The 55273-nt window shown below is 67.9% G+C and carries 56 protein-coding genes, 2 tRNA genes and 1 pseudogene (1 of these 59 cut by a window edge); 35 read left to right on the forward strand and 24 right to left on the reverse strand.

What is annotated here, in order from left to right:
• From ACE3P2_RS08945 to ACE3P2_RS08955, 3 genes are all read right to left on the reverse strand, one after another.
• Positions 1–474: biotin/lipoyl-containing protein (locus tag ACE3P2_RS08945; RefSeq protein ID WP_374263583.1), on the reverse strand; the 474-nt coding region annotated here is incomplete at its 3' end.
• A gap of 17 nt (positions 475–491) precedes the next feature.
• Positions 492–3167: a pyruvate dehydrogenase (acetyl-transferring), homodimeric type gene (gene aceE / locus ACE3P2_RS08950; protein WP_374263585.1), complete on the reverse strand. Its 2676-nt coding sequence runs from the start codon at positions 3165–3167 to the stop codon at positions 492–494.
• Between the two features lie 385 nt (positions 3168–3552).
• Positions 3553–4746 carry an ABC transporter substrate-binding protein gene (locus ACE3P2_RS08955; RefSeq protein WP_374263587.1) on the reverse strand — a complete coding sequence of 398 codons (1194 nt, stop codon included), beginning with the start codon at positions 4744–4746 and terminating at the stop codon, positions 3553–3555.
• A 194-nt stretch (positions 4747–4940) separates the two neighbouring features.
• Between ACE3P2_RS08955 and ACE3P2_RS08960 the strand changes: the two genes are divergently transcribed.
• From ACE3P2_RS08960 to ACE3P2_RS09055, 20 genes and pseudogenes are all read left to right on the forward strand, one after another.
• Complete coding sequence (locus ACE3P2_RS08960) at positions 4941–6464, forward strand: SUMF1/EgtB/PvdO family nonheme iron enzyme (RefSeq protein WP_374263589.1); 1524 nt, start codon at positions 4941–4943, stop codon at positions 6462–6464.
• A gap of 95 nt (positions 6465–6559) precedes the next feature.
• Positions 6560–9286 (forward strand): PAS domain S-box protein, encoded by a 2727-nt coding sequence (locus ACE3P2_RS08965; protein ID WP_374263591.1) that lies wholly within the window; start codon positions 6560–6562, stop codon positions 9284–9286.
• Positions 9261–9899: a response regulator transcription factor gene (locus ACE3P2_RS08970; protein WP_374263593.1), complete on the forward strand. Its 639-nt coding sequence runs from the start codon at positions 9261–9263 to the stop codon at positions 9897–9899. The genes ACE3P2_RS08965 and ACE3P2_RS08970 overlap by 26 nt, the downstream gene beginning before the upstream one ends.
• Before the next feature lie 80 nt (positions 9900–9979).
• Positions 9980–10840 carry a bifunctional methylenetetrahydrofolate dehydrogenase/methenyltetrahydrofolate cyclohydrolase FolD gene (gene folD, locus ACE3P2_RS08975; RefSeq protein ID WP_374263595.1) on the forward strand — a complete coding sequence of 287 codons (861 nt, stop codon included), beginning with the start codon at positions 9980–9982 and terminating at the stop codon, positions 10838–10840.
• A 3-nt stretch (positions 10841–10843) separates the two neighbouring features.
• Positions 10844–11341, forward strand: a complete 498-nt coding sequence (gene purE / locus ACE3P2_RS08980) for a 5-(carboxyamino)imidazole ribonucleotide mutase (RefSeq protein ID WP_374263597.1) — start codon at positions 10844–10846, stop codon at positions 11339–11341.
• Positions 11342–11357: 16 nt separating this feature from the next.
• Entirely contained in the window at positions 11358–12515 is a 1158-nt protein-coding gene (locus tag ACE3P2_RS08985; RefSeq protein WP_374263599.1) for a 5-(carboxyamino)imidazole ribonucleotide synthase, read from the forward strand.
• Between the two features lie 8 nt (positions 12516–12523).
• Positions 12524–13504: an L-threonylcarbamoyladenylate synthase gene (locus ACE3P2_RS08990; protein ID WP_374263601.1), complete on the forward strand. Its 981-nt coding sequence runs from the start codon at positions 12524–12526 to the stop codon at positions 13502–13504.
• 51 nt (positions 13505–13555) lie between these two features.
• Positions 13556–13631, forward strand: a tRNA-Ala gene (locus ACE3P2_RS08995).
• Between the two features lie 61 nt (positions 13632–13692).
• Positions 13693–13777: transfer RNA gene (locus tag ACE3P2_RS09000), tRNA-Tyr, on the forward strand.
• Positions 13778–13904: 127 nt separating this feature from the next.
• Positions 13905–14777: an EamA family transporter gene (locus ACE3P2_RS09005; protein ID WP_374263603.1), complete on the forward strand. Its 873-nt coding sequence runs from the start codon at positions 13905–13907 to the stop codon at positions 14775–14777.
• A gap of 242 nt (positions 14778–15019) precedes the next feature.
• Positions 15020–16843: a M6 family metalloprotease domain-containing protein gene (locus tag ACE3P2_RS09010; RefSeq protein ID WP_374263605.1), complete on the forward strand. Its 1824-nt coding sequence runs from the start codon at positions 15020–15022 to the stop codon at positions 16841–16843.
• 16 nt (positions 16844–16859) lie between these two features.
• Entirely contained in the window at positions 16860–17627 is a 768-nt protein-coding gene (locus ACE3P2_RS09015) for a hypothetical protein (RefSeq protein ID WP_374263607.1), read from the forward strand.
• The gene (locus ACE3P2_RS09020; protein ID WP_374263609.1) at positions 17624–18595 is read left to right on the forward strand and encodes a RimK family alpha-L-glutamate ligase; all 972 of its coding nucleotides are present in this window, start codon (positions 17624–17626) and stop codon (positions 18593–18595) included. Before ACE3P2_RS09015 ends, ACE3P2_RS09020 begins: the two co-directional genes overlap by 4 nt.
• Complete coding sequence (locus ACE3P2_RS09025; RefSeq protein ID WP_374263611.1) at positions 18549–18842, forward strand: hypothetical protein; 294 nt, start codon at positions 18549–18551, stop codon at positions 18840–18842. Before ACE3P2_RS09020 ends, ACE3P2_RS09025 begins: the two co-directional genes overlap by 47 nt.
• A gap of 158 nt (positions 18843–19000) precedes the next feature.
• Entirely contained in the window at positions 19001–20305 is a 1305-nt protein-coding gene (locus tag ACE3P2_RS09030; protein WP_374263613.1) for an MdtA/MuxA family multidrug efflux RND transporter periplasmic adaptor subunit, read from the forward strand.
• Positions 20306–20368: 63 nt separating this feature from the next.
• Positions 20369–23452, forward strand: a pseudogene (locus tag ACE3P2_RS09035) (MdtB/MuxB family multidrug efflux RND transporter permease subunit); the annotation flags it as partial.
• Between the two features lie 802 nt (positions 23453–24254).
• On the forward strand, positions 24255–27374 hold the full coding sequence (locus tag ACE3P2_RS09040) for a multidrug efflux RND transporter permease subunit (RefSeq protein WP_374263615.1): 3120 nt from the start codon (positions 24255–24257) through the stop codon (positions 27372–27374).
• A gap of 26 nt (positions 27375–27400) precedes the next feature.
• Positions 27401–28816 (forward strand): efflux transporter outer membrane subunit, encoded by a 1416-nt coding sequence (locus ACE3P2_RS09045; RefSeq protein WP_374263617.1) that lies wholly within the window; start codon positions 27401–27403, stop codon positions 28814–28816.
• A gap of 137 nt (positions 28817–28953) precedes the next feature.
• The gene (locus ACE3P2_RS09050) at positions 28954–30003 is read left to right on the forward strand and encodes a patatin-like phospholipase family protein (RefSeq protein WP_374263619.1); all 1050 of its coding nucleotides are present in this window, start codon (positions 28954–28956) and stop codon (positions 30001–30003) included.
• 345 nt (positions 30004–30348) lie between these two features.
• Positions 30349–32463 carry a methyl-accepting chemotaxis protein gene (locus ACE3P2_RS09055; protein WP_374263621.1) on the forward strand — a complete coding sequence of 705 codons (2115 nt, stop codon included), beginning with the start codon at positions 30349–30351 and terminating at the stop codon, positions 32461–32463.
• Positions 32464–32617: 154 nt separating this feature from the next.
• Here the strand turns inward: ACE3P2_RS09055 and ACE3P2_RS09060 are convergent, their stop codons facing one another.
• From ACE3P2_RS09060 to ACE3P2_RS09150, 19 genes are all read right to left on the reverse strand, one after another.
• The gene (locus ACE3P2_RS09060; RefSeq protein ID WP_374263623.1) at positions 32618–33700 is read right to left on the reverse strand and encodes an alpha-hydroxy-acid oxidizing protein; all 1083 of its coding nucleotides are present in this window, start codon (positions 33698–33700) and stop codon (positions 32618–32620) included.
• Positions 33701–33734: 34 nt separating this feature from the next.
• Entirely contained in the window at positions 33735–34415 is a 681-nt protein-coding gene (locus ACE3P2_RS09065) for a Fe2+-dependent dioxygenase (RefSeq protein WP_374263625.1), read from the reverse strand.
• Between the two features lie 57 nt (positions 34416–34472).
• Positions 34473–36755, reverse strand: coding sequence for a TonB-dependent receptor (locus tag ACE3P2_RS09070; RefSeq protein ID WP_374263627.1), 2283 nt, complete (start codon positions 36753–36755; stop codon positions 34473–34475).
• 355 nt (positions 36756–37110) lie between these two features.
• Complete coding sequence (locus ACE3P2_RS09075) at positions 37111–37902, reverse strand: DNA adenine methylase (RefSeq protein WP_300435511.1); 792 nt, start codon at positions 37900–37902, stop codon at positions 37111–37113.
• Entirely contained in the window at positions 37886–38062 is a 177-nt protein-coding gene (locus tag ACE3P2_RS09080) for a Com family DNA-binding transcriptional regulator (RefSeq protein WP_374263629.1), read from the reverse strand. Before ACE3P2_RS09080 ends, ACE3P2_RS09075 begins: the two co-directional genes overlap by 17 nt.
• A gap of 143 nt (positions 38063–38205) precedes the next feature.
• Entirely contained in the window at positions 38206–38628 is a 423-nt protein-coding gene (locus tag ACE3P2_RS09085) for a Mor transcription activator family protein (RefSeq protein WP_374263631.1), read from the reverse strand.
• Positions 38625–39239, reverse strand: a complete 615-nt coding sequence (locus ACE3P2_RS09090) for a gp16 family protein (protein ID WP_374263633.1) — start codon at positions 39237–39239, stop codon at positions 38625–38627. Before ACE3P2_RS09090 ends, ACE3P2_RS09085 begins: the two co-directional genes overlap by 4 nt.
• A 2-nt stretch (positions 39240–39241) precedes the next feature.
• Positions 39242–39433: a hypothetical protein gene (locus tag ACE3P2_RS09095; RefSeq protein WP_374263635.1), complete on the reverse strand. Its 192-nt coding sequence runs from the start codon at positions 39431–39433 to the stop codon at positions 39242–39244.
• A gap of 2 nt (positions 39434–39435) precedes the next feature.
• On the reverse strand, positions 39436–39666 hold the full coding sequence (locus ACE3P2_RS09100) for a hypothetical protein (RefSeq protein WP_374263637.1): 231 nt from the start codon (positions 39664–39666) through the stop codon (positions 39436–39438).
• 1 nt (position 39667) lies between these two features.
• Positions 39668–40297: a DUF3164 family protein gene (locus ACE3P2_RS09105; protein ID WP_299910469.1), complete on the reverse strand. Its 630-nt coding sequence runs from the start codon at positions 40295–40297 to the stop codon at positions 39668–39670.
• Positions 40290–40610: a hypothetical protein gene (locus ACE3P2_RS09110; RefSeq protein ID WP_374263639.1), complete on the reverse strand. Its 321-nt coding sequence runs from the start codon at positions 40608–40610 to the stop codon at positions 40290–40292. The genes ACE3P2_RS09105 and ACE3P2_RS09110 overlap by 8 nt, the downstream gene beginning before the upstream one ends.
• Positions 40607–41278 carry a hypothetical protein gene (locus tag ACE3P2_RS09115; protein WP_374263641.1) on the reverse strand — a complete coding sequence of 224 codons (672 nt, stop codon included), beginning with the start codon at positions 41276–41278 and terminating at the stop codon, positions 40607–40609. Before ACE3P2_RS09115 ends, ACE3P2_RS09110 begins: the two co-directional genes overlap by 4 nt.
• Positions 41275–41718: a hypothetical protein gene (locus ACE3P2_RS09120; RefSeq protein WP_374263643.1), complete on the reverse strand. Its 444-nt coding sequence runs from the start codon at positions 41716–41718 to the stop codon at positions 41275–41277. Before ACE3P2_RS09120 ends, ACE3P2_RS09115 begins: the two co-directional genes overlap by 4 nt.
• Complete coding sequence (locus tag ACE3P2_RS09125; RefSeq protein ID WP_374263645.1) at positions 41715–41915, reverse strand: hypothetical protein; 201 nt, start codon at positions 41913–41915, stop codon at positions 41715–41717. Before ACE3P2_RS09125 ends, ACE3P2_RS09120 begins: the two co-directional genes overlap by 4 nt.
• Positions 41916–41918: 3 nt before the next feature.
• A complete protein-coding gene (locus ACE3P2_RS09130; protein WP_374263647.1) occupies positions 41919–43160 on the reverse strand; it encodes an ExeA family protein in 1242 nt (413 codons plus the stop codon).
• Between the two features lie 121 nt (positions 43161–43281).
• A complete protein-coding gene (locus ACE3P2_RS09135; RefSeq protein ID WP_374263649.1) occupies positions 43282–45039 on the reverse strand; it encodes a hypothetical protein in 1758 nt (585 codons plus the stop codon).
• Position 45040: 1 nt separating this feature from the next.
• Entirely contained in the window at positions 45041–46009 is a 969-nt protein-coding gene (locus tag ACE3P2_RS09140) for a hypothetical protein (protein WP_374263651.1), read from the reverse strand.
• A 1-nt stretch (position 46010) separates the two neighbouring features.
• Entirely contained in the window at positions 46011–46334 is a 324-nt protein-coding gene (locus tag ACE3P2_RS09145; RefSeq protein ID WP_374263653.1) for a hypothetical protein, read from the reverse strand.
• A 5-nt stretch (positions 46335–46339) separates the two neighbouring features.
• Positions 46340–46762 carry a hypothetical protein gene (locus ACE3P2_RS09150; RefSeq protein WP_374263655.1) on the reverse strand — a complete coding sequence of 141 codons (423 nt, stop codon included), beginning with the start codon at positions 46760–46762 and terminating at the stop codon, positions 46340–46342.
• A 132-nt stretch (positions 46763–46894) separates the two neighbouring features.
• Here ACE3P2_RS09150 and ACE3P2_RS09155 point away from each other — a divergent pair, with 132 nt between their 5' ends.
• Positions 46895–47188: a hypothetical protein gene (locus tag ACE3P2_RS09155; RefSeq protein ID WP_374263657.1), complete on the forward strand. Its 294-nt coding sequence runs from the start codon at positions 46895–46897 to the stop codon at positions 47186–47188.
• Between the two features lie 28 nt (positions 47189–47216).
• Here ACE3P2_RS09155 and ACE3P2_RS09160 read toward each other — a convergent pair whose 3' ends face one another.
• Both ACE3P2_RS09160 and ACE3P2_RS09165 read right to left on the reverse strand, forming a co-directional pair.
• Positions 47217–47669, reverse strand: coding sequence for a hypothetical protein (locus ACE3P2_RS09160; RefSeq protein ID WP_374263659.1), 453 nt, complete (start codon positions 47667–47669; stop codon positions 47217–47219).
• Between the two features lie 8 nt (positions 47670–47677).
• Complete coding sequence (locus ACE3P2_RS09165; RefSeq protein WP_299888323.1) at positions 47678–47875, reverse strand: DNA-binding protein; 198 nt, start codon at positions 47873–47875, stop codon at positions 47678–47680.
• Positions 47876–48053: 178 nt separating this feature from the next.
• Here ACE3P2_RS09165 and ACE3P2_RS09170 point away from each other — a divergent pair, with 178 nt between their 5' ends.
• The 14 genes from ACE3P2_RS09170 to ACE3P2_RS09235 form a co-directional block, all read left to right on the forward strand.
• Positions 48054–48458 carry a hypothetical protein gene (locus ACE3P2_RS09170; protein ID WP_374263661.1) on the forward strand — a complete coding sequence of 135 codons (405 nt, stop codon included), beginning with the start codon at positions 48054–48056 and terminating at the stop codon, positions 48456–48458.
• A gap of 110 nt (positions 48459–48568) precedes the next feature.
• Complete coding sequence (locus ACE3P2_RS09175) at positions 48569–48733, forward strand: hypothetical protein (protein ID WP_374263663.1); 165 nt, start codon at positions 48569–48571, stop codon at positions 48731–48733.
• A gap of 184 nt (positions 48734–48917) precedes the next feature.
• Complete coding sequence (locus tag ACE3P2_RS09180) at positions 48918–50090, forward strand: type I restriction endonuclease (RefSeq protein ID WP_374263665.1); 1173 nt, start codon at positions 48918–48920, stop codon at positions 50088–50090.
• Positions 50091–50185: 95 nt separating this feature from the next.
• Entirely contained in the window at positions 50186–51205 is a 1020-nt protein-coding gene (locus ACE3P2_RS09185; RefSeq protein WP_374263667.1) for a hypothetical protein, read from the forward strand.
• Positions 51206–51234: 29 nt separating this feature from the next.
• The gene (locus ACE3P2_RS09190; protein WP_374263669.1) at positions 51235–51744 is read left to right on the forward strand and encodes a hypothetical protein; all 510 of its coding nucleotides are present in this window, start codon (positions 51235–51237) and stop codon (positions 51742–51744) included.
• A gap of 77 nt (positions 51745–51821) precedes the next feature.
• Positions 51822–52331 carry a lysozyme gene (locus ACE3P2_RS09195; protein WP_374263671.1) on the forward strand — a complete coding sequence of 170 codons (510 nt, stop codon included), beginning with the start codon at positions 51822–51824 and terminating at the stop codon, positions 52329–52331.
• On the forward strand, positions 52328–52768 hold the full coding sequence (locus ACE3P2_RS09200; protein ID WP_374263673.1) for a hypothetical protein: 441 nt from the start codon (positions 52328–52330) through the stop codon (positions 52766–52768). Before ACE3P2_RS09195 ends, ACE3P2_RS09200 begins: the two co-directional genes overlap by 4 nt.
• Positions 52761–52988 (forward strand): hypothetical protein, encoded by a 228-nt coding sequence (locus ACE3P2_RS09205; protein ID WP_374263675.1) that lies wholly within the window; start codon positions 52761–52763, stop codon positions 52986–52988. Before ACE3P2_RS09200 ends, ACE3P2_RS09205 begins: the two co-directional genes overlap by 8 nt.
• Positions 52988–53218, forward strand: coding sequence for a hypothetical protein (locus ACE3P2_RS09210; RefSeq protein WP_374263677.1), 231 nt, complete (start codon positions 52988–52990; stop codon positions 53216–53218). The genes ACE3P2_RS09205 and ACE3P2_RS09210 overlap by 1 nt, the downstream gene beginning before the upstream one ends.
• A 4-nt stretch (positions 53219–53222) precedes the next feature.
• Positions 53223–53480: a TraR/DksA C4-type zinc finger protein gene (locus ACE3P2_RS09215; RefSeq protein WP_374263679.1), complete on the forward strand. Its 258-nt coding sequence runs from the start codon at positions 53223–53225 to the stop codon at positions 53478–53480.
• A complete protein-coding gene (locus ACE3P2_RS09220; RefSeq protein ID WP_374263681.1) occupies positions 53477–53857 on the forward strand; it encodes a hypothetical protein in 381 nt (126 codons plus the stop codon). Before ACE3P2_RS09215 ends, ACE3P2_RS09220 begins: the two co-directional genes overlap by 4 nt.
• Complete coding sequence (locus ACE3P2_RS09225; protein ID WP_374263682.1) at positions 53850–54158, forward strand: hypothetical protein; 309 nt, start codon at positions 53850–53852, stop codon at positions 54156–54158. Before ACE3P2_RS09220 ends, ACE3P2_RS09225 begins: the two co-directional genes overlap by 8 nt.
• Before the next feature lie 3 nt (positions 54159–54161).
• Entirely contained in the window at positions 54162–54731 is a 570-nt protein-coding gene (locus ACE3P2_RS09230; RefSeq protein ID WP_374263684.1) for a phage protein Gp27 family protein, read from the forward strand.
• On the forward strand, positions 54728–55273 hold the beginning of the coding sequence (locus ACE3P2_RS09235) for a terminase large subunit domain-containing protein (protein ID WP_374263686.1). It continues 837 nt past the right edge of the window; the window shows 546 of its 1383 coding nt (coding positions 1–546); it begins with the start codon at positions 54728–54730; its stop codon lies beyond the right edge, outside the window. Before ACE3P2_RS09230 ends, ACE3P2_RS09235 begins: the two co-directional genes overlap by 4 nt.

The raw sequence follows: 55273 nt of genomic DNA on the forward strand, positions 1-55273 counted from the left end.
CGTGGCCTTGTCGGATTCGAGGGTGGCGATGGCGTCTTCGGCCTTGATGCTGTCGCCGACCTTCACGAACAGCTCGATCACCGGCACGTCGGAGAAGTCGCCGATGTCCGGCACCTTCACCTCGACGATGCCACCGCCAGCGGCGGGGGCCGCAGCCACGGGCGCCGGGGCGGCCGGTGCAGCAGCGGGAGCCGGGGCCGCAGCAGCCGGGGCAGGCGCCGCGGCAGCCGCGCCGGCGGCTTCGACCTTGATCAGCACGGTGCCTTCGGCGACCTTGTCGCCAAGGCCGACCAGTACTTCCTTGACGACGCCGGCGGCGGAGGACGGGACGTCCATCGTGGCCTTGTCGGATTCGAGGGTGGCGATGGCGTCGTCCACCTTGATGGTGTCGCCCACCTTGACGAACAGTTCGATGACAGGGACGTCGGAGAAGTCGCCGATGTCCGGAACCTTGACTTCGATGAGTTGGCTCATGGTTGCGCTCCTCGCGATCAGACGGACATGGGGTTCGGCTTGTTCGGGTCAAGGTTGTACTTGACCAGGGCGGCGGCGACGGTGTCGCGGCCGATCTTGCCGTCGTCGGCCAGCGCCTTGAGGGCGGCCAGCGCAACCCAGCGCCGATCCACTTCGAAGAAATGGCGCAGCTTCTCGCGGGTGTCGGAACGGCCGAAACCGTCGGTGCCCAGCGTGACGTAGGTGCCCTTCACGAACGGACGGATCTGCTCGGCGAACAGGCGCACGTAGTCGGTCGCGGCGACCACCGGGCCGACGGCGCCGTCGAGCTTCTGCTCGACGTGGCTCTTCTTCGGCGCCTCGAGCGGATGCAGCAGGTTCCAGCGGGCGGCGTCCTGGCCGTCGCGGACCAGCTCGTTGAAGCTCGGGCAGCCCCAGATGTCGGCCTCGACGCCCCAGTCGTTCTTGAGCAGGTCGGCGGCGGCGATGACTTCGTTGAAGATCGTGCCGGAGCCCAGCAGCTGCACGCGCAGCGCGCCTTCGCCGCCCTTCCTGAAGGCGTACATGCCCTTGATGATGTCGGCCTCGGCACCGGCCGGCATTTCGGGGTGCTCGTAGTTCTCGTTCATCACCGTGAGGTAGTAGTAAACGTCTTCCTGCTCGGCGAACATGCGGCGCATGCCGTCCTGCACGATGACCGCCACTTCGTACTGGAAGGTCGGGTCGTAGCTGATGCAGTTCGGGATCATGTTGGCGAGGATCTGGCTGTGACCGTCCTCGTGCTGCAGGCCTTCGCCGTTCAGCGTGGTGCGGCCGGCGGTGCCGCCGATCAGGAAGCCGCGGGTGCGCTGGTCGGCAGCCGCCCAGCACAGGTCCATGGTGCGCTGCAGGCCGAACATCGAATAGAAGATGTAGAACGGCACCATCTGCACGCCGTGCACGCTGTAGGCGGTGCCGGCGGCGATCCAGTCGGCCATTGCGCCGGCTTCGTTGATGCCTTCCTGGAGCACCTGGCCGGTGACGCTCTCCTTGTAGAACATGAGCTGGTCATGGTCTTCCGGGACGTAGTTCTGGCCTTGCTGGTTCCAGATGCCGTACTGGCGGAACATGCCTTCCATGCCGAAGGTGCGCGATTCGTCCGGCACGATCGGGACGATGTTCTTGCCGATCTGCTTGTCCTTCAGCAGGGTGTTCATGATGCGCACGATGGCCATCGTGGTGGACAGCTCACGGCCTTCGCCCGACGCCTTGAGCAGCGCGGCAAAGGTTTCGAGCGGCGGCACCTCGAGGGCGGCGGCCTTGCGGCGGCGGCTCGGCAGGAAGCCGCCCAGTTCCATGCGGCGTTCGCGCATGTACTTGTACTCGGCGGAGTCTTCCGGGAACTTCAGGTAGGGCAGCTCGGCGAGCTGGTCGTCGGGCACCGGCAGGCCGAAGCGGTCGCGGAAGCGCTTGATCGACTCGATGTCGAGCTTCTTCTGCTGGTGGGAGATGTTCATCGCTTCGCCGGACTGGCCCATGCCGAAGCCCTTGATGGTCTTGGCGAGGATCAGCGTGGGCGCACCCTTGTGGGTGACGGCGGCGTTGTAGGCGGTGAAGATCTTGAAGATGTCGTGGCCGCCGCGGTTGAGGTTCCACACCTCGTCGTCGGTCCAGTCGGCCACCAGCTCACGCAGTTCGGGCGTGTTGAAGAAGTGCTCGCGAACGTAGGCGCCGTTCTTGGCCTTGAAGGTCTGATATTCGCCGTCGCACAGCTCCATCATCCGCTTCTTCATGATGCCCTTCTTGTCGCGGGCAAACAGGGCGTCCCAGTGGGTGCCCCAGATCAGCTTGATGACGTTCCAGCCGGCGCCGCGGAATTCGGCTTCCAGCTCTTGAATGATCTTGCCGTTGCCGCGAACCGGGCCGTCGAGGCGCTGCAGGTTGCAGTTGATGACGAAGATCAGGTTGTCGAGCTTCTCGCGGCCGGCCATGCCGATGGCGCCGAGGGATTCGACCTCGTCGGTCTCGCCGTCGCCCAGGAAGGCCCAGACCTTGCGCTGCTCGGCCTTGGCGGCGTCGATCAGGCCACGGCTGGCGAGGTACTTCATGAAGCGCGCGGAGTAGATCGCGCACAGGGGGCCGAGGCCCATCGACACGGTGGGGAACTGCCAGAAATCCGGCATCAGCCACGGGTGCGGGTAGGAGGAGATGCCCTTGCCGTCGGTTTCCTGGCGGAAGTTGTCCATCTGCTCGTCGGTCAGGCGGCCGAGCATGTAGGCGCGGGAATACACGCCGGGCACCGAGTGGCCCTGGAAGTAGATCAGGTCGCCGCCGGTGTCGTGGTCGATGCTCTTCCAGAAGTGCGAGAAGCCCACGTCGTAGAGCGCAGCGGCAGAGGCGAAGGAGGCGATGTGGCCGCCGACGTTGGTGTGCTTGTTGGCGCGCACCACCATGGCCATGGCGTTCCAGCGGATGTAGGAATGGAGCTTGATCTCCATGTCCGGGTCGCCCGGGTACTTGGGCTGCTGGTCGGCCGGAATGGTGTTGATGTACTGGGTGTTGGCGGAGTAGGGGATGTCGATCCCTTCCTCGCGACCGGCTTCGATGAGCTTCTCGATCAGGAAGTGGGCACGGTCGGTGCCTTCCTGCGCGACGACCCCCTCGAGTGCGTCAAGCCATTCCTTGGTTTCCTGGGCGTCGATGTCTGCCCGGACGTTTTGCGTATTCGCGGCCATGGTCTTGTCTCCTCATGACTTGCGGGTTGTGGATTGTTGCCGTGGGTAACGGCAACGTGCTTTCACTACAAACCGGAGCAGGACCGGATCACGGTCCGAATTTTTCGCAATATAAAATCATTTCTCGTCATGTGCAATAGGTGTGATCCGCAATCATGACGTTGGCCGGGCTGCATGTTGTTTTGTCGTCACCCGGCCGCACAAGTTCGCGCCCGGCGCGTCGGCAGGGCCGGCACGACGGCGCAAAAGCAACGCCGGCCGGGCCAGAAGGCACCGGCCGGCGAGTTTTCGTTCGACGGGGAATGGGCAAAAAAAACGGCCGGGGGCGAGGGAGGGAGGGAGAAAACCCCCGGCCGTTTGCGGAAAGCGGTGTTCCGCGGCGGGATCATTTGGACTGCGCGTCCCGCTTCCGGTCTTCGTCGTACGCGAAGACCACGTGTCTGTTGCGAATCTCCCCGATGACCAGGAAACGCGTGGTGTCGATCGCCTCGTGGTCGGTCTTGGAGAAAGGACGATCATATACCATGACGATGCCTTCGACGCGTTCCTTGAGGTTTTCGAGGGCGTCCTGCAGGCGCGGGCCTTCGGTACTGCGAGCCTGGCGGATCGCGGCGGCGAGCAGCAGCATGGAGTCGTAGCCCTGGGCGGCGGCCGGCGCCACCGGAATGCGGTCGACGCCGAAGGTCTTGCGATACTTTTCGACAAAGTTGCGCTGCCGCGGCGTATCGCTTTCGGGGATGAAGGTCTGCGGCATCCGCGTGCCTTCGGCGTTGGGGCCGGCGTTGTCGATGAAGTTGGACATCGCCAGCGCCCAGCTACCCACCAGCGGCACCTTCCAGCCGATGCGCACCATGCCGTTGGCCAGGTGGGCCATCTCGGGGCCGAGGCCGTAGGTCAGGATGCCCTCGGCGCCGGCGGCGCGGGCACGAGCGAGCTGGGGGGTCATGTCCACCTCGCGGATGTTGAAGCGCTCCTCGGCCACCGGCTTGATGCCGTGGCGCTCCAGCGCCTTCTCCAGGTCCTCGCGGCCGAGCTGTCCGTAGTTGGTGCTGTCGTGGAAGATCGCCAGCTTGCGCAGGCGCTGGCGCACCACCGCCTCCTCGACGATCATCGCCGCCTGCAGGGTGTCGGGCGCGGAGACCCGGAAGATGTAGTTGTCGGGGTATTGTGGGGGCAGGAACTGCTTGGTGACGATCGACCCGGTGGCCACCGAGGTGATCATCGGGATGCGGGCCTGCTGGTAGAAGCGCTGGCTGGCGAGGGCCACGCCGGTGTTCACGATGCCCAGGCCGGTGACGATCTTCTCGTGATTGATGAGCTCCTGCGCCACCTGCGCGCCGCGCTCGGGGCGGGCTTCATCGTCGCGCTCGACGAGCTTCACCGGCCGCCCGAGCAGCCCGCCGGCTTCATTGATCTCCTGGGCCGCGAGCCGGATGCCGTCGCGCATCGCCAACCCCATCGGGCTCGATCCACCGGTGAAGGGGCCCATCACGCCGATGCGGATCGGCTCGGTGGCCGTCGCGCCGGCCGCCAGCAAACCCAGCGCGGCACAGGCCGCCACGCGCACGAATCGAAGCAAGGGTGTCTCCGCGGTTCTGTTCTTTGTTGTGCTTGTGTGTGTCGATCCTGCGCCTTCCCCTGCAGGCGCAGGGCAACGCTACGCCCCCGCTGCGGCCGGGTCAAATGCGGGACAACCCCTAGCTGCGCTGCCGCATGGCTTGCGTCGCCGCGCCCGGTTGGCGATGATCGGGGCATGGGAGAAAAGGACACATCGTGGCGCTGAAGGTTTATGTCTCCTACGCCTGGAAGGCGGAGGAGGATTCGGGGGTGGTCGCCGCGCTGGAAACGGCGCTGGCGGGGCAGGACGTCGAACTGGTGCGGGACGTGCGCCGGGTGGGCTATGGCGAGTCGATCCGGGCGTTCATGGACGAGATCGGCGAGGCGGATCAGGTGGTGCTGGTGCTCAGCGACGCCTACTTCCGCTCGCCCCCCTGCCTGTACGAACTGCGGGCCGTTGCTGAGCACCGGGATTTCCGGCGGCGGGTGCATCCGATCGTGCTTGCCGGGTGCGCGCTTCACGACCCGCTGTGGTGGATCGACATCGTTGCCCACTGGGAAGAGCAGGGTCGGGTGCTGGAGGCCAAGCTGGCCACCATCAGGCGGGAGAATATCGGGCCGCTCAACCGGACGGTGGATGACTATGCGGATTTTCGTCGCCTCGTGACTGGTCAGATGGCGACGCTGGCGGACATGAACGCGCTGACCGAAGAGGTGCATCGGGTGACTGATTTTGCGGCGCTGGTGGCAAGGCTTTCGGCGAGTAGCGGGCAGGTAGTGGTGCCACCCAGACCGGACCCCAAGCCCGAAGCGGCGCCGCAGCCTGTTTTGCAAATCCCTATGCCCTGGTGGGCGGAGAGGGTCGAGCGGGACGCACGCGGCGTCTTCATTCGTGTGATGTGGTTGGGCAAAGAGCATCGGCTGGATTGGGACGTGTTGAGTAAGTCTTGGTGGGCCAGCAGCAAAGGGCCGATCGGCGTGGATGGATACGGCATGTTCTGCGACGCGGATTTGGGTGGAGTAACGCAGCGCTTCCGGCGGATTCTTCCAGGGAATTTCTGGATGGGCTCTCGGGAGGATGAAGTGGGTCGCGAAGGTATTGAAGGCCCGCAGCATTTTGTGCGATTGACCGAAGGCTACTGGCTTGCCGAGACGGCGTGTAGCCAGTTGGTGTGGGAGGCCGTAATGGGGAGCAACCCCAGCCAATTTAAGGACGACCGGCAGAACCCGGTGGAGCGGGTGAGCTGGGACGACGTACAGGGCTTCTTGCGGGAAGTGGAAAAGCGCCTGCCTGGCGTGAAGGCGGCCCTACCTACTGAAGCCGAATGGGAGTACGCCTGCCGAGCAGGCAGCAACACGGCATTCAGTTGGGGTGATGGGATCGCGCCGGATCAGGCCAACTACGGGGCGTCGGAAAGCTACGCCAACGGCCCGACTGGTGAATTGCGGCACGAGACGGTGCCGGTGAGAGCCTATGCCCCGAATGCCTGGGGCCTGTACCAGATGCACGGGAACATTTTGGAATGGTGCGCAGATTGTCCGCGGGGCTACGACGGTTCGCCACAAGAGGATCCGTGTGGCGCGGACGATGTGAAGACCGCTGCCTCGCGCGCCGTGCGCGGTGGAGCGTGGGGCGGAAACCCGCGCTGGCTGAGGGCTGCCTCCCGCGATTGCTGCAACCACGATGAGCGCTTCAACTATCTGGGCTTTCGATTATCCCTGAGGTCCGCAAGCCATTAAGGGGCACGGGCGGCGTGGCAGCCCACCAACCCACCCCCCGATTAGGGAAACCCCCGATGCGCCTTTTTCGTCTGCGCGGCGACGATGCACGGGATATGCCGAACAAGAAGAACCCGCGCCCCCAGCCGCCCCATAACGTCCAGACCAACTGGTACTGGTCGGCGCCTTACTTTGCCGTCCTGATCTTCGCGCTGGCGATGCTGGTGCTGGTGTGGGTGCTCCAGCGCCAGGAGAGCGAGACCCAGCGCAACGCCCTGGCCCGGGACGTGCAGTGGGCCGAGCAGACCATGCGCCTGCACATGCAGGGCACCGAGGATTTCCTGGGCCAACTGGCCCGCGAGCTGGCGGGTGGCACTCTGGACGGCGACGGTTTTCAGGTGCGCGCCAACCAGCACATCGCCAACAACCCGGAGTTGGTCAACGTTGTGTGGATTGCCGCCGACCAGCGGGTGAAATGGACCGCGCCCTTCGACACCACCGACTGGCTGGTGGGCGACGCCCTGTCGCGGGTGCAGTCGGAGGTGGCGAGCCGGGCCCGCAGCCTGGGCCGCCCGGTGTACGGCGAGGCTTACGTCAACGCCCGCAACATGGCGGTGCTGGAGGTGTACATGCCGGTCCAGCAGGGCCGGCAGCCGCTGGGGGCGGTGGTCGCGGTGTATTCCATCGAACGGATGGTGGCGCACCTGGTGCCGAGCTGGTTCGGCGAGAAATACCGGCTGGCCTTCGTCGGCGTCCGCGGCGAGGTGCTCGGCGCCAACTCGTCGGCGCGGCCGGTGGACGAGAGCCTCGACTTCGCGGTGCCCCTCGATCCGCCGGGCAACGGGCTGGGCCTGCAGGCCACCGCTTACCACGTGGAGAGCGAGCTGCCCAAGGGCCTGCCGATCGCGGTGATCGTGGCGCTGAGCTTCTTCGTGCTGTGGAGCCTGTGGCTGCTGCGCGCCCACACCCTGCGCCGGGTGCGCGTCGAGAAGGAGCGCGACCGGCTGTTCAACCTGTCCCTCGACATGCTGGCGATCCTCGGCCACGACGGGGTGTTCCGCCGCTGCAATCCGGCCTTCGAGCGCATCCTCGGCCATTCGCCGGAATCCCTGCCTGGCCGGCCGCTGCTGGATTTCATCCACCCGGACGACGTGGCCGACGCGATCGTCCATCTGCGCAGCCTGGCTTCCGGCACGCCCGGTGCCTTCGAGAACCGTTGCCGCTGCGCCGACGGCAGCTACCGCTGGCTGGCCTGGAGCGTGAACTCGGTGCCCGAGGAGCGGCTGATGTACGCCGTCGCCCACGACATCACCGGACGCAAGGCGGCCGAGGAGGCGTTGCACGACGAGTACGCCTTCCGCAAGTCGATGGAGGAATCCCTCGTCACCGGCTTGCGCGCCATCGACCTCTCCGGCCGGATCACCTATGTTAACCAGGCCTTCTGTCGCATGACCGGCTGGTCGCGGGACGAGCTGGTGGGCTCCGTGCCGCCGTTTCCGTACTGGCCGCGGGACGAGGTCGAGAGCCTGCAGCGCAACCTCGAGCTCACCCTGTCGGGTAACGCGCCGTCCACCGGCTTCGAGATGCGGGTGCGCCGCAAGGACGGCTCGCGGCTCGACGCGCGCTTTTACCTGTCGCCGCTGATCGACGGGGAAGGGCGGCAGATCGGCTGGATGGCGTCGATCACCGACATCACCGAGCCCAAGCGGGTGCGCGCCGAACTCGAGGCCGCCCACGAGCGCTTCGTGGCGATCCTCGACGGCCTCGACGCCGCGGTTTACGTGGCCGACGCCGCCAGCGACGAAATCCTCTTCGCCAACCGCGCCTTCAAGAGCATCTACGGCTTCGACGCGGTGGGCCGGCGGGTCGGCACCTACGGCCTGCCCACGCCGCCCGATACCCTGTGGTACGACGTGGACCCGCGCCGCCTGGCCCCGGAACAGCTCCCTCGCGAGCTCTACGACGGCGAGCTGCAGAACGACCTGTCGGGCCGCTGGTACCACATCCGCGAGCGGGCCACCCGATGGGTGGACGGCCGCGTGGTGCGCATGGCGATCGCCACCGACATCACCGACCGCAAGCGCGTCGACGAGGAGAACCGTGCCCAGCAGGAGCGCCTGCAGCGCACCTCGCGCCTCATCACGATGGGCGAGATGGCCTCCACGCTGGCCCACGAACTCAACCAGCCGCTGGCGGCCATCGCAAATTACTCGGCCGGCTGCGTCAATCGCCTGCAGTCCGGCGAGTACCGCCAGGAAGACATCCTCACCGCGATGCAGAAGGCCAGCGCCCAGGCCGAGCGGGCCGGCAAGATCATCCGGCGGGTGCGCGAGTTCGTGAAGAAGAGCGAGCCCCGACGCCACGCGGTGCAGCTCGCCGGCATTGTCGAGGACGCCATCGGCTTCGTCGAGATCGACGCCCGCCGCCACGGCGCGCTGGTGGAAAGCCGCTTGCCCGCCGACCTGCCGCCGGTGTTCGCCGACGCGGTGATGATCGAGCAGGTGGTGCTCAACCTCGTCAAGAACGGCATCGAGGCGATGCGCGAAACCCCTGCCGACGAGCGCCTGCTGGTCGTGTCGGCGCGGCGCATCGAGCACGGGCAGGTCGAGGTCTCCGTCGCCGACCGCGGCCACGGCCTGTCCGACGAGGCCCGCGAGAAGCTGTTCTCGCCCTTCTACACCACCAAGGCCGAAGGCATGGGCATGGGCCTCAACATCTGCCGCTCGATCGTCGAATTCCACGACGGGCGCCTGTGGGTGGACGCCAACCCGGCCGGAGGATGTATCTTCCGCTTCACCCTGCCCCTGGAGACCCCCCGTGAAAGCGCCCCCCTCGATGCCTGAACAGATCATCTACCTCGTGGATGACGACGAAGCCCTGCGCGACTCCCTCGTCTGGCTGCTCGAATCCCAGGGTTTCAAGGTGGCCGCCTTCGCCTCGGCGGAAGATTTCCTGCGCGCCTGGCGTCCCGAGTTCAACGGCTGCCTGCTGCTGGATGTGCGGATGCCCGGCATGAGCGGGCTCGAACTCCACGAACGCCTGCGCGCCCGGTACTGCACCCTGCCGGTGATCTTCATCACCGGTCACGGCGACGTGCCGATGGCGGTGGCGGCGCTCAAGAAGGGTGCCGTCGACTTCATCGAGAAGCCCTTCAACGACACCGAACTGTTGCACCTCGTCACCCAATGCCTCGCCAAGGAGCGCGAGAGCCGCGACCGCCGCCGCCAGGACGCCGAAGTCTCGCGCCGCCTCGACCAGCTCACCCAGCGCGAGCGCGAGGTGCTCGAGCTCATCATCGTCGGCAAGCTCAACAAGCAGATCGCCGACGTGCTCGGCATCAGCATCAAGACCGTCGAGGTGCACCGCGCCCGCGTCATGGAGAAGATGGGCGCCCAGTCGCTGGCCGAGCTGGTGCAGCACGTCATGGCCATCGAGGGCGCGGCCGGACGCGCGTGACCCGGCCCGGGCGTCGTCCTGGTGGCCGAAACGCGCTTAAGTCGTGGTAGACTCTCAGGTTTTTCCTGAGGGGCGCAGGCATGACGGCTCGCATCATCGATGGCAACGCGCTTTCCGCGAAACTGCGCGGAGAACTCGCCGCGAAGGCGGCTGAACTGACCGCGCAGGGCACCCAGCCCTGCCTCGCGGTGATCCTCGTCGGCGGCGATCCGGCCTCGGCGGTTTACGTGCGCAACAAGGTCGCCGGCTGCGAGAAGGCCGGCATCAAGTCCCTCAAGTTCGAATACCCGCAGGACGCGGCGCCCGCCGATGTGCTGGGCAAGATCGCCGCCCTCAACGCCGACCCGTCGGTGCACGGCATCCTGGTGCAGTTGCCGCTGCCCAAACAGTTCGACGAGAAGGAAATCCTCGAGGCGATCGCCGTCGAGAAGGACGTGGATGGTTTCCACGCCGAGAACGTCGGCCGCCTGTCGCAAGGCCAGGAAGCCTTCGTGCCGTGCACGCCCAACGGCGTGATGGAAATGCTCAAGAGCATCGACATGCCCCTGCGCGGCGCCGAGGCCGTGGTGATCGGCCGCTCCAACATCGTCGGCAAGCCGATGGCGATGCTGCTCACCGCCGCCGGCGCCACCGTCACGGTGTGCCACTCCGGCACCCGCGACCTCAACTTCCACACCCGTCGCGCCGACATCCTTGTGGCCGCCATCGGCAAGCCGAAGTTCGTCACCGGCGACATGGTCAAGCCGGGTGCCGTGGTCATCGACGTGGGCATCAACCGCCTCCCGGATGGCAAGCTCTGCGGCGACGTGGATTTCGACTCCGCCAAGGACGTCGCCGGTGCCATCACCCCGGTGCCGGGCGGCGTGGGCCCCATGACCATCACCATGCTGCTGGTCAATACCGTGGTTTCCGCCGGCCGTGCGGCCGCCAAGAAAGGCTGAAGGATGAACGCGCAGAACCCCGTCGTCGGCATCGTCATGGGCTCCAACTCGGACTGGCCGACGATGCAGGCCGCCGCCAAGGTGCTGAAGGACTTCGGCGTGCCCTTCGAGGCCCGCGTCGTCTCGGCCCACCGCACGCCCGACCTGATGTTCGAATATGCCGAGGCCGCCCGTGGTCGCGGCATCAAGGCGATCATCGCCGGTGCCGGCGGCGCGGCCCACCTGCCGGGCATGATCGCCGCCAAGACCACCGTGCCGGTGCTTGGCGTGCCGGTGCAGTCCAAGGCGCTCTCCGGCAAGGATTCGCTGCTGTCCATCGTCCAGATGCCCAAGGGCATCCCGGTGGCCACCTTCGCCATCGGCGAGGCGGGGGCGGCCAACGCCGGCCTCTTCGCCGTCGCGCTGCTCGCCAATACCGATGCCGCCCTGGCCGACAGGCTCGACGCCTTCCGCGCCGAGCAGACCGCCAGCGTGCTGGCCATGAACCTCGACCCGATCTGATTGCAGGATTGACGCGATGATCCTCCCGCCCGCCACCCTCGGCATGCTCGGCGGCGGCCAGCTCGGCCGCTTCTTCGTCGCCGCGGCCCATGAAATGGGCTACAAGGTCTGGGTGCTCGACCCCGATCCCCACAGCCCCGCGGGGCGCATCGCCGACCGCCACCTGCAGGCCGGCTACGACGACTTCGCCGCCCTCGACACCCTGGCCGACGCCTGTGCCGCGGTCACCACCGAGTTCGAGAACGTGCCGGCCGAGACGCTCGATTACCTCGCCAAGTTCGTGCCGGTGCGCCCGGGTGCCTCGGCTGTGGCGGTGTGCCAGAACCGCATCGCCGAGAAATCCTTCCTGCGCGACAACGGTCTGCCCCACGGCCCCTTCGCGGTGATCCAGTCGGAGGCTGATCTCGCCGCCGCGCCGGCCAGCCTCTACCCGGCGATTCTCAAGGTGGCCCGCTTCGGCTACGACGGCAAGGGCCAGGCCCGCGTCGCCAATGCCGCCGAGGCGCTGCAGGCCTTCCACCAGTTCAAGAACGAAGCCTGCGTGCTCGAGCAGATGCTCACCCTCGACTACGAAGTCTCGGTGGTGCTGGCCCGCGACGAACACGGCAAGGTCAAGTGCTTCCCGACCGTCGAGAACCAGCACAGTCGTGGCATTCTCGACGTCTCCATCGCACCGGCGCGTAGTTCCGCCTGCCTGCGCGACTCGGCCCAGGAATACGCCGAACGCATCGCCGAGCGGCTCGGCTTCATCGGCACGCTGGCGGTGGAGTTCTTCGTCAGCCGCGGTCAGCTCTACGTCAATGAGATGGCGCCGCGCCCGCACAACAGTGGCCACCACACCATCGACGCCTGCGTCACCAGCCAGTACGCGCAGCAGGTGCGCGCCCTGTGCGGTCTGCCGCTGGGCGAGACCACCCAGCACAGCGCCTCGGTGATGGTCAATCTGCTCGGCGAGCTGTGGTACGAGGGCGGTGCGCCCCATGGCCGCTACCGCGAGCCCGACTGGTCCGTCCTCCACGCCGTGCCCGGCCTCGCGCTGCACCTGTATGCCAAGCACCACGCCCGCCCCGGCCGCAAGATGGGGCACTTCACCGTGATCGGCAGCGATGCCGCCGACGTGCTGGCCCGGGCGCTGGCCGCCCGCCAGGCCATCGGCGTGCGCGACGAAGCCTGATCGCCGGCATGAACGACATCGCCCAGGCCGTCGCGCTGCTTCGTCGGGGCGAGCTCGTCGCCCTGCCCACCGAAACGGTGTACGGCCTCGGCGCCGACGCGATGAATCCCGAGGCCTGCGCGAAGATCTTCGCCGCCAAGGGGCGCCCGTCCGACCACCCGCTGATCGTCCATCTGCCCGACGCCGACCTGCTGCCCCGGTGGGCACGGGCGATCCCCAAGGAGGCCATCGCGCTCGCCCGCGCCTTCTGGCCGGGCCCGTTGACGCTGATCCTGAAGAAGCACGAGGACGTGCCGGACCTCGTCACCGGCGGGCAGGACACCGTGGGCCTGCGCGTGCCCAATCATCCGGTCGCCCTCAAACTGCTGCGCGCCTTTGACGGCGGCATTGCGGCACCGTCCGCCAACCGCTTTGGCCGCATCAGCCCGACCACCGCCGCCCACGTGCGCGAAGAGCTCGGCGACCGCGTGTCGCTGATCCTCGACGGCGGCCCCTGCCAGGTCGGCCTCGAATCCACCATCCTCGACCTCTCCCGCGACGTGCCGGTGATCCTGCGCCCCGGCGCCATCGGCGCGGACGACATCGCCCGCGTCATCGGCCGGCGTCCGCGCCTGCGCGGCGAGGACGAGGCCGCCGCCCAGCACGTGGCCGCACCCCGGGTTTCCGGCGCGTTGGCCGCCCATTACGCGCCGCGCACCCCGCTCGAACTGCTCCCCACCGCGATCCTGGGGCAGCGCGTCCGGTCCGGCGACGCGGTGCTGGCCCGCATGCCGCGCCCGCTCGATCTGCCTTCGGACGTCACCTGGGTGGTGGCCGCCGACGATGCGGCGGGTTACGGCCACGCGCTCTACGCGCACCTGCGCCAACTCGACGCCAGCGGCCGTGCCCGCATTCTCGTCGAGGCGCCGCCAGCCTCCGCCGACTGGGCGGCCGTCGTCGACCGGCTGGGCCGTGCTGCGGTCGGGTCCGGCGAGGACGACGAAACCTGAGCGTCGGGCCTTGCAATATCGGGACGCTCCGCTATAATGCGCGTCTTACGTGGGCCGATAGCTCAGCTGGGAGAGCGCCGCGTTCGCAATGCGGAGGTCGTGAGTTCGATCCTCATTCGGTCCACCACCCGTTTCGAAAAATGCCAGCAGGCGCTGCCTGTTGGCATTTTTAATCTGCAGCGCCCCGTGGAGGGGTTCCCGAGCGGTCAAAGGGATCAGACTGTAAATCTGACGGCACTGCCTTCGAAGGTTCGAATCCTTCCCCCTCCACCATCCCGGATTCACGCCAGAGGCCCCCGCGCAAGCGGGGGCTTCTGCGTTTCGGCGGCCGGCTGCGCATCGCTTGACACCCTGCCGGCCGCTTCTTAGGCTCCGCCGGTCTCCACGCGAAAGCCCGCCCATGCCGCCGTCGAGGCCATCCCCCGCCTGGGGCGACATCCTGCTCACCGCCATCGCCCCCGTGCTGTGGGGGACGACCTACATCCTCGCGTCCGAAGTGCTGCCGCCGGGGCGCCCGTTCATGTCGGCCATGATCCGCGTGCTGCCTGCGGGGCTGCTGCTCGTGCTGCTGATGCGCGTCGTGCCGGCGCGGACCGAGTGGGGGCGCCTGCTTGTACTGACCGCGCTCAACGTGGGGGTCTTCCAGGCGCTGCTGTTCGTGGCGGCCTATCGTCTGCCGGGCGGGCTGGCGGCTGTCATCGGTGCGATCCAGCCGCTGCTCGTGATGGCGCTGGGCTGGCTGGTGGATCGCCGTGCGCCGGCTGGCGTGGCGGTAGCGGCGGCGGTGCTCGGCGTGGTCGGCATGGCGTTGCTGCTGCTGTCGCCGGCGACGGTCTGGGAACCGCTGGGGATGGCCGCCGCGGCGCTCGGGGCGGCGTGCATGGCCACCGGCACCTGGCTCACCCGACGCTGGCGGCTCGACATGCCGCTGCTCGCGCTCACCGGCTGGCAATTGCTGGGCGGCGGGCTGATGCTGATTCCCCTCGCCGTGTGGGGGGAGGCGCCCCTGCCGGCCCTGTCGTCGGCACAGGTGGCGGCCTATGCCTATCTGTCGCTGGCCGGTGCCTTGCTCGCGTCGGCGTTATGGTTTCGCGGCATCGCGCGGCTGTCGCCGGTGGCGGTGTCGTCGCTCGGCCTGTTGAGTCCGCTGGTGGCGGTCGGACTGGGCTGGGGGCTGCTCGGGCAGGCCGTCACGGGGTCGGCCTTGCTGGGTTTGCTGATGGTGCTGGCGAGCGTGCTGGCGGTGCAGTGGGCGATGGCGCGGGAAGCCTGAGCGAGCCGCCTTGCCGCCCGCCATCGGGTGGGCGGCGGGGAGCGAAACCATTCCTTGCAGGTATGGCGACGGTAACCTAACCTCATAACACGGAGGCGGTGCCCGTCAGTCTGCCGTGTGGTTTCCGGTCCAATTCTCCCCGCGCCCGTCCCAGGGCGCCACGCCTTTGCCTCCGAGTCGATCCGATCAATCCATGAGCCCGTCGGGGTGGTCGTGGCGGGCTCGCGCAGGAGGGCGATGCCATGAGCGAATATCGATATGTGTCCCGGGTCAGCGACATGCTGCACATCCACCGGGAGGCGCGGCGGAGCGAGGACGGCGAGCGCTGCATGGTGGCGCCGTGTCCCGATCTGGCGGACAAGCTCAAGAAGGAGCTCACGGCGATGCGCGGCAAGGCCAAGGATTTCATGGCCTCGTTCCAGCTGCGCGCGTCGGAGCCGCGGCATGACGGCTTCAACGACGGCCTGATCATTCCGCCCGAGGACTATCCCCTCGGGTCGTCGCCGAGCCGGATCCGCGGTGCGGCGGCCGAGCGGGCGCCACTGCGGGGCGTGGTGCGGGTGATCGTGGTGCTGGTGGATTTCTCCGACAAGCCGATGACCCAGACCGTCGCGCATTTCGAGCAGCTGTTCTTTTCGACGGGGGTGATGCCCACCAAGAGCGTCAAGGAGTACTACGCCGACGTGACCCGCGGCCTGGTGAACATCCAGGGCCAGGTGGTCGGCCCGTTCCGCCTGCCCAAGACGCTGGCCCAGTACGCCAACGGCGCCTCGGGGACCGGCGCGGCCCTGCCCAACGCCCGCACCATGGCGCGCGATGCGGTGGTGGCGGCCAACCCCAGCGTCAATTTCGGGCCCTACGACAACGACGGCAACGGCTACGTGGATGCCTTCATCGTGGTGCACGCCGGGCAGGGCGCCGAGGTGACCGGCAAGCCGGGCGACATCTGGTCGCACAAATGGACCCTCGACGGCGGCGCGATGAACGTGGACGGTACCAAGGTCTATGCCTACCTCACGGTGCCGGAGGATTCGAAGATCGGCGTCTGCTGCCACGAGCTGGGTCACCTGCTGTTCGGCTTCCCGGACCTCTACGACACCGATTACACCTCAGAAGGCATTGGCAACTGGTGCCTGATGTCGGGCGGCAGCTGGGGTGGCGGCGGCAACACGCCGGTGCATCCGTCGGCCTGGTGCAAGGCCAATCAGGGCTGGGCGAGCGTCACCAACGTCACCAGCAACGGGGTCAAGAACATCGCCGACGTGAAGGACTCGGGGGTCGTCTATCGCCTCTGGAAGGACGGCGCGGCGAGCAGCGAGTATTTCCTCGTCGAGAACCGTCAGAAGAGTGGGTTCGACAGTTCGCTACCGGCCGGCGGCCTGCTGATCTGGCACATCGACGACAGCGTCGCCGGCAACACCAACGAGGCCCACTACAAGGTGGCGCTGATGCAGGCCGACGGGCTGCGCGACATGGAGCTCGACCACAACCGTGGCGATGCCGGCGACCCGTATCCCGGCTCGAGCAACAACACCACCTTCAACAACACCTCGACACCCAGCTCCAAGAGCTATGCCGGTGCCAACACCTGCGTGGCCGTTACGGGCATCGGTCCGTCGGGCCCGGTGATGAGCGCCAGCCTGCGGGTGAAGTGCACCGTCGTCAAACCGAAGAAGGAAGTGGCCATCGACAAGACCGTGCTGGCCGACAAGAGCGCGGCGGCGGACAAATCGCTGATCAGCGACAAGAAGATCGAGAAGAAGGTCGAGAAGCCCATCACCGACAAGAGCGCCGCCTTCGACAAGGGCACCACCGAGAAGCTGGTGGAAGGCAAGCTCGCCGACAAGCCGGGCATCGGCGTGCGAGCGATGGATTACGGCGAGCTGGAGTCGCGCATCGCCCAGCTCGAGGCGCTGCTGCTGGGAGGGCAGGCCGCCGCCCAGCCGTTCATCGGGCGGGCGTTGCGCCCCGACCTGTCGGGCAGCGCCTACTCGGACGAGGACGACAACGAGGCCGATCCCACGGCCTTCGGCAGCAAGCGCCTGCTCGACCGCCCCGCCGAGTGAGCGCCCGGAGGCGGCGGTGGCAGCCCGCGTGGTACTGATCCTGGCCGACCCTGGCGACGTGTCGAGCGACGTCGTCGGCGCCGGGCTGGCCGCGCGGGCCTGCCCGGTGCGGCGGGTCGGCGTCGCCGAACTGGCGCGCGCTCGCTGGCACCACGCGCCGGAGGGCGGCGGCACCGCGCTGACCCTGCCCGACGGCGTCTGCCTCGACGACGACCGGATCGGCGTCGTCCTCAACCGGCTCGACCGCATCGATCTGCCACGCTTCGCCGCCGCGCCGGCCGACGACCGGGACTACGCCGCGGCCGAATTCACCGCGCTCCTGACGAGCTGGCTCGGCGGTCTTGCCGTGCCGGTGGCCAACCCGCCCGGCGACGACGACCCCGTGGGCGCGTCGCGGCACCCGCTCGGCTGGCGTGTGCTGGCACGGGACCACGGCCTGACGGTGGGCGATTTCGTGGTCGCGTCGTCGGTGCGAGGGGGCGCCTGTGCCGGCCTCGAGCGGCTCGGCGACGGTGGCTTTCCCCGTGGCAGCGCCGTGGCCGGCTGGTATCGCCCCCGAGGCGGAAGCGCCCGGCGTCACGTCTGGATTTTCGGCGAGGCCTGCCTCGGCGTGGCCGATCCGGTGCTGGCGGCGCGCTGTGTCGGCTTCGTCGCGGCGCTGGGGCTGCGCTACGCGGCGCTCGGTTTCGAGGGCGAGGCCCTGGCGGACGTGTTGCCGCGGCCGCCCCTGGACGACCCCGCGGTGGCGGCGGCCTGCGTCGACTGGCTGGAGGCGGCGCGATGACCGGCCCGATCCTCGTCTGCGGCGTGCCGAGCGAATCGCCCCTCGCCATGGCGATCGCCGCCGCCAAGCGGCTCGGCGTGGCGTGCCGGGTCATCGACCAGCGCCACCTCGCCGGCCAGGACATCGAGGTCGGCGTGCGGGGCGGCGTGCTCTTCGCCCACTGGTGGAACGGTGCCGAGCGCCTCGACCTGGGCCGCTGCCCCGGCGCCTACACCCGCCTGGTGCCGGCCAGCCTGCTGCGCGACGCGCCCACCGATCCCCAGGGTGTGCTCCATCGCCACTATTTCGTCGACGCCCTCGGCGCCTGGCTCGAGGCCGCGCCGCTGCGCGTCGCCAACCGCAATGCAGCGGGCCGCTCCAATGCCTCCAAGCCGTGGCAGGCCCAGCTCATCCGCCGGGCCGGTTTCGCGACGCCGGAGAGCCTGCTCAGCAACGATCCGGCTGCCGTGCGGGCATTCCGCCGGGCCCATGGCCGGGTGGTGTTCAAGTCGGCGAGCGGGGTGCGCTCCATCGTCACGCCGCTCACCGACGCCCACGACGCCGAGCTCGAGCGCATCCGAGATCTGCCGACGCTGTTCCAGGCCTTCGTGCCCGGCGTGAATTACCGCGTTCACGTGGTGGGCGAGGCGGTGTTCTGCACCCGCGTCGATTCCGCCGCCACCGACTACCGCTACGCCAGCCGCGAGGGCCTCGACGCCGCGATGTACCCCGACCGCCTGCCCCCCGAGATCGCCCGGCGCTGCGTTGCGCTGGCCGCCGGGATGGGGCTGGCCCTCGCCGGCATCGACCTGAAGCGTCGGCCCGACGGGGTGTTCGTGTGTTTCGAAGTGAATCCGTCGCCGGCGTATAGTTGCTTCGACCGCGAATCGGCCGAAGCCGTGGCCGAGGCGTTGGTGCTTCACCTGTCCGGAGGACGCCGCCGTGCAAGTCATCGAAAACGCCACCCAGCTCAAGGCGCGCCTGCGTGAGCGCCACGACGATCCCGACCATCCCGGCGGGGTGCGCCTCACCGTCGAGGTGACCGCCGCTGCGCCGGCCGGTGGCTTGCCCAGCCTCGTCGAGGCCGCCGCCGGCGACATCCTCGCGGTGCGCGTCCCCCCCGCCGAGCGGGCTGCCGTCGAGGGGCTCGCCGCGGGGGCCGCCGTCACGCTGCAGGTGCGCCTGCGCGGGCCGGGCGTGCATACCCTGGTACCCGGCACCCTGGTGGCCGACTAGGCGCGGGTGCGCTCGCAGTCACGCCCTGCACCAAATCCTTCCGGCGTCTTTACGTCCCCTAACAAACGCTTCGTGTAGCATAGGCCGCTGCCTGGACCCGGCGCTTTGCCGGGTCTTCCCGGTCCGCTCCGGTCCGGGTGCGTTCCGGAAGATTCTTCATGTCCAGCTTGTCTCGCGACCCCTCCGCCGCTTCATCCGCTTCGTCTCCCGCCTCCGCCGCTCCCTCCAAACGCCGTCGCCTGTGGCCCTATCTCGTCGGGCTGGCGGTGCTCGTGGGCGGCGGCTGGTACGCCACCCACCGGCCCGTGCCGGAAGGCGAGGGCGGCAGTGGCCCCGGCAAGGCCGCCGATGCCCGCCGCGGCGGCCCCGGTGGCCGTGGCGAGCGCCCGATTCCGGTGACCCTGGCGACCCTCGCGACCGCCGACCTGCGGGTGATGGTGCCGGCTTTGGGCAGCGTGGTGCCACGCAATCAGGTCATCGTGCGGGCTCGGGTCGATGGCCCGCTGCTGGCCGTCAAATTCACCGAAGGCCAGCCGGTGCGGGCCGGCGACGTGCTCGCCCAGATCGACCCCGAGCCCTTCAAGGCCGCGCTGGATCAGGCCCGCGGCACCCTGGCGCGCGACGCCGCGCTGCTCAAGAACGCGAAGATCGACCTGGAGCGCTACCGCGGCCTGCTGGCCCAGGATTCCATCGCGAGGCAGCAGGTCGACACCCAGGAGGCGCTGGTGCGCCAGTACCAGGGCACCGTGCAGGCCGACGAGGCGGCGGTGAAGAGTGCCGAGCTGCAGCTCTCCTACACCACCATCAAGGCCCCCATCGCCGGCCGGGCCGGCCTGCGCAACGTGGACCCGGGCAACATCGTCAAGGCATCCGACACCACCGGTCTGGTCACCATCGCCCAGCAAAGCCCGATCACCGCCGTCTTCGCGGTGCCGGAAGACCGCCTGCCGGCGATCATGGCGCGCTTCCGGGGTGCTGGCGGCCTGACCGTCGAGGCCTGGGACCGGGACATGAAAGCCCGTCTCGCCAGCGGCCGCCTGCTGGCGGTGGATAGCCTGATCGACACCACCACCGGCACCGTCAAGCTCAAGGCCGAGTTCGCCAACCAGGATGGCGCGCTGTTCCCCAACCAGTTCGTCAATGTGCGTCTGCTGCTCGACACCTTGTCGGGCGTGGTCGCGGTGCCCACGGCAGCCCTGCAGCAGGGGGCCAAGGGACGCTTCGTCTATCGCGTGGGCGAGGGCAACAAGGTGGCCGCGGTGCCGGTGACGCTCGGCACCACCGACGGCCCCCTGGCGGCCGTCGAGGCGGGCCTGGCGGCGGGCGACCGGGTCGTCGTCGATGGGCTCGACAAGCTCAAGGACGGTGCCACCATCGAAGCGGTCGACCCGAAGGCGGTGGATGCCCCGGGGCGCGACAAGAAGCGCGGTGGTGGCAATGGCGGCGGCCGGCCGGGGCATTGAGGGGATGATGCGTCAGACCGCCGGGGCGAGCCCGTTCGCCCGCCGTGTCGCCCGGAGGCGCGCGGCATGAATCCTTCCCGTCTCTTCATCCTGCGCCCGGTGGCCACGTCGCTGCTGATGGTGGCGATCCTGCTGGCGGGCCTGGTGGCCTACCGGCTGCTGCCCATCTCGGCGCTGCCCGAGGTGGATTACCCCACCATCCAGGTCAAGACCCTGTACCCCGGCGCCAGCCCGGACGTGATGACCTCGGCCATCACCGCGCCGCTGGAGCGCCAGTTCGGCCAGATGCCGGGGCTCGACGAGATGTCGTCCACCAGCTCCGGCGGGGCGTCGGTCATCACCCTGCGCTTCTCGCTGTCGATGGGCCTCGACGTGGCCGAGCAGCAGGTGCAGGCGGCCATCAACGCCGCGTCCAACCTGCTGCCCACCGACCTGCCGGCGCCGCCCACCTACAGCAAGGTGAACCCGGCCGACGCGCCGATCCTCACCCTGGCGGTGAGTTCGACCAGCCTGCCGATCACCCGCATCCACGATCTGGTGGAAAGCCGCCTCGCCCAGAAGATCTCCCAGGTGCCGGGCGTCGGTCTCGTCAGCATTGCCGGGGGGCGCCGTCCGGCGGTGCGGGTGCAGGTCAACCCGACCGCCGCCGCGGCTTACGGGCTGGGGCTGGAGGACATCCGCACGGCCATCGCCAACGCCAACGTCACCCAGGCCAAGGGCAGCTTCGACGGCCCGCTGCGGGCCTCCACCATCGACGCCAACGACCAGCTGCGCTCGGCGGGCGAATACGCCCAGCTGATCGTCGCCTACAAGAGCGGCAACCCGATCCGCCTCGCCGACGTGGCCGACCTGAAGGACGACGCCGAGAACATCCGCCTCGCCGCCTGGGCCGACCGCCAGGACGCGGTGATCATCAACGTGCAGCGCCAGCCCGGCGCCAACGTCATCGACGTGGCCGACAAGGTGACGGCGCTGCTCCCGCAGATGACCGCCAGCCTGCCCGCGTCGCTCGACGTGCGGGTCATCAACGACCGCACCACCACCATCCGCGCCTCGGTGCACGACGTGCAGATCGAGCTGGTGCTGGCGGTGGCGCTGGTGGTGATGGTGATCTTCCTGTTCCTGCGCAGCGTGCCGGCCACCATCATCCCCAGCGTGGCGGTGCCGCTGTCCATCGTCGGCACCTTCGGGGTGATGTACCTGGCCGGCTTCAGCCTCAACAACCTCACCCTGATGGCGCTCACCATCTCCACCGGTTTCGTGGTGGACGACGCCATCGTGATGATCGAGAACATCGCCCGCTACGTGGAGGAGGGCGAATCGCCGATGGAGGCCGCGCTGAAGGGCGCGAAGCAGATCGGCTTCACCATCATCTCGCTCACCTTCTCGCTGATCGCGGTGCTGATCCCGCTGCTCTTCATGGCCGACGTGGTGGGGCGGCTGTTCCGCGAGTTCGCGATCACCATGGCCATCGCCATCCTGATCTCGGCGGTGGTGTCCCTCACCCTCACGCCGATGATGTGCGCGCGTCTGCTCAAGCACGTGCCGGACGCCCAGCAGGGGCGCTTTTACAAGTCGGTGGGCGACTTCTTCGACCGCGTCATCGCCCGCTACGGCGCGATGCTCGAATGGGTGCTGGCCCGCCAGGGGCTCACCCTGCTGGTGGCGGTGGGCACCCTGGCGCTCACCGTGCTGCTCTACGTCCTGGTGCCCAAAGGCTTCTTTCCGGTGCAGGACACCGGGGCGATCCAGGGCATCACCGAGGCCGACCAGTCGATCTCGTTTGCCGCCATGTCCGCGCGCCAGCAGGCGGTGGCCGAGGTCGTGCTCCAGGACCCGGCGGTGGCCGGCGTGTCGTCCTTCATCGGCGTCGATGGCAGCAACGCCACCCTCAACAGCGGGCGTCTGCTCATCAGCCTCAAGCCCCGCGAGGAACGCGACGCCAGCGCCAGTGCGGTGATCCGCCGCCTGCAGCCGGCGCTGCAGAAGCTCGCCGGCATCACCCTCTACATGCAGCCGGTGCAGGATCTCTCCATCGAGGATCGGGTGAGCCGCACCCAGTACCAGTTCACCCTGATGGCGCCGGACGCGGCCCTGCTCACCGAATGGGTGCCGCGCCTGCTCGAACGCCTGCGTGGCCTGCCGCAGCTCGCCGACGTGGCCTCCGACCTGCAGGACAACGGCCTGCAGGCCTGGATCGAGATCGACCGGGCCAGCGCCGCCCGCCTGGGCGTGAGCACCGCCGCCATCGACAACGCGCTCTACAACGCCTACGGCCAGCGGCTGGTGTCCACGATCTTCACCCAGGCCACCCAGTACCGGGTGGTGCTGGAGGTGAAGCCCGAGTTCCGCAGCACGCCGGAGGCCATCGGCAAGCTCTACGTGGCCGGCACCGGCGGTGCGCAGGTGCCCCTGTCGTCGGTGGTCAAGGTGGTCGAAAAGCCGGCCACCCTGGCGGTCAACCACCTCGGTCAGTTTCCGGCGGCGACCCTGTCGTTCAACCTCGCCCCCGGTGCGGCGCTGGGTGATGCCGTCGAGGCGATTCGCGCCGCCGAGGCCGACCTGGCGATGCCCCTCAGCATCGAGACCCAGTTCCAGGGCGCCGCGCTGGCCTTCCAGTCGTCCCTCACCAGCACCCTGCTGCTGATCCTCGCTGCGGTGGTCACCATGTACATCGTGCTCGGCGTGCTCTACGAGAGCTACATCCACCCGGTCACCATCCTGTCGACGCTGCCTTCGGCCGGTGTCGGCGCGCTGCTGGCGCTGCTGGTGGCGCGCACCGAGCTGGGCATCGTCGGCATCATCGGCATCGTGCTGCTGATCGGCATCGTCAAGAAGAACGCGATCATGATGATCGACTTCGCGCTCGACGCGCAGCGCAGCGACGGCCTCGGCCCCCGCGAGGCGATTTTTCAGGCCTGCCTGCTGCGCTTCCGCCCGATCCTGATGACCACCCTCGCCGCGCTGCTCGGCGCGCTGCCGCTGATGCTCGGCAACGGCGTCGGCTCCGAGCTGCGCCAGCCGCTGGGTATCACGCTGGTGGGTGGCCTGCTGGTGAGCCAGGTGCTGACGCTGTTCACCACGCCGGTGATCTATCTGGCCTTCGACCGCCTCGCGCGGCGGGTGAAGGGGGAGGGCGCAGCGTGAGCGGAGCTTCGGGCTGGCGTGATGGAGTTCTGCACTCCGCGATTGATGCTTTTTTGTGCGACGGTGCTGCAAAAAGCATCAATCGCGGAGTTCGGAACTGCATCGATGCAGAAAAGAACTCGGCAAGTGCTGCTAATAGCAGCATTCATGCACTTATCAGGTGCGTGAGTGGAGTTCGGAACTGCATCGTTGCTGCTAAAAGCTGCGTTGGTGGAGTTGTTTGCTGCGTTGATGGAGTGAAGAGCTTCATTACGGCTGCTGGCGGTGGCTTGAGGCCGCTGTCGGTTGGGGTTTGTGCCTTGTTGGGCAGGGTTCGGCCGGGACTCGCCCCGGCGGGCGACTTCCTTTCTTGCGTCGCCAAGAAAGGAAGCAAAGAAGGCGACCCGGCTTCACCGGTCATTCGCTGCGCGAATGACTCCCCTGCGCTGCTCGAAGTGGGCGGCCGGCGCGGAACTCGCCGGCTGCGCCGGCTCAGACAGCTGCGCCGGAAGGCCCCGCCCACTTCTCCGCTGCTCGGCGGCTCAGACGGGCTTTTCGGCATCACCGAGCCTTGGCTGGGGCTGTGGTCGGGATTGAACGGGTGGAGAAAAGCAGATCCTCTCGGTGCGTTCGATTGCAATGGTCGCCTGCCGGGGGCGAATTCCCCGGCCAATCCCTGCCAAAAAAAGCATCACCATCAATCGTCAGCCGCGCGCGTGCACGGGCGAACAAGCTCGCCCCAACACGGCCACCCGCCCCATGCCTCGGCAAGGGCACCAAGGCGCCCATCCCTCCCGGGGGAGCACAAGGGGGCCCACACCCCATGAACCTCTCCCGCCTCTTCATCTTCCGCCCCGTCGCCACCACGCTGCTGACGCTGGCCATCGCGCTGGCGGGGCTGATCGCGTTCCGGCTGCTGCCGGTGGCGCCGCTGCCGCAGGTGGAATACCCCACCATCTCGGTCTCGGCCAGCCTGCCCGGGGCCAGCCCCGAGGTGATGGCGTCCACGGTGGCCGGGCCGCTGGAGCGCATCCTCGGGCAGATCGCCGGGGTCACCGAGATGACCTCCAACAGCACCCTGGGCTCCACCCGCGTCACGCTGCAGTTCGACCTCTCGCGCAGCATCGACGGCGCCGCCCGCGAGGTGCAGGCCGCCATCAACGCGGCGCGCAGCCAGCTGCCCACCAGCCTGCCCAGCAACCCCACCTACCGCAAGGTGAACCCGGCCGACACGCCGATCATGATCCTCGCCCTCACCTCGGCGACGATGTCCCAGGGCCAGCTCTACGACGCGGCCTCCACGGTGCTGGCCCAGCGCCTGGCCCAGGTGGACGGGGTGGGGCAGGTGAGCATCGGCGGCAGCTCGCTGCCGGCGGTGCGCGTCGAGCTCGACCCGGACCGCCTCGCCGCCACCGGCACCAACCTCGACGACGTGCGCACGGCCATCGTCGCCGCCAACGCCAACCGGCCCAAGGGCGTGCTCGAGAACGACGAGCAGGCCTGGCAGGTGGGCGCCAACGACCAGGCCCGTACCGCCGCCGACTACATACCGCTGATCGTGTCCTGGAAAAACGGCGCCGCGGTGCGCCTCGCCGACGTGGCGCGGGTGCGAAACGGCGTCGAGAACGACCGCAACTACGGCTACGCCAACGGCCGCCCGGCGGTGCTCTTGATGATCAACCGCCAGCCCGGCGCCAACATCATCGAGACGGTGGATCGGGTCAATGAACTGCTGCCGCGCCTGTCGGCCAGCATCTCGCCGGCCATCGACCTGACCGTGGTGATGGACCGCACGCCCACCATCCGCGGTTCGCTCAAGGAGGTGGAGCGCACCCTGGTGATCTCGGTGGCGCTGGTGGTGATGGTGGTCTTCCTGTTCCTGCGCAACCTGCGCGCCACGGTGATCCCCAGCATCGTCGTGCCAGTGTCGCTGATCGGCACCTTCGCGGTGATGTACCTGGCCGGCTACAGCCTCGACAACCTGTCGCTGATGGCCCTCACCATCGCCACCGGCTTTGTGGTGGACGACGCCATCGTGGTGCTCGAGAACATCTCCCGCCACATCGACGAGGGCATGTCGCCCCAGCGGGCGGCGCTCAAGGGGGCGCGGGAGATCGGCTTCACGGTGGTGTCCATGAGCCTGTCGCTGATCGCCGCCTTCATCCCGATCCTGGCGATGGGCGGCATCGTCGGGCGGCTGTTCCGGGAGTTCGCGGTCACGCTGTCGGCGGCGATCCTGGTGTCGATGGTGGTGTCCCTCACCGCCACGCCGATGATGTGCGCGCGGCTGCTGCGCCCGCGCCCGCCCGAAGGCCGGCGGGGCCGCTTCGACCGTCTGGTGGGCGGCGCCCTCGAACGCATGGTGGCGGGCTACCGGCGCTCGCTCGGCTGGGCGCTCGACCACCGCTGGCTGGTGATGCTGGTGCTGGCGGCCACGGTGGGCTTCAACGTGCACCTGTACAACACCATCCCCAAGGGCTTCTTCCCCCAGCAGGACACCGGCCGCATCCGCGGCTTCGTCGAGGCCGACCAGGCGATCTCCTTCCAGGCCATGAAGGCCAAGATGGACACCTTCCTCGCCATCGTCGGCGCCGACCCGGCGGTGGAGACCGTCACCGGCTTCACCGGCGGCAGCCAGCGCAACTACGGGTCGATGTTCATCACCCTGAAACCCATCGGCGAGCGCAAGGAGAGCGCCGATGCCATCGTCGGCCGGCTGAGGAAGAAGCTCGCCCGCGTGCCCGGCGCCAACCTCTACCTCAGCCCGGTGCAGGACATCCGCATCGGTGGGCGCTCCAGCAACTCGGCCTATCAATTCACCCTGCAGTCCGACAGCCTCGACGAACTGCGCGTCTGGGAGCCGCGCATCCGCAACGCCATGAGCCGCCTCGACGAGATCGTCGATGTCTCCACCGACCAGCAGGACGCCGGCCCCCAGACCACGGTGGTCATCGACCGGGACGCGGTGGCCCGCCAGGGGCTCACGATGCGCGCCGTCACCACCGCGCTCAACGACGCCTACGGCCAGCGCCAGGTGTCCACCATCTACAACCCCCTCAACCAGTACCGGGTGGTGATGGAGGCCATGCCGAGCTACCTGCAGGGGCCGGAATCCCTGGCCCAGCTCACCCTGGTGTCGCCCACCGGCGGGCGGGTGCCCCTGTCGGCCATTGCCCGCTTCGAATCGACACTGGCGCCCCTGTCGGTGAGCCACCAGGGCGGCTCGGCGGCCTCGACGATCAGCTTCTCGCTGCCCGAGGGGGGCGCCATCGGCACGGCCACCGCGGCGATCAACGACGCGCTCGCCAAGATCGGCGTGCCGGTGGGCATCCGCACCAGCTTCGAGGGCTCGGCCGGCGCCTTCCAGAAATCCATGCGCACCCAGCCGCTGTTGATCCTCGCCGCGCTCGTCACCATCTACATCGTGCTCGGCATCCTCTACGAAAGCCTGATCCACCCGGTCACCATCCTGTCCACCCTGCCTTCGGCCGGCGTCGGCGCGCTGCTGGCGCTGATGGCGGTGGACATGGAGTTCAGCCTGATCGCGATGATCGGGGTGATCCTGCTCATCGGCATCGTCAAGAAGAACGCGATCATGATGATCGACGTGGCCATCGAGCTGATGCGCAGTGAAGCCGCCGGCGCCCGCGAGGCCATCCACCGGGCGGCGGTGCAGCGTTTCCGGCCGATCCTGATGACCACCCTGGCGGCGCTGTTCGGGGCGATCCCGCTGGCCATCGGCAGCGGCGACGGCGCCGAGCTGCGTCAGCCGCTGGGCATCGCCATCGTCGGTGGGTTGATCCTCAGCCAGATCCTCACGCTTTACACCACGCCGGTGGTCTTCGTGCTGATGGACAAACTGCGCAGGAAGCCTGCAACCGCCATCGACACCGCCGACGACCAGCTCATCGCCGACCCCGCGCCGGGGGGCGCCCAGCCATGAACGAATCCGCAAGAAAGGCCACTCCGATGAAGTCATCCGCACGGGCGCTCGCCATCGCGGCCGCGCTGCTGGCGGGCTGCAGCGTCGGCCCCGACTACGTGCGCCCCACCGTCGACACGCCCGCCGCCTTCAAGGAGGTCGGCGACTGGAAGCCCGCCAGCCCGGACGCGCCCGCCCCCGGCGACGCCTGGTGGGCCGTCTTCGGCGATCCCCAGCTCGACGCCCTGCAGGCCCGGGTCGAGGTCTCCAACCAGAACCTGCGGCTGTTCGAGGCCCAGTTCCGCCAGGCCCGAGCGCTGGCCGACGCGGCGCGGGCAAGCGGGTTCCCGACCATCAACGCCACCGCCGGCGCCACTCGTTCGGCCAGTGCCGCGGCCACCGCCAGCGCCGGCAACGCGCCGCCGGTGAATAACTTCAGCCTGGGCACCACGGTCAGCTGGGAGGCCGACGTGTGGGGCCGCATCGCCCGCAACGTCGAGGCCGCCGACCTGCGCGCCACCGCCAGCGACGCCGACCTCGCCGCCGCCCGCCTGTCGGCCCAGGCCAGCCTGGCCCAGAACTACTTCCAGCTGCGCGCCGCCGAGCGCCAGCAGCAGTTCCTCGAGGCCACCATCGCCGCCTACGAGCGCGCCCTCGCGCTCACCCGCAACCGCTACGCCGCGGGCGTCGCCGCCAAGTCCGACGTGGCCCAGGCCGAGAGCCAGCTTCGCAGCGCCCGCGCCTCGGCGCTGGACGCGGCTTTGTCGCGCAGCCAGTACGAGCACGCCATCGCGGTGCTGGTGGGCGAGGCGCCGGCCCACTTCGCCATCGCCCCGGTGGCGGCGCCGTTGCCGGTCGTCGCCGCGCCGGTGGTGCTGCCCTCGACGCTGCTCGAACGTCGCCCCGACATCGCCGCCGCCGAACGCCGGGTCGCCGCCGCCAACGCCGCCATCGGCGCGGCCCAGGCGGCGCGCTTCCCGGTGCTGGGGCTCACCGGCTCGGCGGGCTTCCGCCGCTCCGATCTGGCCGAGCTGATCACCTTGCCCAGCCGCTACTGGTCCCTCGGCCCGACGCTGGCCGCCACGATCTTCGACGCCGGCGCCAAGAAGGCCGCCGTCGGCCAGGCCCAGGCCAGCTGGGAGCAGGCCGTCGCCACCTATCGCCAGACCGTGCTGACCGCCTTCCAGGAGGTCGAGGACAACCTCGCCGCCGCCCGCTACCTGGAAGCCGCCGCCGCCGAACAGGCCGCCGCCGTCGCCGCCGCTGCCGAAGCCGAAACCATCGCCCTCAACCAATACCGCGCCGGCACCGTGAGCTACCTCAACGTCGCCACCGCCCAGACCACCCACCTCTCCGCCCGCATCGCCGCCAACAACATCGCCGCTCGCCGCCTGGTGGCCGCTGTGCTGCTGGCGAAGAACGCGGGGGGCGGGGTGGGGCCGTCGTCCGCCGGAGCGCCCTGAGCGGCACGACGCGTCTCACCCGGCAGCCCGACGAGGCGTGACGGGCGCGGTTGAACTTTCGTCACACTTTTCCGTTCATACTTTCGTTATTGTGCGGTGCACAATAACGAATCCAAGAATCGAACGGGAGTCCGATCATGTTCCGAAAACGGTGGTGGAAGGGCGGCAGCGACGGGCCGCCGGGGCTCAACCTCGCCTTGCAGGGCGGCGGCGCCCACGGGGCCTACACCTGGGGCGTGCTCGACCGCCTGCTTGAGGATGGCTGGGCGCTGGAAGGGATCAGCGGCACCAGCGCCGGGGCGATGAACGCGGTGGCCCTGGCCCAGGGCTGGACCACCGGCGGCGGCGACGGCGCGCGGGAGAGCCTGGCCCGTTTCTGGGAGGCGGTGGCCGACTCCACGCCACTGGAGCTGGACCTGCTGCACAGCCTCAATCGCAACGGCGCCGGGGCGCTGCCGGCGCCCATGAACATGATGCTGGGCCTCACCCGGCTGTTCTCGCCCTACGAGTTCAACCCCTTCGAGCTCAACCCGCTGCGCGACGTGGTGCGCGCCCAGTTCGATTTCGAACGCATCCGGCGCGACTGCCGGCTCAAGCTGTTCATCGCCGCGACGCGGGTGCGCACCGGCAAGGTACGGCTGTTCCGCACCCGCGAGCTGGACGAGGAAGCGCTGCTCGCCTCGGCCTGTCTGCCTACCCTGCACCACGCGGTCGAGATCGACGGCGAGGCCTACTGGGACGGCGGTTTCACCGCCAATCCGGCGATCTACCCGCTGGTATACGAGTGCGCCACGCCGGACATCCTGCTGGTGCTGCTCAACCCGCTCACCATCGCCGAATCGCCCCGCAGTGCCGAGGACATCGCCGCGCGCACCATGGAGCTGGGTTTTTCGACGACTTTCCTGCGCGAGATGCGGATGATCGCCCAGGCCCGCGGCTACATCGAAGAAGGCCGGGGCTGGATGCCGCTGGGGCGCTTCGAGCGGCGCCTGATGAACCTGCGCTTCCACATGATCGAGGCGGAGGAACTGGCCGAGGCCGGCAAGGGCAGCAAGCTCAACGCCGCGCGGGCCTTCCTGCACGAGCTGCGCGACCTGGGACGGGCGCGGGCGGCGCGCTGGGTGCGCACCCAGCGCCGGCACGTGGGCGTGCGCGGTTCGGTGGACCTGGCCGAGGTCTTTTCCTGAGCGGCGCGGGCCGCGCGCATCTTCCCCTCGGGCAGGCGATGGGCGAGGCCGACGCCGGTCGACACCGTGAATAGTCCGCTCGCCGCCACCAGCGGTTGGGCGCCATCAGCACCAGCGTCGTGCCCTGGGCCATGGGCTGGTGCATGCCGTAGTCGATCGCAAACAAGGGCGCCGCGTCGATTTGGGGAAACCGCTGGGCGCGCTGCCGGGGTCCGTTCCCATGCGGTTTAGTTTCGGCGTGGGCGACCGTAAACACGGCTTCTGCGACGGGCCGCGAGGCGTCGTCCTTCGTCGCGCCGCCGGCAGGTGGGGCGCGATTCATCCGAACGAGCTGGGGTGTGACCAATGAATCATCTGACGATCGGCAAGCGGCTGGCCTACGGTTTTGGCTTCGTGCTGGCGCTGGGCCTGTTCGTGGCGGCGGTGGCGATCTACAACCTGGTGGAACTGCGTCAGCAGTTCCGCGAGTTCGAGCACCGCAGCGTGGCGCGGGAGCGGCTGGCCTACCGGGGCCAGGTCGAGCTGGGCAACGGCATCCACTACTTCAAGAACACTGTGCTGCGCGGCGGCGATTATCCGCAGAAATTCGCCGCGAGCATGGACGCCATCGAGCGCATCGTCGCCGACTACCGCGCGGTGGGCGCGGTCGAACCGGCGGCGGCGCAGGCGCTGGACGAGGTCAGCGCGGGGGTCGGCAAGTACCGCGAGGTGATCGCCCGGGTGGTCGAGATGCGCGGCAGCGGCGCCGGGGTGAGCGAGGTGGACAAGGCCATCGCCGGCGCCGACAAGCCCATCGGGGCCGCTTTCGCGCGCCTTCTGGCGCATCAGTCGGCGGGTTCCCGGGCGGCCCAGGAGGCCTTCGACGGCAGCGTCACGCGGACCCTCGAAGTCCTCGGCGTCGTCACCGTCGCGATGATCCTGGCGGGGGCGCTGGCGGCGTGGCTGATCAGCCGCAGCGTGAGCCGGCCCCTGGCCCAGGCCGTCCACATCAGTCAGGCGATGGCGCAGGGCAACCTGCCCGAGCGGATCGAGGTGACCCGCAACGACGAGACCGGGCAACTGCTCGCGTCGATGCAGCGCATGATCGAGACCTTCCGCGGCTTTGCCGACGCCCAGTCGGAAAACGCCGAGCAGCACCGCCTGGGCATGATCGCGCACCGTATCGACGCCGAACGCTTTCCCGGCATCTACGGCAGGATGGCCGCCTCCATCAACGCGCTGGTGCGCACCCACATCGCGGTGAGCCAGCGCGTCGTCGATGTGGTCGAGCACTACGCGGTGGGCGATCTGACCGTGGACATGGAGCGCCTGCCCGGCCAGCAGGCCCAGATCACCGCGGCGGTGGACGGGGTCAAGGCCTCGATGCTGCGGGTCAACACCCAGATTCAGACGCTGGTGGATGCGGCGGCGAGCGGCGATTTCCATGCCCGCGGCGACGCGGCCGCTTTCGAGCACGAGTTCCGTCGCATGATCGAGGGGCTGAATCGCCTGATGGCGGTGAGCGACCGTGGGCTCGGCGAGGTGGCGCGGGTGCTCGAGGCGCTCGCCGGAGGCGATCTCACCCAGCAGATCGAAGGCGAATTCCAGGGCGCCTTTGCCCACCTGCGCGACAGCACCAACACCACCGTGTCCCGCCTGAACGCGCTGATCGGCGGCCTGCAGCGCAGCGCGATGGCCATCAACAGCGCCGCCCAGGAGATCGCCGCCGGCAACGCCGACCTCTCGCGGCGCACCGAGCAGCAGGCCGGCAGCCTCGAAGAGACCGCCAGCTCGATGGAGCAGCTCAACGCCACCGTCCGCCAGAACGCCGAGAACGCCGAGCGCACCAACGTGCTGGCCAGCCAGTCCAACGAGGCCGTGCGCCAGGGCGGGGCCGCGGTGCAGCGGGTGGTGACGACGATGGCCGACATCCGCGACAGTTCGCGCAAGATCGCCGAGATCATCGGTGTGATCGACAGCATCGCCTTCCAGACCAACATCCTGGCGCTCAACGCGGCGGTGGAGGCGGCGCGGGCCGGCGAGCAGGGGCGTGGTTTCGCGGTGGTGGCCAACGAAGTGCGGGCGCTGGCCCAGCGCAGCGCGGTGGCCGCGCGAGAGATCAAGGCGTTGATCGCGGTGTCGGTGGAGAAGGTGGAAGGCGGCGCAGCGCAGGTGGACGAGGCCGGCTCAGCGATGGAAGAAGTGGTGGCGGCCTTCGGTCAGGTGGCCGCGCTGGTGACTGAAATCAGCAGCGCCAGCCGCGAGCAGAGCGCCGGCATCGGACAGGTGGCCCAGGCCGTCGGCAAGATGGATGAGGTCACCCAGCAGAATGCGGCCCTGGTGGAAGAGGCCGCCGCCGCGGCGGAAAGCCTCGAGAACCAGGCTCAGGGCTTGATGGAGGTGGTGGCGCGGTTCACGCTCCGCCCCGGTGCCGACGCGGCCCCGGACGCGCCGACCGCGCCCCGACTGCGGCGCGCCTGACGCGCCACGCCGCCGGAGAGACGAACGGGCCTGCGATTGCGGGCCCGTTTCGTTTCAGGCGTGCGGTGGTGCGTTCGGCGATGCCCGAGCGGCGCCGGCGACAAGGCGCGCCAAGTCGGCTGCGGTGGCGGTTTGGCCGAGCGCGTGCGACGTGTCAGCAGAGCAGGTCGGCGGGCAGGTCGTCGAGGGTGGCGACACCGCACAGGGCCATGGCGATCTCCAGCTCGTCGCGCAGCAGGCGGATGACGTGGGCGACGCCCTGGGCGCCGGCGTTGGCGAGACCGAAGACGTAGGGCCGGCCGACGAGTACCGCGCTGGCGCCCAGGGCGATGGCCTTGAGCACGTCGGTGCCGCGGCGGATGCCGCCGTCGACGAGCATCGGCAGGTGGCCGGCGAGCACGTCGGCGATGCGCGGCAGCATCTCGGCGGTGGGTGGGGCGGCGTCGAGGGTGCGTCCGCCGTGGTTGGAGACGATGAGGCCGGCGACACCCTGACGCGTCGCTTCGCGGGCGTCGTCGGGGTGGAGGATGCCTTTCAGGATCACCGGCAGGCGGGTTTCGGCGAGCAGCCAGGCCACGTCGTCCCAGCCGGGCGCGGCGGTGAGCAGGTCGTCGAAGAGGGCGCTGTGCCCCGGCGCCGGCGGCGCGTCGGGGCGCGGTGGCAGGGTGGCCAGGTTGACCGCCGAGATGCCCGGCGGCAGGTGGAAGCCGGCGCGGCGTTCGCGGTCGCGGGCGCCGTGGCAGGGGGCGTCGACGGTGAGCACGATGGCTTCGTAGCCGGCGGCTTCGGCGCGTCGGACGAGTTCGCGGTTGAAGCCGGTGTCGTGCTGGAGGTAGAGCTGCATCCACAGGGGGCCGCGGTCGTCGTCGTCGCGCACGGCGCGGGCGACGGTTTCGAGGAGCAGGCTGGACTGGGTGCTGAGCACGAAGCCGGCGCCCTGGGCCGACGCGGCGACGGCGCTGGCGAGTTCGCCGTCCGGGTGGGCGAGGCGCTGGTAGGCCACCGGGGCGAGCAGGATGGGGTGGGCGAGGCTGCGCCCGAGCAGTTCGACCCGGGTGTGGCCGCCGGCGACCGGGCGCAGCACCCGTGGCAGCAGGCGCAGGGCGTGCCAGGCGTCGCGGTTGGCGGCGAGGCAGCGTTCGTCGGCCGCGCCGCCGGCGAAGTAGGCCCAGGCGTTGTCGTCGAGCCGGGTGCGGGCGAGGGCTTCGTGGTCGTCGAGGGAGATCGGCAGGCTCATGGTTTGTCTCGTGCTGGGGTGGGGATGCCCGGGCTCAGGTGTCGGCCCACATGCGCAGCAGGTTGTGATAGGTGCCGGTGAGGCTCACCGCTTCGTCTGTCTCGCCGTGGCGTTCGCGCAGGCGCATGAGGCTCATGTCGAGGTCGAACAGCAGGCGGCGCTGTTCGTCGCTCCTCACCATGCTCTCGATCCAGAAGAAGCAGGCCAGCCGCCAGCCGCGGGTGACCGGGGTGACCTGATGCACGCTGGTGCCGGGGTACAGCACGGCGTGGCCGGCGGGCAGCTTGACGCCGCGGCTGCCGTAGGTGTCCTGCACCATGAGTTCGCCGCCGTCGTAGTCGTCGGGGTCGGCGAGGAAGACGGTGCAGGAAACGTCGGTGCGCACCCGCTCGCCCTCGGCGGTGAAGCGGATGGCGTTGTCCACGTGCTCGCCGTAGTAGGGGGTGTCGCCGCCGTAGCGGTTGATGCGCGGGGTGAAGATCTTCTTGGGCAGCGCGGCGGCGAGCATCAGCGGGTGGCGCTGCACGGCGCCCAGGACCAGGGCGCGCAGGGCCCGGGCGGCCGGGGCGTCGTGGGGCAGCTGCTGGTTGCGCTTGACGGTGCGGGCCTGGGGGCCGGCGCTGTCGCGACCGTCGGCCCAGGGGGCGTCTTCGAGCAGCGCGCGGGCCTGGCGGACTTCGTCGGCGGTGAGGAGATCGGGGATCTGGAGCAGCATGGTCGGGCGTGGGTTCGAAAAAAAGGAGCGCCGAGGCGCTCCCAGGTGAATCGGAAATCAGAACTTCAGGTTGGCGGTGAGGTACAGGGTGCGCCCGAAGCCGGGCACGTAGTGGCCGCTGGCGTAGTAGGCGTCCGCATACAGCTTGTTGGTGACGTTGTTGAGGTTGGCCTTGAGCATCAGCTTGTCCTGGATGGCTTCGTATTCGGCCATCAGGTCGGCGGTGACGTAGCCCTCGGAGTAGAAGCCGGGGTTGCGGTTGGGGGTGAGCTTGGTGCGGGCATTGACGCCGACGCCGGCGCGCAGCTTCTCGGTGAACTGGTAGCTGTTCCAGAGCGTGCCCTGGTGCTTCGGGATCAGCGACGGACGCTGGCCCTGCTGCTCGTCGTTGTTGGTGGGGCTCTTCTTGTCGATCTCGGCGTCCCAGATCCAGGTGTAGGAGGCGAAGATTTCCCAGCGCGGGGTGATCTTGCCGGCCACGTCCATGTCGATGCCGGTGGCGTGGCGCTTGCCGGACAGGGTGATGATGCTGGGGACCAGCGGGTCGGTGTTGCGCTCGTTGAGCTTGACGCCGCGGAACAGCGCGAAGCGGGTGCTCAGGTTGCGGCTGGCCGATTCGATGCGCCCGCCCAGTTCCATGTTGATGGCCTTCTCGGGGGGCACGTCCACCGTCGCGGCGCTGTACGAGTAGGTGTCGCCCGAGGTGTTGAAGGAGGTGGCGTACGAGAGGTGGTAGGACTCGCGCTCGCTCGGCTGGTAGAGCAGGCCGAGCCGCTGGCTGGGCTTGTAGATGGCCTGCTGGTAGTGGGTGACGGCGCCGTTGGCGAGGCTGAACTGGTCGAACTGGCCCGACATGGCGTCGTAGCGCAGGCCGGCGAGGAGCTTCCAGTTGGGGATGAACTCGATCAGGTCCTGGGCGTAGAGGCCGCCGCCGAAGCTCTCGAACTCGGAGGTCTTGCCCGGCACGCGGGTGCTCTCGGCCACGCCGACGCCGTTGTCCGGATCGCCGACGGTGGTGGTCGGCTTGCTGATGTCCACGCCGCCCTGGGCCGCGCTGCGGGCGCCATAGACGCGCTTCCTCTCCCAGGCGAAATCGACGCCGGTCTGCACCGCGTGCTTCATGCCCCAGGCGTCGAACTTGGTGGACAGGTCGCTCTGGAACAGCAGGTTCTCGTAGCTCTGCATCTTGAGCTGGGTGCCGCGGGTGAGCACGGTGGCGTCGCTGAAGGTGTCGCGCGTCGCGGCCACGCCGCCGGGCTGCAGGGACGCGCCCGCCAGGCGCACGGTGCTGGCGCGCTGGTCGCGGGTGAAGTCGCCCTTGCGGAGCTTGGTGACCAGCTCGGTGTCCTCGGAGAAGCGGTGGGTGTGGCTGAGCGTGCCGTAGGTGGCGGTGCCGTAGTTGCGGTCGCTGGCCATGCCGTAATAGGCCTTCGGGTCCACCGGCAGCATGGTGGTTTCGGACACCGGGGCGCCGGCGTACTTGCGGATCCACGGCATGCCGTAATTGATGCCGTTGTTGTTCTCGAGGCGGAACAGGCCGACCTCGAACTCGTCGCGGGTGCCGATCCCCCAGCGGTAGTCGGCGGCCACGCCCTGCTTGTCGAGGCTGGTGCCGGCGCCGTTGTTGTCGGCCTTGGTGCGCATCGCGTTGATGCGCAGCGCGGCGTCGTCGCCGGTCTTGACGTTCATGTCGGCCACCACGCGGTAGTAGTTGTGGCTGCCGACGGTGAGGTCGAGCTGATTTTCGTCGATCAGGCGGGCCCGCTTGTTGACCTGGTTGACCGCGCCGCCGGTGGAGCCGCGACCGAACAGCATCGATGCCGAACCGCGCAGCACCTCGACGCGATCCATGTTGAAGGTGTCGCGGTCGTAGAAGCCCGGGTCGCGCATGCCGTCGATGAAGATGTCGCCGGTGGTGTTGAGCGGGAAGCCGCGCAGGCGGATGTCTTCCTCGCCGCCCTCGGCGGCCAGGAAGGTGACCCCGGAAGTCATCTTCAGGGCTTCCTTGATGGTGTCGATCTTGCGATCGTCCATCAGCTTCTCGGTGACCACGCTGACCGACTGGGGAATGTCGCGCAGGGCCTGGTTGCCCTTGCCGATGCGCGTGGTGGTGGTGCGCAGGCTGTCCTTGCCCTGGGGCTCGGCGCCGGGCGTGGTGGCCTTGACGACGACGGGTTTGAGGGTCTTGGTGTCGTCGGCGTCGGCCGTGGGGCTGGTCTGGGCGAAGCTGCCCATCGACGCGGCGAACATCAGCGCGCCCAGGGGCAGGGCGGCGGGGGCGGTTCTGGATTGGGGACGGGGCGCCGGCGCGGGGCGGCGGCGATTGTTTTTGTGTGCCAAATTGGCCTCCGGAAATGAAGGGCCCGGCAAGGGGCGCGGGGGTCATGACCTGAGGCTGGCTGGCTAGGTGGCGAAAGCGCGCGGTACGACGTTGCGGCTGGCTTGCCCGAAAGATCTGGTAACAATGTTAATGAAAATGCGAATGATTCGCAATAGTGGTGACGAATCGGGCGTTCAGTGAACGCAGACGGGGGCCGCGTGGTGAGAGAGACCGAGATAAGTCACCGGGGAATACCGAGATAAATCCGGGATGAGGCTGGATGAGGCGGGACCAAGTGGGATCGAATCTGAAAGGCTGTTTAGCGGGGTAAAACCGCGCGGCGATTCGATTCGATCCACTTTCAGGGCAGGATTCTTACCAGCTTCGGATGATCAGCTCACCGGGTGACTTCGATGATCTTCCAGGGCCGCCCACCGTGTAGTTCAGGTCGACGCGGTCCATCGTGAGGCCGTCGAAGGCGCGACGCATCTCGGGAATGTCATTCACCGAGATCACCATCCGGCCCTTGATCGCGCGGGCCAGTTCGGCCAGCCGGTCATACTCATCCAGGCCGAATCCCACGCCGTAGCCTTCAGTTCCCCAGTACGGCGGGTCGCAGTAGAACAGGGTATGTGGCCGGTCGTAGCGGGCCACGCATTCCGCCCATCCAAGGTGTTCTATGGTGCAGCGGGAAAGACGCAGGTGGGCTGCCGAAAGATCCTCCTCGAGGCGCAGCAGGTTGAGCCTCACACGGGTCGTTGTTCCGGTACCGAACGTCCGGCCGTCGACCTTTCCCCCAAAGCCCAGCTTCTGTAAGTAGAAGAAGCGCGCGGCACGCTGAATATCCGTCAGCGTTTCGCCCGGTGTGGCGTTCATCCACATCCAGATTTCTCGGCTGACCAGAGCCCAGCGAAACTGCCGCACGAATTCGTCGAGGTGGTGCTGCACGACCCGATAGAGGTTCACCAGGTCGCCGTTTATGTCGTTCAAGACCTCGGCCTTCACCGGCGGCTTGAGAAAGAACAGTGCCGCTGCGCCGCAAAAGGGCTCAACGTAGCACTGGTGCTCCGGGAACAGGGGCAGCAGGTGCTTGGCCAGGCGGCGTTTGCCGCCGATCCACGGGATGATCGGGCGGGCTTGAGTCGGATTTTCAAAGATTGGTGCCATGTGAAGCCTCTTGTGTGTTGGGCGCTCGGGGCGCGCACTTGGGAGGCTCGATGGCCTTCAGCTGGTTCAAGGTGCCGCAGCGTGGGCACTTGATGTTGAGGCGGGTGTATTCCCCCTCCCCAAGTTTTCGGTTGCACTTACCGCATCGAATTGCTTCCATTGTTTATGCCTTTGCGATAGCCTTGCGCCGCCGTCGCGACGGTGGCGGTGCCCTGGCTGAAAGCAGGCTGTCTCTGCTGGAAGTGGCCGGACGGGTGCGTCAACACCCGGTTCGGTCGCACCGTCTCTCTTTCCATCGCTTGATCAGAGCAGGGAGAGTTGGGCCGCGTTAGCCGGCGGCGGAGTGATCGGGGCGTTCAGGATGCCCTCGATGCGCCGGTAGGACAGGCGGTACTTCAGGGCGAGGTCGAGGACCGTGACGCCGGTGCCGTAGTCGGCGATGATCTGGCGGTCGCGGGCGCGGAGGATGGCCTTCTTGCAGCTTGGGACGTACAGGCCGCGGTCGTTGCCGTAGTTCTGCACCAGGATCAGGGTTGCCTCGTAGCCGACGATCTCCACCAGCTGGGCGAAGCGGGCGGCGCCGTCGGGGTTGTTGTTCTCGCCGCGGGGCACTGGGAAGCGCACGCCGGGCATGGCCTGGATGAGGGCCACGGTCGCCGGCAGCCCGATCTGGGTGATCAGGTCGCGGGCGGATTGGGGCAGATCATCCAGGCACACGTCCATCATTGACTCCGTGCGGCGTCAGCGGTTTTGAGGGTTTCCCAGGCGGCAAGCAGCGCGTCGAAGCCGTCCGGCTTGCGCTTCGGCGCCACGCTCCGGGCAAGGTCGCGCACCGAAGCCCACCGGATGGGTGCCCCAGCCGCGGCGAGGGCCTCCATCCGTGCCTGGATGGCAGCCGGGAGCTTGCGGGCAGCCCAGGCCTTGAGGCCTTCGATCACGGGCAGCATGTCGCGAACCCAGCTCAGGTCATCGACACCCGCCTGCCTACGCACGTAAGCGTTGAGCGCGGCTTCGGACGGGTCGCGAACAGCGCCGATCTCGGCGAGCAGCAGCCACACGGCCCTGGCCTTGCTGCCTTCGTCGGAGGTGTCGAGGGGGCGCCGCTCCGGCTTCGGTTTCGCCGCAGCCGGCTTGCGGGGTTTGAAGCCGAGCCGCTTGAGCTCGTCGATCACGCGGTCGAGCTGCAGGGTGCTGCAGTCCTTCGCACTCGACTTGCCCTTCACGGCGCGGCCGATGGCGTCACGGTAGGAGGCGTCATCGAGATCCAGCTCCCGCTTGGCGACCTGGATCATCCGGATCTTGCTGGCGCGGATGCGTTCGAGAGGGACGGAGGGCATGGTCAGGCCTCCTCCCCGTCGTCGTACAGCTTCCGCCCGGTCGCTTCAAGCATGTCGCCCGCCACCTCAAGGACCTCCATGTTCATCTGGTCGACCTCATTCCATTCGACGGCCATCTCATTGAGCTTGCGGGCCATGGTCTTGAGGCGCCGCCGGTGGCCAGCGGCAATCTGTTTGGGGGTGCGTTCGGGCATGATCAGCCCCTCCCTTTCACGGCTTCAAACTGGGTAGCGCCGTCGCGGAGCGTGGCCAGGGTGTTGCCCTGTTCATCCACGATCTTGAAGTGGGTGCGGCGGTCGGAGTGGTAGTGCAGCGTGCTGCAGCTGGCGTCCAGGTCGGCACGCAGCTGCGGGCTGTCGTCGAAGCGGCCGAGGACAGCCCAGCTGCCGCTGGCGTTGCTCATGAGGGTGATGCGTGCGAGGCCCATGTCACACCGCCGCCAGGTCAAGGGGGATCGCCTGCCACTGGCCCGACGGGCCGATGCGCTTGTAGAAGCGCACGTACACCGCGGTGCCGCTGGCCTGGATGCTGTCGCGAATGGCCTGCATGGCGTTGGTCCATTCGGCGTCGTCGATCTCGAGGCGCAGCAGCTCGAGGACGGCGGCGGTTTTCAGCTGGCCTTTGCTGTCGGTCCGAAATGCGCGGTCGATGAGGACGCGAATGTTTGCGTTGGCGCCCTCGCTCCAGCGGTGGATGCAGCCGTTGATCAGCTCCTTGGCGGCTTCGATCTGCTCCGTGAAGATGATCCGCTCGGCGTAGGCCCGCAGGATCTTGTAGTCGCCGTCGTAGGTGGTGATCTGCACGTTGCCCTTCTCGCCGCCCATCTGCACTTCGTACTGCGCGGCGCTGATGCTCACCAGCTCGGCAATGCTCGCCAGGGCCTGTTTTTTGAGTGCGGCCAGCTGGGCGTGTGCAGCCAGCGCGGATTCGACCAGGCTGCGGGCAACGCCGTCGCGCAGCTTGTCGTGGGCACTAACCTGGGCTTCGGGCACGAGGTGGCCGGCGGCGTTGCGCCAGTAGCCTTCGGGAGTGGCGGGGATGGTGCTGGTATCAGCCATGGTGAGACCTTTCGAGAGGGGGGAACTCAGCCGGCGGCAGGCCGGCCAGGGTGGGACGGTCGATCCAGATCACGGTGCAGCCCATGTAGGGCACCGCGAAATGGAACGAGCCGGCGATGTGTGCAGCCACGTACACCGCGGGGGAGTCGGCCAGGTGCTGCGGCTCGGCGACGTGGATTTCGGGGGCGGACAGCATCCCGGCGTGGGCGCTGAGCACCTCGAATCCGTCGAGGCGCAGCTGGGCGACGGCGGTGCGCAGGGCTTCGATGCTGGCCGCGATGTGGTTGTGGCGGGCTTCGCTGAGGGTGTTCATGCCACGGGCCCTCCATGCACGGATTTGGCGTGCTCGCTGGGCACGATGCGGATCGCGCCGGCCCGGCGGCCGGGCCGGGTGCCCACGATGCGCCCCATCAGATAGACCACCTCCAAGGTCCGGCGCTTGTGGGTGACGTTGGCGCGCATCACCTCCCGCGCATCAACCAAGGCAGCCAGCGCGGCGCGGATCTGAGCGGGCTTGGTGTCGGGCGTGGTGAGCCGCTCGAGCAGCTCGGGCACAGCCAGCGGCTCGGCGCTGGTGGTACGCCGCAGCGCGCGCAGGATCGCCGCCCGCAGCGGTGCATCGGCCGGCGTCAGGTCGGCCTCGCCGGGCTGCCAGCAGCCGTACCGGGGCGGGCTGGGCGTGCGCGGGGTCGGCATGGATGCCGCCGCCGGCACCGGGGCGGGTGCGGCCGTCTGGGCGGTACGCCAGGCTTCCGGCAGCGGCAGTTCGGCGGATGTCAGCAGGCGCTTCAGCATGCCGGTCGGGCTCACATACACGCCGCGCAGGATCTGGCTGATCGTCGAGTTACCCGTGCCGATGCGGTTGCCGATCTGCACGTTGGTCAGGCTGTTCTCGGCCTTCCAGGCGGCCAGCGTCTCGATCGCGGCGATGTCCTCGGCCGTGTAGTGCACGGGCCACTGGGTTGCGGTCGGGCGGGTCATTGGCGCACCTCCGGCCGATAGGCCCAGTGGGTCACGTTGCGGGCGCGGGCGCTATCCACGTACCACCACTGGCCGTATTCGTCCTGGTGGCCGAGCCACGGCAGGTGGCAGTCGAGCTCATCGCCCATCCAGATCAGCAGCACCTCATCCACCGGCGCCGGCTGGTCGGCCAGCGCAAAGCGCTCGACGAGGCAGGCCTGGGTCACCGGGTCGGGAGTGGCCAGGGCCAGGCCGCTGGCGTAGGCACACAGCAGATCGCCGGCGATGCGCAGGTCGTCGCGCAGGCGTTCCAGCTCGACGATGGTGGCCGCGTCTTCCTCGCCGGCCACCAGCTTGTTGATCTCCCCGATCTGTTCGTACAGCACCGCCACCACCCGCTCGGCCTCGGGGCGGTCGGCGTCGCGGTCGCGGCGGATGAGGGGCCAGGCGCGGGCGTTCATGTCCGTTCCTCCTGGTGGGTCTGGGGTTCGGCGAGCATATCCACCGGCCCCTCGTGGGCCGGGCACTCTGCTGCAGCACGGTGGGCCGCGCGGATGCGCGTCTCGGCATCGGTGCCCACGCGCTCCAGCGTGATCAGCACGCCCAGCCCGAAGGCCAGCACGAGGGCGAGCGCAAAGCGTTGTCTGGGGGTCGCCATGGCTCAGCCTCCCTTCTTCTTCGCGTCGAACACGATGCCGCGGTCGACCAGCGGCGCGCCCAACTCGGCGGCGCCGTTGAGCGCCAGCGTGGCCAGGTTGCCCACCAGCAGCGGGTAGCACAGCGACACCACGTTGCCGTCGCCGTCGCTGGCCCGCAGCACGTCGCGGATCGCCTGCCAGGCGTCGGCGGCAAACAGCGCGTCGGGCTTGAGGCCGGCGCGGGCCAGGCGGTGGGCGGCGTAGGCTTCCAGGTCGGCGTCGAGGGGCAGCATGCGCACCACCTCCAGGCGGTTCTTCACCTCGCGGGCCTCGAGGCCCTTGGCGTTGAGCTTGCGCAGCAGCTCCGGCTGGGCCAGGAGGATGATGCCCAGCGTGCGCTTCCAGCCCAGCTTGAACTCGTGGAAGCGCTTGAGCTGCTTGATCGCCGCCACCGTCATGTCGTGGGCCTCCTCGAAGACCAGCACGCACTTCTGCCCTTCGGCCACCCGGTCGGCGATCAGCTCATGCGCCTGGCGGGCCAGCAGCTCGGCCGAATGGCGCAGCTTTGCGTGGGGCTCCAGGTCGCGCACGATCGCCTGCAGGATGCCCACCCCGGTCAGCCGGGCCTTGTCGGTCACCTTCGGCTGGATCAGGTGCACCGGCTGCTTCTGCTCGCGCACCTGGTCCTGCACCCACTCCCAGATCGTGCTCTTGCCCGAGCCCGACTCGCCCACCACGGCCATCATGCGGGCGTTCTGGATGGCCTCCACGATCACCGACGCCACATAGCGCTGCTCATCGCCCAGATACACGTCGTCGGCGCACTGCGGGTCGGCCCCGAAGGGGTTGAACATCAGCTTGAAATGGCGTTTGGCTTGAATGGTCAGCATCACGGGTTCCAGCAAATAGGGGTCGGGTTCGGTGGTTTGGGTGCTTTTGGGGGTGTCTGGTACGGCGGCCAGGTGCTTTCCGTGGCCGAGCCGGCCGATCTCCTCGTCTGAATCGAACGCGGTGGCGATCTCCGCTTCGGGCACCTCCTTGGCGCGCAGGGCGGCCTCGATCTGCTGCCGGATCACCGCCTCCGGCGTGCGCTTGGGCCACTTCGCCCAGTTGCACAGCAGGTTCACCGCCGTCTTGTCCATGGGCTCGTCGATCGCCTGCATCACCGCCGCGCCCAGGTCTGTCTGCGTGATGCCGTGGCGCTGGAGCACCTTCTTGAGCTTGAGGGGCATGTAGTGCTCCGGTCGTCTATAGGCGGGCTTCATGGCTGAGCCCTCGGGTTGGGTGTTTCACGGTTAAACTCCTCTCGTCGTTGCTGCGACACGGGGCCCATTCAGGCCCCACTCTCCGGCCCGGTGTGTTGGCGCACACCGGGCCGGAACCTTCTTAAAAACCACTCGCCTTGCGCCCGTCGGCCCCGCCCTGCAGCGCGGCAAGCTGGGCGTCCAGCCAGGCGGCCGGCACCTCGGCGCCGTGCTCGGCGATCAGCTGGGCATACAGATCGGTGCGGGTGTCGCCGGCGGCCTTCAGGCGGCGCACCGCGTCGGGTGTGGCCACCGGGGGCAGCTCGCGGGCGGCCGTCTCCATCGGGTGGTCGGTGCCGCGCTTGGGCAGGTAGGTGGGCACCGTTACCGCATCGAAATCGGCAAAGGGGTTGAGCGTGCCTTCGTAGGCGTTCTCCCGAGCCTTGCGCGCGGTAGCCACCTCCAGGGCGCTCGGCACCCCGTAGGCCGCCTGGTTGATGCGCTCCAGCTGCTTCTCGGCTGCGCTCTTGGGCAGCGCCTTGTAGCTGCCAAAGTCCACCCCGAAGTCGAAGAACCCGCCGGCGTCCTTCTCGGCCGGGGCGATGGTGTAGAGCCGCTCGGTGCCGTCGGCGTGGCACATCACCAGGTCGATGGCCGGGGCGCGGTACATGTTCACCCGCAGCGTCACCCGCTCGCCGATCTGCACGCCCGGCACGCCGCCCACGTAATAGGTGCGGCTGCCGTGGCCCTTCACCGCAAAGCTGATCGTCAGCTGGTTATCCACCAGCCGGGTCTCGTCCTTGCCCACCACCTGGTCGCGCAGCAGCTCCACGCTCGGCGCCAGGCGCAGCTGTGAGGCAGAGATGCGCTGCCACATCCCCCAGCGGGTCAGCCCGTGGCGGGTGTGGGGCGCCTTGCTGCAGTGGGCCGCGCGCACCTGGTCGGCGCGAGCGTTGAGCGCGGCGATGTTCTCGGGCAGCCACATGAACAGCCGGCTCTCGAACACCTGCTCCCAGATGTTGTGCATGCCTTCCACGCTGCCCTTGGCCCGGCTGTTCTTCACCGCGTGCTCATGCACCGTGACGCCCAGCTGCGCGAGCAGCCGCCGGGCCATTGCGGCGCGGCCGGCGCTGCCCTTGTCCAGCACCAGGTTGAGCGGCACCCCATGCAGCGGCTCGCCGCGGCACTGCATCGCCTCGATGAGAAACTCCACAAAGCCCATCGAGTCCTCATGCCCGGCGTAATAGCGCACGAAGTACGCCCCGCTGTAGGGGTCGGTCATCATCCAGCGGATGCACAGATCGTCCTGCACGCGCTTCATCGCGCCGGGCTTGTTCTTGTACACCTCGGCATCGTCCAGCAGCTCCACGCCGCGGATGCCGCCGCCCGGTGCGTAGAACAACACCGCCACCGAGCTGTCGATCTGCCACACCTGGTTGGGGTGGGCGTACTTGATGTGCGCCGCCGCGTGGCCCGCGGCCAGCTGGTCCGGGTGGCAGTGGTAGGCCCGCATCGCCCGGCGCATCGTGGTGGCCGAGGGCGCCAGCACCTCGCCCGTCGCCTCGTCGACCCGGCCCAGGCCTTGGGCGTGCAGCAGCTCCGCGGCCGCCTTCACCTTGAAGTTGCGCTTGCCGTTGGCCCGCGTGCCATGGTGGATCAAGCCCGCCGCTGCCAGCGCCACGTCTTCGCTCACCGACAGCTTGCCGGCGTCGCTGCGCTGCTTGCGGCCGGCGTCGTACAGGCCCGCCGCCTTCAGGCGAGCGTACAGCGTGGCCTTGCTCTTGCCCAGGCGCGCGGCCGCGTCGAGCATGATCGCCCCGCGCTCCCGGTGGCCCGCGGCCTTCAGCCGGCCGGCCAGCTCGCGCAGCAGCTCCAGTTCCACCACGGTGGCGGCGTCCATGTCAGAACTCCTCTGCCTCGGCTGCGGGGGCTGTGGTCAGGTCGGCCAGCCAGGGCGGCATCACCACCTCGGCAAAATCCACCGGCATCCCGTGGGCGTTGGCCAGGTCGGCCAGGCGCTGGTAGGTGGCGCGCAGGGTGTCGCCCGCCTCGGCCGCGGCGGTGGCATCGTCCAGCGCCATCACGTTGGCCACCGCCTGGTCAAAGCGGCTCACGTAGCCCAACATCGCCAGGGACGCATCGCGCAGCGCCCCCAGGGCACGGGCGCGCTTCTCAAGGGCCACCTTGCGGGTGGCGTCCTCGGTCAGCGTCATCCCGATCAGCTTCTCCTTCAGGCCGTCCCGCTCCTCGCCCAGAGCCTTCACCCGCCGTTCCTTGATCTCCATGATCTTGTTCAGGTCGGCAATGGCCCTATCCTTCTCGGCCAGCTTCTTGGCGTGGCGCTCGGTCAGCTCGCCGATCAGGTCTGTAACGCTGTCGCGGTCGGTGGCCTCGGCGATGGTCGTCTTGATCAGTGCCTGGTCATCGGACGGAAGGGCCTGCAGCGCCTGGTAGTCCTTCCGGCGCAGGCCGAGCCGTTCGGCCGACTCGAACAGCTCCGGCCCGAGGGATTCGTACTTCTGGGCGATGCGGGAGCACGTCTTGTACGACTTGCCGAACAGAAGCTCGCAGGCCTCCTCCAAATCGGACACGCGTGTCCGATTTCCCTGAGCGTCCAAAAACTCCAAGTCCTTGTATTTCTTACCTTCACGCAATTGGATGAAGGATTCGGCAATGATCTTTTCGGACACGCTGGTCTGAAAAAGCGCCGATTCGATGCGGCCGACGATCTTGCCGACCTCAAGCGATGAACTCTGCAGCCGATCGCGTGCGCCAACCTCGGTCATCGCGGTGCTATCCGCCTCGATCACGGCACGGTTGGGTTCCGGCACGTCGGCCGGTGGCGTCAGGGGGGTGGGTTTGCGGGGCATCTCAGGGCTCCGTGCGGTAGCGGTTGATGGTTTCGGTCAGGCGGTTCTGGGCGCGCTCCATGGCCGTGGCGTGGGCGATCGCAATCCGCACCAGCCCCGGCGCCAGCCGGTAGCGGCCCGTCTCGGCGATCTGCTCTGCAAAGCCGGCCGCTACCAGGTTGTGCAAGTCGCGGGTGATCGACGCCGGGCTGGTGCTCAGCGCAGCCACCAGGTCTTTCGGGGCCAGGCCGTGCAGCTCGTGCCCGGCCAGCACCCGGATCGCGTCGAGAATGCGGCGCTGGCTGCCGTTGTCGTGGATGTGCTTGTCAGCGTGCTTGTCGCTCATGGCGCTCACCCCAGGTCCAGCTCGGGCTGGTCTGCCTTGCGCACGTTCTCGCGGTGCCAGGCCAGCGATTCCAGCCCCATGCCGAGCTTGCCGAGGGTGCTCTCCCGGTCCATGTGGCCGGCCATGTAGTCCAGCAGCGCGCCGGTGGCCCCGTGCAGCGTGGCCTGCAGCACATGCACGTCCTCGGCCGTGGTGGCCCGGCCGGTGGGGATCACCACCACCACCGCGCCCTCGGCGGCGGCCAGGTAGCGCACCACGTTCTGCGCGCCGGTCAGGTGCTGCCAGGCCAGCACGGCCTTGGCCGGCATCGTCTCGGCCTCGATCCATTTGTAGAGCGTGGCCGGCGTGGCCCCCATCAGCTCGGCCAGCCGCTCAATGGAGAGGCGCCGGTGCTTGAGCGCGTAGCTCTTGTCCATTTCGAACGCCATGCGCAGGCTGTTCGGGACGGGTTTCGAATGTCTCGTGTTCATTGGAGATTGGACGCGGGGTCAGATTTCTGGACAAAAACCGGGTTGGAAAGGCTGAAACGGTGTTTCAGGCGGCTAAACTTCGGGGCGTGGATGAACATGAATGAACACGTTTTGAACGCGGAGGCGCAGATGGCCCAAACCCGTGTCACACCGCTGGAAGACCGCATGGCAGCCATGCGGCTGTTGCTCAGCTCCCTGGTGGCGCACCTCGAAGACAACGGGCTCATTGACCGTGACCTCCTTGAGCGGGATCTGTGGATGACGGCGCGTGTAGGCCACTTGCACGAATCAGCTGAAGGAGACCTGCGCAGCGTGTTTGCAGGGGCCGACGCCCTGCTGGACGAATGGCAGCGGCAGCGAGACGAAGGGCCTGACGAGGGCTGAGCGGCAACTTGGCGGGCATGGCCACGGCTCAGAACCGGAAACCCACGCCCAGACGCAGGTTGTTGGCCACCACGCCCACCTCCAGCACCAGGCCGGCATCGAGGGCGGCGTCGCGGTACTCGGAGGGCAGCGCGTCGAGGATCAGCGCCCCGGCCAGCGAGCCGAGCAGGAACTGCCGATTCACCCGGCCGATGTCGCCACTTTCGGTGGCCTGTCTCACATTCACGTTGGCCGGGCCGGCGTAGCCCGCCGCATAGGCGCGGTCCGGCTGGCCGGGGATGCGGCCGATGGGCGCCGAGGTGTCGGCAGCGTTGCGGGCGCGGCTGTGCTCCTGGGCCCAGTTGATCGCCACCAGGGTGGCCAGCGCGAGGCCCTTGCCCTGCTGGGCGGGCGTCCAGTCGTCGCCGGCGTGGACTGACGGAGCGGTAAGGACGGCGGCGGCGCACAGCGCGGCGGCCAGGGGTTTGAAGTGGTTGAGCATGGCGGGCCTCATGCGGCGAGCTGTTCGGGTTCCGGCTGCTTGATGCCGGCGGTGACTGCGATGTCGTGGGCGCGGCCGAAGTTGCCCTTGTCGAGGCCGTTGAGCACGCGATAGACGGCGCGCTCGGGGAAGCCATGCTCTTCCGCCCACTGGCGGATGGTCTTGCCCTGGGCACGGAGACGGGCCTTGAAGCGAGTGGGGGTCACTTGTGATCTCCTGTGGTTGAGTGGGATTTCACGGGCAGCGCGGGGGGCTGTGCTGCCGGTGAAATGACTGTGTTTGTGTAGTGAATGATAGGAACCGTTTGGTTCCATGTCAACGTTTTGTGAGAACCAAATGGTTTCTATTGGCGAACGCCTGCGAGAGGAGCGTCAAAAGCTCAAGATGAGCCAGACCGCTTTTGCCGAGCGTGGTGGGGTGACGAAGAAAACCCAGATGCTGTACGAGGGGAACGAACGGTTCCCTGACGCCCAATACCTGGCCTCGGTTGCCGAAGCCGGCGTCGATGTCCTCTATGTCCTAACAGGTAAGCCTGTTGCAGCGCCCGTCCCCGCGCCGGCGGTTATGTCCTACGAGCGCGCAACCGTGGTGCCGCTGCCTGCCAACGAACACGGCGGCCTCACCTGGCGCCAGATCCTGGCGATCGCCATCGATGAGCTCAACGCCGCCGGCAAGCGCCTGCCAGGCGAGAAGCTCCTCGAGCTGGTGGACCTGCTGGTGGCCTGGCAGGCCGAAGGGGCCAAGGTGGATGCAGAGAAGATGAGGAAGCAGATCCGCCTCGTCGCCTGACTGTTGCGAAATCCGTCGCATTCGTTGCAAAAACCGGCCGGTTTTGGGCTTAGCCTTTGCGCTTACTCGAATATGATGATTTCGTTGAAACAGTTTTTATAGGTGCGCAGATGGGATCAGGAATCGAAGAACGCATTCGGGAGCTGCTGGCCACCGAGCTGCTCTCTGACTTCCCCGGTGACCTGCCCCGGGTCGAGCTCTCCGGCGTCACGGTGGAGTTGCGGGTCGAACGGGTCGTGGTGGTGCTCGGTGCCGGGCAGTCCAAGGAAAGTTGATGATGCGCTTGGTGCTTGAAGGCGTTCTGCGATGAGCGCCGGATGGATTGTGCTGGCTCTCATGCAGCTGGGCACGATCGGCACCGACTACCCGGGAAAATGGTGGGTAAAAAAGAACGAGGGGCTATCCAAAGCATGACATTTGTTATTCAATTGTCAGACGTGGCACATTGGAGAAAAACAAATGAGCATGCAGAGCTTTACCGATCGAGTCCTCAAGCACGCCGAGCACGTCAAGAACGTGGGCGCCCATTGCACGACGGAAGAGACGACGAAGCAGGCCTTGATCCTGCCGCTGCTCGACAGCCTCGGTTTCTCACCCTTTGACCCAACCAGGGTAAAGGCCGAGTACGGGGCTGACTTTCCAGGTGCCAAGGCCAGCGAGCGGGTGGACTACGCGCTGTTCTGCCATGGCGTGCCAGTGATGTTCATCGAAGCCAAAGCCCACGGCGAAAAGCTGACCAACCACTGCCCGCAGCTTTCGCGTTACTTCAACGCGACGCCCGAGGTGACGATCGCCGCCATCACGAACGGCCGTGAATGGCGCTTCTTCACCGACCTCAACAACAAGAACATGATGGACTCGGAGCCCTTCCTGGTCGTCGACTTCGAGCAGCTCGAGGTGGCGCTGATCAGCCGGCTCTACCGCTTCCGCCACGACGAGTTTCAACCCGACGCGTTGCGCACGCTCGCCGAGGAAACTGTCTATCTCAACGCCTTTACCCAGGTCATCAGCCAGAGCCTGCGCGAACCGGATGCCGACTTCGTCCGCTACGTGGCGGGCCGAGCCGGGATCCAGCGGCAATTCAACGCCCGCTTCCTGGAGTCCATCGCCCCTATCGTGAAGCTGGCCGTGGAGCGGTCGGTGAGCGACATGGTGGTGTCCGGCCTCTCCGCGAAGCCGATCGCGGCCGAACCCAGGGCAACCCTTCCCGAGGAAAGCTCCATGGCCGCCCCGGCAGCAGATCCGACGGCTGACGTCATCGACCCAGCCAATCCGCGCATCGTCACGACCTACGCCGAGCGGCGCCTGTTCGAGGTGGTCCGGGACATCCTCGGCGATGAAGTGGAGCTCGCCCCCAAGGACACGGAGAGCTACTTCTCGGTGCTCTACCAGAACAAGGTGAACCGCTGGCTGATCCGCTACCAGGCGGACAAGCGCCACCCCGCTATCGCGATCTGTGTGCCGATGACGGACGAACGCAGACGCGAGGTAGCCCGCGCCGGCCTGCAAATCGGTGCGGCCGATACGATCCTGCTGTCACAGCCGGACCACCTGGCCAGGATCCCGGGCATCGTCTTCGATGCGCTGGAGTACTGCCGGGATGATGCGAACTTCAAGCGTGGGCAGGCGTAGCCCGAGCCAAGAGACGGCCTGAACAACAAGAAACGGAGAGGCTCGGTACCAATCACTCCGTTACGAGATAGAAACAGCTAAAGCGCAAAGCAACGATGGTCGAACACGCAAAAATTACCTTCTACAAAATTTCAGAATGTGGCTACTACCGCCGCGGAACTCCCAGTCCGGATTTCGGAGCTGTCCCGGAGTTGCTGCGTGAGTTGTTGGCTTGGAGCCAAGGTCGTCCTCTAGTAGAGACAAAAGTGTTCGAGCCTGCGGACGGACAGGATCTACATCCGGCTTACCTCTTGGATATTCGAGGCGATGGCGATAGTTGGCTTGTGACGACGTGGAATCAGACCCCCTCCAATGAGGCTGGTGTCGCTTCGGTAAAAGGCGAGTCAAACGTCGGAGCGGCTCAAGTCGTAATGAACAGCATTGAAGAAGGGAGCATCCCCGGATTCGCGACCTACTTCTGGTTCATTCCGTCCCGAGGTTGCTTTGCCAGCATTCGCTTCCAGCACCTCTGGACAGGACAGAAGTCACTCCAGTGCTACATGGAGTCTTACATGAGCTCGTTCTCTAGCCATGTGGTCACAGAAGAGGGCAACGGGGATGAACTCGAAATCCTTGGCTACGCACCAAATCCTGGCGAGGAGCCCGTCCATGTAAGCCCACGGTTCAGAACGAGTCTCGTCTACAAGCCGGGGGAGACGGACGTGATTCGCAATGGTGTCGAGAGTATTCGCAAGATTGTCAGAAAAACCGCTCTGACCCTCACGCGCGAAGCCGACTTGGCCAAGTGGCAGCAGTTCCTCCGCTGGACGAAGTTGCGTGACCAACCCGCTGCGCTTCAAAAGGTGAGGGTTCAGTATGAGATATCCACCGGCATCTCCCTTGCGGACCTCGACGCCATCATTCACGACTGGAATGAGCAACATGACCGCGAGTGGGACGACTATGGGTTTTGTTTGAAGGGCGAGTCGCAGAAAATACGATGGCTGAGCCATAGCTTGGCGAGGTCGGAGTTTGACCTCGATGTCACGAGGGATAACGATGAGGTCGTTAGCCCTGCTTCACTCCTTGCTGCGCTCGCCGACAAGCGTGCGGCAATCTTGAGAGTCCTGGATTGATGAGAGTAGTCATCCTCGGGGGCATAGGGATGCTGATACTCAGTGCGATGGGTGCATCGTACTGGTATGGCAGAGAAGTGCCTTTCTCCGAACAGTGGCCCCTCTTTGAGGCCCTGAGGACGACTGCGTCCATCATTTTTGCCGTTGTTGGTGCGTGGTTGGCAATCATCTACCCTGAGCGACTCAAGCTGTCATTCAGGGCCACGCCCAATACTGTTGGAGAGGCGCCGGTGAAGATGGGGCAACTTCTTCACCCAGCTATGCATTCAACAGCCATCCTTTGCGCTGTTCTGTTTGTCGGGATCGCCGCTCCCATCCTTAAGCAGATTCCGGCCCTGCTTGAGTACAAGGAGATTTGTCGTGGGCTGTCCTACTGCCTGGCAACCGGTTTGACGTTTTGGCAAATATGGACGGTTATCCTCACTCTTGTACCGGCGGATGTCATCAAATCGGCTGCGGACAAAGAGATCCGGGACATGAACACGCTGCAGAGTTACCGGAAGAACACAATACCCGGCAAGCGGCCACCGTCGCCCTGAGGCCGTCGAACAGGGGTTCGTCCTCACCGAAACCCTTCGCCTCCTAGCCCCCTCCGCGCGCGCGCGACACTGCGCGCATGCAATCCCCCCTCACCACCTCCGCCCGTGGCCTTGCGCTGATCCGCTCGTTCGAGAAGTTCGAGCCCAAGGCCTATATCTGCCCGGCTGGCAAGCTGACCATCGGCTACGGCCACGTCATCAAGGCCTCGGAACCTCACCTGCGCAGCAAGACGCTGACGCAGGGCGAGGCCGAGGCCTTGCTGCGTGACGACTGCCGCACCGTCGAGATCTACCTCTCTGCGGTGCTGCCGGACTGGGTGCGCAGCCACCACTTCGACGCGCTGGTTTCGTTCTGCTTCAACTGCGGGGTGAAGGCCTTCGACGGCTCCACGCTGCGCGTGAAGATCAAGCAGGGCGACCGCCAGGGTGCTCAGGGCGAGTTCCACAAGTGGATCTTCTCGAAGGGGCGGCGCCTGCGCGGGCTGGTCGTTCGGCGGGCGTGTGAGGCGCTGATGTTCGCGGGTTGCTCCGACTCCACCATCGAGACCGAGCGCCGCCGGCTCGAAGCCCTGAAAGGACCGCTATGAGCATCCGCTTTTCCGTCGTGGCCAGCTCGGCCGAGGCCCGGGACGAGGACGTCCTGATCGACGCCCATCACATCTCCACCGACCGGGAATGGTTCGAGCACCCGATCCGCACCCACCGCCTGCGCGTCGGCGGCAAGGTGGAGCTGCTGGCCCACGTGGCCCTCGGCTTCAAGCTGCACCGGGGTGCGCGGGACGAGCTGTGCGTCAACGTGAGCCACGATGACCCCGGCGCCTCCCACGCCCTGGATCTGGTGAGCGTGATCACCGCCGCCCCGGCCGCCACCGAGCTGCCCGGCGCGATCACGCTGGACGAGGCCGGTGACGCGGTGGAGTGCGACGTGGTCACGGTGCCGCCGGGCGGCAGCGCCCCGGTCACGCTGCTGCGGGCCAACGTGCTGGTGATCCGCGAGGTGCCGGTGGAGGTGCGCCATGGCTGAGCCGCAGCCCCTGCCCGAGCCCAAGCCGGCCCGCCAATCCAAGGTGCTGATCTTCAACGGCGCGGCCGCGGCTGTGTCGGCGCTGCTCACGGTGGCCGACAGCTTCGAGCCCTTCCTGCCGCCCGACTTCTACAAGGCCGCGCTGGCCGTGGTGGTGGTCGTCAATGCGGTGCTGCGGATCTACACCACCCAGCCGGTGTGCCTGCGGGGGGGCGAGTGATGCAGCGCTACTACTTCGGTGCAGCGCTGGCACCCACGCCCATCTCGGTGTTCATCTGGGGCTGCGGTGCGCTCGCCACCCACCTGGACCACTGGCGCGCCCTGGTGTCGGCCATCCCCCGCCCGCGGTGGCGCACGCCGCTGCTGCGCGACGCCGTGCAGCGCCTCTCCCTCAACCCCACCGCCACGGCCCGCCAGCGCGGGCCGATGTGGCAACGCGCCCGAGCCTGACCCCATGACCGACCTTGCCGACCGCGCTGCCGAGCGCGAAGCCGAGTTCATCGGCGACGCCCTGGCCGAGCAGCACCGCCACGACCCCACCGCTGGCAAGACGCCGGCCGACAGCGCCACCCACTGCGCCGGCTGCGGCCAGGCGATCGCCGAAGCCCGCCGCCAGGCGGTGCCGAGCGTGGTGCTGTGCTTCGATTGCCAGGATGAAGCCAACTGGCTGGAAGCCGCCGCACGGCGGAATGGGCGGAGGGTTGCGCCATGACCGCCGTGCAGGTGGATTTCTGGAACCTGGTCGGGCTGTTGCTGGCCTTCTTTGGCGCAGTGGCCGGGGCTGTGAAGCTCGTCGTGGCCCAGTTCGAGCGCCGACTGGATGAACGATTCGCCGCCCAGGAAAAGTCACGCGCCGAGTCGCAGAAGCACTGGGACGCGAAGTTCTCCAGCCTGGAGCAAACCGCCAAGGACGAGGCCGGCCAGTGGCTGCGCATCGAGCGCGAGCTGCTCGACCTCAAGGCCGAGCTGCCGCTGCAGTACGTGCGGCGGGAGGACTACATCCGCGGGCAGAGCGTGATCGAGGCCAAGCTCGACGGCCTCGCCAGCAAGATCGAAAAGAACCAACTGCGAGGGCCAAACCATGGTTGATGCGGCAAAGATCCGGCGCGAATCCCTGCGCTGGCTGATCCTGCTCACGCTGAACAACGCGCGCCCCATCGGCGCCTTCGAGGGACCGATCCTGGCCGTGGCGCAGTCCGAGTACCCGGACGCCACCGCGCTGGAGATGCGCCGCGAGCTGGACTACCTGGACGACCGCAAGCTGGTCGAGGTGGAGAAGCGCCCCGACGGCCGCTGGTTCTGCGGGCTCACCCGCTACGGCGTGGATCTGGCTGAATACACCGTGGCCTGCGAGCCCGGCATCGCCCGGCCCGAGAAGTACTGGTCGTAAGCCATGGCCCGCAAGAGCAGCATCGACCGCCTGCCGGAGCACGTGAAGGCCTACGTCACGGGCTTGCTTGCCGACGGCAAGATGACCCTCGACGAGCTGATCGCCGACCTGCAGGCGCGCTTTCCCGAGGAAGCCGCCGCCGATGAACTACCCAGCCGCTCGGCAGTGCATCGCTACGGCGCCAAGCTGGAGCGCCGCCTCGCCGCGATCCGCGCCAGCACCGAGGCCGCCAAGATCATCCGCGCCCAGGCCGGCGACGGCGAGGACGCCCGCTCGGAGGCGCTGACCGCGTTGATCCAGACCGAGCTGTTCGAGGCGATCCTGGATGTGCAGGAGGCCAGCGCCGACGAGATCGACCCGGCCGAGCGGGTCGGCATGCTGTCGAGCGCAGCCAAGAACGTGGCCACCCTGACGCGCTCGAGCGTGACCTTGAAGCGCTTTCAGTCCGAGGTGCGGGCCAAGCTCGAAGCCAAGATGGCAGCGCTGGAGGCCGAGGGCAGCTCAGGCAAGGGCCGCCGCTTCGACGCCGAGACCCTGCGCATCGTGCGCGAAGAGATCTACGGCATCGTATGAGCACGCCCGCCGTTCCCCTCTACGGCTACCAGCGCAGATGGCTGGCCGACAAGAGCCGCTTCAAGATCGGCATGTTCGCCCGCCAGACCGGCAAGACCTTCACGACCACCCTCGAGCTGGTCGACGACTGCTTCGAGGCCGAGGCGATGGGCGGCCGCACCCGGTGGGTGATCCTCAGCCGCGGGGAGCGCCAGGCCAAGGAAGCCATCGAGGAAGGCGTGAAGAAGCACTGCAAGGCCTACAGCCTCGGCATCCAGATCGTCGAGGGTGAGTTCAAGGCCGAATCCGGCGAGCGTTACACGATGCTAGACGTGACCTTGCCGGGCGGCTCGAAGATCACCGCGCTGCCGGCCAACCCCGACACCGCCCGGGGCTTCTCGGCCAACGTGTTCCTGGACGAGTTTGCCTTCCATGCCGACAGCCGCAAGATCTGGACGGCGCTGTTCCCGGTGATCTCCAACGGCTGGAAGCTGCGGGTCACCAGCACCCCCAATGGCAAGGGCAACAAGTTCTACGAGCTGATGACCGACAAGGCCCTCGAG

Origin of the sequence: Zoogloea sp. (assembly GCF_041911615.1) — a bacterium.
Lineage (GTDB): Bacteria > Pseudomonadota > Gammaproteobacteria > Burkholderiales > Rhodocyclaceae > Zoogloea.

Bases quoted from the DNA above. Each gene is read 5' to 3' on its own strand.
- ACE3P2_RS09215 (WP_374263679.1), top strand. From the start codon at position 53,223: ATGACCGACCTTGCCGACCGCGCTGCCGAGCGCGAAGCCGAGTTCATC.
- ACE3P2_RS08990 (WP_374263601.1), top strand. From the start codon at position 12,524: ATGAACGACATCGCCCAGGCCGTCGCGCTGCTTCGTCGGGGCGAGCTC.
- ACE3P2_RS09055 (WP_374263621.1), top strand. From the start codon at position 30,349: ATGAATCATCTGACGATCGGCAAGCGGCTGGCCTACGGTTTTGGCTTC.
- ACE3P2_RS09180 (WP_374263665.1), top strand. From the start codon at position 48,918: ATGAGCATGCAGAGCTTTACCGATCGAGTCCTCAAGCACGCCGAGCAC.
- ACE3P2_RS09130 (WP_374263647.1), bottom strand. From the start codon at position 43,160: ATGAAGCCCGCCTATAGACGACCGGAGCACTACATGCCCCTCAAGCTC.
- ACE3P2_RS09160 (WP_374263659.1), bottom strand. From the start codon at position 47,669: ATGCTCAACCACTTCAAACCCCTGGCCGCCGCGCTGTGCGCCGCCGCC.
- ACE3P2_RS09095 (WP_374263635.1), bottom strand. From the start codon at position 39,433: ATGCCCGAACGCACCCCCAAACAGATTGCCGCTGGCCACCGGCGGCGC.
- ACE3P2_RS09145 (WP_374263653.1), bottom strand. From the start codon at position 46,334: ATGAGCGACAAGCACGCTGACAAGCACATCCACGACAACGGCAGCCAG.
- ACE3P2_RS09050 (WP_374263619.1), top strand. From the start codon at position 28,954: ATGTTCCGAAAACGGTGGTGGAAGGGCGGCAGCGACGGGCCGCCGGGG.
- ACE3P2_RS09210 (WP_374263677.1), top strand. From the start codon at position 52,988: ATGCAGCGCTACTACTTCGGTGCAGCGCTGGCACCCACGCCCATCTCG.
- ACE3P2_RS09005 (WP_374263603.1), top strand. From the start codon at position 13,905: ATGCCGCCGTCGAGGCCATCCCCCGCCTGGGGCGACATCCTGCTCACC.
- ACE3P2_RS09090 (WP_374263633.1), bottom strand. From the start codon at position 39,239: ATGCCCTCCGTCCCTCTCGAACGCATCCGCGCCAGCAAGATCCGGATG.
- ACE3P2_RS09205 (WP_374263675.1), top strand. From the start codon at position 52,761: ATGGCTGAGCCGCAGCCCCTGCCCGAGCCCAAGCCGGCCCGCCAATCC.
- ACE3P2_RS09195 (WP_374263671.1), top strand. From the start codon at position 51,822: ATGCAATCCCCCCTCACCACCTCCGCCCGTGGCCTTGCGCTGATCCGC.
- ACE3P2_RS09135 (WP_374263649.1), bottom strand. From the start codon at position 45,039: ATGGACGCCGCCACCGTGGTGGAACTGGAGCTGCTGCGCGAGCTGGCC.
- ACE3P2_RS09045 (WP_374263617.1), top strand. From the start codon at position 27,401: ATGAAGTCATCCGCACGGGCGCTCGCCATCGCGGCCGCGCTGCTGGCG.
- ACE3P2_RS09125 (WP_374263645.1), bottom strand. From the start codon at position 41,915: ATGGCGACCCCCAGACAACGCTTTGCGCTCGCCCTCGTGCTGGCCTTC.
- ACE3P2_RS09100 (WP_374263637.1), bottom strand. From the start codon at position 39,666: ATGGGCCTCGCACGCATCACCCTCATGAGCAACGCCAGCGGCAGCTGG.
- ACE3P2_RS09170 (WP_374263661.1), top strand. From the start codon at position 48,054: ATGAGCCAGACCGCTTTTGCCGAGCGTGGTGGGGTGACGAAGAAAACC.
- ACE3P2_RS09110 (WP_374263639.1), bottom strand. From the start codon at position 40,610: ATGAACACCCTCAGCGAAGCCCGCCACAACCACATCGCGGCCAGCATC.
- ACE3P2_RS09080 (WP_374263629.1), bottom strand. From the start codon at position 38,062: ATGGAAGCAATTCGATGCGGTAAGTGCAACCGAAAACTTGGGGAGGGG.
- ACE3P2_RS09225 (WP_374263682.1), top strand. From the start codon at position 53,850: ATGGTTGATGCGGCAAAGATCCGGCGCGAATCCCTGCGCTGGCTGATC.
- ACE3P2_RS09120 (WP_374263643.1), bottom strand. From the start codon at position 41,718: ATGAACGCCCGCGCCTGGCCCCTCATCCGCCGCGACCGCGACGCCGAC.
- folD (WP_374263595.1), top strand. From the start codon at position 9,980: ATGACGGCTCGCATCATCGATGGCAACGCGCTTTCCGCGAAACTGCGC.
- ACE3P2_RS09155 (WP_374263657.1), top strand. From the start codon at position 46,895: ATGAACATGAATGAACACGTTTTGAACGCGGAGGCGCAGATGGCCCAA.
- ACE3P2_RS09030 (WP_374263613.1), top strand. From the start codon at position 19,001: ATGTCCAGCTTGTCTCGCGACCCCTCCGCCGCTTCATCCGCTTCGTCT.
- ACE3P2_RS09190 (WP_374263669.1), top strand. From the start codon at position 51,235: ATGCTGATACTCAGTGCGATGGGTGCATCGTACTGGTATGGCAGAGAA.
- ACE3P2_RS08985 (WP_374263599.1), top strand. From the start codon at position 11,358: ATGATCCTCCCGCCCGCCACCCTCGGCATGCTCGGCGGCGGCCAGCTC.
- ACE3P2_RS09175 (WP_374263663.1), top strand. From the start codon at position 48,569: ATGGGATCAGGAATCGAAGAACGCATTCGGGAGCTGCTGGCCACCGAG.
- ACE3P2_RS09230 (WP_374263684.1), top strand. From the start codon at position 54,162: ATGGCCCGCAAGAGCAGCATCGACCGCCTGCCGGAGCACGTGAAGGCC.
- ACE3P2_RS09105 (WP_299910469.1), bottom strand. From the start codon at position 40,297: ATGGCTGATACCAGCACCATCCCCGCCACTCCCGAAGGCTACTGGCGC.
- ACE3P2_RS09140 (WP_374263651.1), bottom strand. From the start codon at position 46,009: ATGCCCCGCAAACCCACCCCCCTGACGCCACCGGCCGACGTGCCGGAA.
- aceE (WP_374263585.1), bottom strand. From the start codon at position 3,167: ATGGCCGCGAATACGCAAAACGTCCGGGCAGACATCGACGCCCAGGAA.
- ACE3P2_RS09020 (WP_374263609.1), top strand. From the start codon at position 17,624: ATGACCGGCCCGATCCTCGTCTGCGGCGTGCCGAGCGAATCGCCCCTC.
- purE (WP_374263597.1), top strand. From the start codon at position 10,844: ATGAACGCGCAGAACCCCGTCGTCGGCATCGTCATGGGCTCCAACTCG.
- ACE3P2_RS09115 (WP_374263641.1), bottom strand. From the start codon at position 41,278: ATGACCCGCCCGACCGCAACCCAGTGGCCCGTGCACTACACGGCCGAG.
- ACE3P2_RS09220 (WP_374263681.1), top strand. From the start codon at position 53,477: ATGACCGCCGTGCAGGTGGATTTCTGGAACCTGGTCGGGCTGTTGCTG.
- ACE3P2_RS09200 (WP_374263673.1), top strand. From the start codon at position 52,328: ATGAGCATCCGCTTTTCCGTCGTGGCCAGCTCGGCCGAGGCCCGGGAC.
- ACE3P2_RS09010 (WP_374263605.1), top strand. From the start codon at position 15,020: ATGAGCGAATATCGATATGTGTCCCGGGTCAGCGACATGCTGCACATC.
- ACE3P2_RS09065 (WP_374263625.1), bottom strand. From the start codon at position 34,415: ATGCTGCTCCAGATCCCCGATCTCCTCACCGCCGACGAAGTCCGCCAG.
- ACE3P2_RS08965 (WP_374263591.1), top strand. From the start codon at position 6,560: ATGCCGAACAAGAAGAACCCGCGCCCCCAGCCGCCCCATAACGTCCAG.
- ACE3P2_RS09060 (WP_374263623.1), bottom strand. From the start codon at position 33,700: ATGAGCCTGCCGATCTCCCTCGACGACCACGAAGCCCTCGCCCGCACC.
- ACE3P2_RS09185 (WP_374263667.1), top strand. From the start codon at position 50,186: ATGGTCGAACACGCAAAAATTACCTTCTACAAAATTTCAGAATGTGGC.
- ACE3P2_RS09040 (WP_374263615.1), top strand. From the start codon at position 24,255: ATGAACCTCTCCCGCCTCTTCATCTTCCGCCCCGTCGCCACCACGCTG.
- ACE3P2_RS09075 (WP_300435511.1), bottom strand. From the start codon at position 37,902: ATGGCACCAATCTTTGAAAATCCGACTCAAGCCCGCCCGATCATCCCG.
- ACE3P2_RS09085 (WP_374263631.1), bottom strand. From the start codon at position 38,628: ATGATGGACGTGTGCCTGGATGATCTGCCCCAATCCGCCCGCGACCTG.
- ACE3P2_RS09150 (WP_374263655.1), bottom strand. From the start codon at position 46,762: ATGGCGTTCGAAATGGACAAGAGCTACGCGCTCAAGCACCGGCGCCTC.